Annotated in this window: 65 protein-coding genes, 1 pseudogene and 1 riboswitch (2 of these 67 running past the window's edge); of the genes and pseudogenes, 27 read left to right on the top strand and 39 right to left on the bottom strand. The window is 64.7% G+C overall.

Annotated features, from left to right (window positions below; genetic code table 11):
• Positions 1-2484 carry the 3' portion of a tetratricopeptide repeat protein gene (locus tag LB532_RS05880; RefSeq protein WP_224556444.1) on the top strand. It extends 1329 nt beyond the left edge of the window, so the window shows 2484 of its 3813 coding nt (coding positions 1330-3813); its start codon lies off the left edge, out of view; it ends in the stop codon at positions 2482-2484.
• 145 nt (positions 2485-2629) lie between these two features.
• On the opposite strand, the gene LB532_RS05875 is transcribed toward LB532_RS05880, so the two are convergent.
• From LB532_RS05875 to LB532_RS05860, 4 genes are all read right to left on the bottom strand, one after another.
• Positions 2630-3658 (bottom strand): ABC transporter substrate-binding protein, encoded by a 1029-nt coding sequence (locus LB532_RS05875; protein WP_140644366.1) that lies wholly within the window; start codon positions 3656-3658, stop codon positions 2630-2632.
• Positions 3651-4418, bottom strand: a complete 768-nt coding sequence (locus tag LB532_RS05870; RefSeq protein WP_140644368.1) for an ABC transporter ATP-binding protein — start codon at positions 4416-4418, stop codon at positions 3651-3653. The genes LB532_RS05875 and LB532_RS05870 overlap by 8 nt, the downstream gene beginning before the upstream one ends.
• A complete protein-coding gene (locus LB532_RS05865) occupies positions 4415-5170 on the bottom strand; it encodes an ABC transporter permease (RefSeq protein WP_140644391.1) in 756 nt (251 codons plus the stop codon). The genes LB532_RS05870 and LB532_RS05865 overlap by 4 nt, the downstream gene beginning before the upstream one ends.
• Positions 5171-5268: 98 nt before the next feature.
• Positions 5269-5877, bottom strand: a complete 609-nt coding sequence (locus LB532_RS05860; protein ID WP_140630751.1) for a YkoF family thiamine/hydroxymethylpyrimidine-binding protein — start codon at positions 5875-5877, stop codon at positions 5269-5271.
• A riboswitch (TPP riboswitch) is annotated at positions 5868-5981 on the bottom strand. Its footprint overlaps the gene before it by 10 nt.
• A 218-nt stretch (positions 5982-6199) precedes the next feature.
• Between LB532_RS05860 and LB532_RS05855 the strand changes: the two genes are divergently transcribed.
• Positions 6200-6517 carry a hypothetical protein gene (locus tag LB532_RS05855; protein WP_140644370.1) on the top strand — a complete coding sequence of 106 codons (318 nt, stop codon included), beginning with the start codon at positions 6200-6202 and terminating at the stop codon, positions 6515-6517.
• 154 nt (positions 6518-6671) lie between these two features.
• On the opposite strand, the gene msrA is transcribed toward LB532_RS05855, so the two are convergent.
• From msrA to LB532_RS05835, 4 genes and pseudogenes are all read right to left on the bottom strand, one after another.
• Positions 6672-7190 carry a peptide-methionine (S)-S-oxide reductase MsrA gene (gene msrA / locus LB532_RS05850; protein WP_140644372.1) on the bottom strand — a complete coding sequence of 173 codons (519 nt, stop codon included), beginning with the start codon at positions 7188-7190 and terminating at the stop codon, positions 6672-6674.
• 183 nt (positions 7191-7373) lie between these two features.
• Entirely contained in the window at positions 7374-7691 is a 318-nt protein-coding gene (locus tag LB532_RS05845; RefSeq protein WP_140644374.1) for a hypothetical protein, read from the bottom strand.
• On the bottom strand, positions 7684-8064 hold the full coding sequence (locus tag LB532_RS05840) for a hypothetical protein (protein ID WP_140644375.1): 381 nt from the start codon (positions 8062-8064) through the stop codon (positions 7684-7686). Before LB532_RS05840 ends, LB532_RS05845 begins: the two co-directional genes overlap by 8 nt.
• 513 nt (positions 8065-8577) lie before the next feature.
• A pseudogene (locus tag LB532_RS05835) lies at positions 8578-9225 on the bottom strand (glutathione S-transferase family protein).
• Between the two features lie 252 nt (positions 9226-9477).
• Here LB532_RS05835 and LB532_RS05830 point away from each other — a divergent pair.
• On the top strand, positions 9478-9783 hold the full coding sequence (locus LB532_RS05830; protein WP_140499979.1) for a hypothetical protein: 306 nt from the start codon (positions 9478-9480) through the stop codon (positions 9781-9783).
• Here the strand turns inward: LB532_RS05830 and LB532_RS05825 are convergent, their stop codons facing one another.
• A complete protein-coding gene (locus LB532_RS05825) occupies positions 9784-10212 on the bottom strand; it encodes a DoxX family protein (protein ID WP_140642899.1) in 429 nt (142 codons plus the stop codon).
• 401 nt (positions 10213-10613) lie between these two features.
• On the opposite strand from LB532_RS05825, the gene LB532_RS05820 reads away from it, so the two are divergent.
• From LB532_RS05820 to LB532_RS05810, 3 genes are all read left to right on the top strand, one after another.
• Positions 10614-10793, top strand: a complete 180-nt coding sequence (locus tag LB532_RS05820; RefSeq protein ID WP_115144153.1) for a DUF3606 domain-containing protein — start codon at positions 10614-10616, stop codon at positions 10791-10793.
• Positions 10794-10875: 82 nt separating this feature from the next.
• Positions 10876-11319 carry a GFA family protein gene (locus tag LB532_RS05815; protein ID WP_140642897.1) on the top strand — a complete coding sequence of 148 codons (444 nt, stop codon included), beginning with the start codon at positions 10876-10878 and terminating at the stop codon, positions 11317-11319.
• A gap of 87 nt (positions 11320-11406) precedes the next feature.
• Positions 11407-11658: a DUF982 domain-containing protein gene (locus LB532_RS05810; RefSeq protein WP_140582358.1), complete on the top strand. Its 252-nt coding sequence runs from the start codon at positions 11407-11409 to the stop codon at positions 11656-11658.
• 43 nt (positions 11659-11701) lie between these two features.
• On the opposite strand, the gene LB532_RS05805 is transcribed toward LB532_RS05810, so the two are convergent.
• The gene (locus LB532_RS05805) at positions 11702-11998 is read right to left on the bottom strand and encodes a hypothetical protein (protein WP_140642896.1); all 297 of its coding nucleotides are present in this window, start codon (positions 11996-11998) and stop codon (positions 11702-11704) included.
• A gap of 73 nt (positions 11999-12071) precedes the next feature.
• Positions 12072-13049, bottom strand: a complete 978-nt coding sequence (locus LB532_RS05800; protein ID WP_140642894.1) for an SDR family oxidoreductase — start codon at positions 13047-13049, stop codon at positions 12072-12074.
• 193 nt (positions 13050-13242) lie between these two features.
• On the opposite strand from LB532_RS05800, the gene LB532_RS05795 reads away from it, so the two are divergent.
• Entirely contained in the window at positions 13243-14151 is a 909-nt protein-coding gene (locus LB532_RS05795) for an alpha/beta fold hydrolase (protein WP_224556441.1), read from the top strand.
• 75 nt (positions 14152-14226) lie between these two features.
• Positions 14227-14541, top strand: coding sequence for a plasmid stabilization protein (locus LB532_RS05790; RefSeq protein WP_140515975.1), 315 nt, complete (start codon positions 14227-14229; stop codon positions 14539-14541).
• 28 nt (positions 14542-14569) lie between these two features.
• On the opposite strand, the gene LB532_RS05785 is transcribed toward LB532_RS05790, so the two are convergent.
• Positions 14570-14722, bottom strand: coding sequence for a hypothetical protein (locus tag LB532_RS05785; protein ID WP_181169477.1), 153 nt, complete (start codon positions 14720-14722; stop codon positions 14570-14572).
• 227 nt (positions 14723-14949) lie between these two features.
• Between LB532_RS05785 and LB532_RS05780 the strand changes: the two genes are divergently transcribed.
• Together LB532_RS05780 and LB532_RS05775 are read left to right on the top strand one after the other, a co-directional pair.
• Complete coding sequence (locus LB532_RS05780; protein WP_140521515.1) at positions 14950-15240, top strand: hypothetical protein; 291 nt, start codon at positions 14950-14952, stop codon at positions 15238-15240.
• Positions 15241-15350: 110 nt separating this feature from the next.
• Positions 15351-15557 carry a hypothetical protein gene (locus tag LB532_RS05775; RefSeq protein WP_140499995.1) on the top strand — a complete coding sequence of 69 codons (207 nt, stop codon included), beginning with the start codon at positions 15351-15353 and terminating at the stop codon, positions 15555-15557.
• A gap of 47 nt (positions 15558-15604) precedes the next feature.
• On the opposite strand, the gene LB532_RS05770 is transcribed toward LB532_RS05775, so the two are convergent.
• Together LB532_RS05770 and LB532_RS05765 are read right to left on the bottom strand one after the other, a co-directional pair.
• Positions 15605-16669, bottom strand: a complete 1065-nt coding sequence (locus LB532_RS05770; RefSeq protein WP_140642891.1) for a sensor histidine kinase — start codon at positions 16667-16669, stop codon at positions 15605-15607.
• Positions 16670-16948: 279 nt separating this feature from the next.
• Positions 16949-17194, bottom strand: a complete 246-nt coding sequence (locus LB532_RS05765) for a hypothetical protein (protein ID WP_140642890.1) — start codon at positions 17192-17194, stop codon at positions 16949-16951.
• Between the two features lie 268 nt (positions 17195-17462).
• On the opposite strand from LB532_RS05765, the gene LB532_RS05760 reads away from it, so the two are divergent.
• Positions 17463-17738 (top strand): hypothetical protein, encoded by a 276-nt coding sequence (locus tag LB532_RS05760; RefSeq protein ID WP_224556440.1) that lies wholly within the window; start codon positions 17463-17465, stop codon positions 17736-17738.
• A 125-nt stretch (positions 17739-17863) separates the two neighbouring features.
• Positions 17864-18871 (top strand): aldo/keto reductase, encoded by a 1008-nt coding sequence (locus LB532_RS05755; protein ID WP_140642888.1) that lies wholly within the window; start codon positions 17864-17866, stop codon positions 18869-18871.
• A gap of 72 nt (positions 18872-18943) precedes the next feature.
• Here LB532_RS05755 and LB532_RS05750 read toward each other — a convergent pair whose 3' ends face one another.
• From LB532_RS05750 to LB532_RS05715, 8 genes are all read right to left on the bottom strand, one after another.
• Entirely contained in the window at positions 18944-20095 is a 1152-nt protein-coding gene (locus LB532_RS05750; RefSeq protein WP_140642886.1) for a GNAT family N-acetyltransferase, read from the bottom strand.
• The gene (locus tag LB532_RS05745) at positions 20092-21084 is read right to left on the bottom strand and encodes a sterol desaturase family protein (protein ID WP_140642884.1); all 993 of its coding nucleotides are present in this window, start codon (positions 21082-21084) and stop codon (positions 20092-20094) included. Before LB532_RS05745 ends, LB532_RS05750 begins: the two co-directional genes overlap by 4 nt.
• 323 nt (positions 21085-21407) lie before the next feature.
• A complete protein-coding gene (locus LB532_RS05740; protein ID WP_140642882.1) occupies positions 21408-22172 on the bottom strand; it encodes a slipin family protein in 765 nt (254 codons plus the stop codon).
• Entirely contained in the window at positions 22169-23545 is a 1377-nt protein-coding gene (locus LB532_RS05735; RefSeq protein ID WP_140642881.1) for an NfeD family protein, read from the bottom strand. The genes LB532_RS05740 and LB532_RS05735 overlap by 4 nt, the downstream gene beginning before the upstream one ends.
• 176 nt (positions 23546-23721) lie before the next feature.
• Positions 23722-24081: an SPW repeat protein gene (locus LB532_RS05730; protein WP_140642879.1), complete on the bottom strand. Its 360-nt coding sequence runs from the start codon at positions 24079-24081 to the stop codon at positions 23722-23724.
• A gap of 219 nt (positions 24082-24300) precedes the next feature.
• Positions 24301-24723 (bottom strand): VOC family protein, encoded by a 423-nt coding sequence (locus tag LB532_RS05725; protein ID WP_140642878.1) that lies wholly within the window; start codon positions 24721-24723, stop codon positions 24301-24303.
• A gap of 73 nt (positions 24724-24796) precedes the next feature.
• On the bottom strand, positions 24797-25882 hold the full coding sequence (locus LB532_RS05720; RefSeq protein ID WP_140642876.1) for a D-alanine--D-alanine ligase family protein: 1086 nt from the start codon (positions 25880-25882) through the stop codon (positions 24797-24799).
• Between the two features lie 35 nt (positions 25883-25917).
• Positions 25918-26535 (bottom strand): C39 family peptidase, encoded by a 618-nt coding sequence (locus tag LB532_RS05715; RefSeq protein WP_140642874.1) that lies wholly within the window; start codon positions 26533-26535, stop codon positions 25918-25920.
• Between the two features lie 217 nt (positions 26536-26752).
• Here LB532_RS05715 and LB532_RS05710 point away from each other — a divergent pair, with 217 nt between their 5' ends.
• Positions 26753-27223, top strand: a complete 471-nt coding sequence (locus LB532_RS05710; RefSeq protein WP_140552207.1) for a nucleoside deaminase — start codon at positions 26753-26755, stop codon at positions 27221-27223.
• Between the two features lie 135 nt (positions 27224-27358).
• Here the strand turns inward: LB532_RS05710 and LB532_RS05705 are convergent, their stop codons facing one another.
• From LB532_RS05705 to LB532_RS05685, 5 genes are all read right to left on the bottom strand, one after another.
• Positions 27359-27907, bottom strand: coding sequence for a YbhB/YbcL family Raf kinase inhibitor-like protein (locus LB532_RS05705; protein ID WP_140642872.1), 549 nt, complete (start codon positions 27905-27907; stop codon positions 27359-27361).
• 161 nt (positions 27908-28068) lie between these two features.
• Positions 28069-28449 (bottom strand): ester cyclase, encoded by a 381-nt coding sequence (locus LB532_RS05700; RefSeq protein WP_140623006.1) that lies wholly within the window; start codon positions 28447-28449, stop codon positions 28069-28071.
• Positions 28450-28559: 110 nt separating this feature from the next.
• Positions 28560-29759 carry a PLP-dependent aminotransferase family protein gene (locus LB532_RS05695; protein ID WP_181169487.1) on the bottom strand — a complete coding sequence of 400 codons (1200 nt, stop codon included), beginning with the start codon at positions 29757-29759 and terminating at the stop codon, positions 28560-28562.
• Positions 29760-29908: 149 nt separating this feature from the next.
• On the bottom strand, positions 29909-30361 hold the full coding sequence (locus LB532_RS05690; protein ID WP_140642868.1) for a GNAT family N-acetyltransferase: 453 nt from the start codon (positions 30359-30361) through the stop codon (positions 29909-29911).
• A 218-nt stretch (positions 30362-30579) separates the two neighbouring features.
• On the bottom strand, positions 30580-30867 hold the full coding sequence (locus tag LB532_RS05685; RefSeq protein ID WP_140642867.1) for a GIY-YIG nuclease family protein: 288 nt from the start codon (positions 30865-30867) through the stop codon (positions 30580-30582).
• Between the two features lie 249 nt (positions 30868-31116).
• Between LB532_RS05685 and LB532_RS05680 the strand changes: the two genes are divergently transcribed.
• Positions 31117-31764, top strand: a complete 648-nt coding sequence (locus tag LB532_RS05680; protein ID WP_140642865.1) for a DUF922 domain-containing Zn-dependent protease — start codon at positions 31117-31119, stop codon at positions 31762-31764.
• A gap of 17 nt (positions 31765-31781) precedes the next feature.
• Here the strand turns inward: LB532_RS05680 and LB532_RS05675 are convergent, their stop codons facing one another.
• The 3 genes from LB532_RS05675 to LB532_RS05665 all read right to left on the bottom strand — a co-directional run bounded on the left by LB532_RS05675 (position 31782) and on the right by LB532_RS05665 (position 34228).
• On the bottom strand, positions 31782-32840 hold the full coding sequence (locus LB532_RS05675; RefSeq protein ID WP_140642863.1) for a Gfo/Idh/MocA family protein: 1059 nt from the start codon (positions 32838-32840) through the stop codon (positions 31782-31784).
• Between the two features lie 95 nt (positions 32841-32935).
• Positions 32936-33640 (bottom strand): SDR family oxidoreductase, encoded by a 705-nt coding sequence (locus LB532_RS05670; protein ID WP_140642861.1) that lies wholly within the window; start codon positions 33638-33640, stop codon positions 32936-32938.
• A gap of 120 nt (positions 33641-33760) precedes the next feature.
• Positions 33761-34228, bottom strand: a complete 468-nt coding sequence (locus LB532_RS05665) for an Lrp/AsnC ligand binding domain-containing protein (protein WP_140516010.1) — start codon at positions 34226-34228, stop codon at positions 33761-33763.
• 132 nt (positions 34229-34360) lie between these two features.
• Here LB532_RS05665 and LB532_RS05660 point away from each other — a divergent pair, with 132 nt between their 5' ends.
• The gene (locus LB532_RS05660) at positions 34361-35356 is read left to right on the top strand and encodes an ornithine cyclodeaminase family protein (RefSeq protein WP_140642859.1); all 996 of its coding nucleotides are present in this window, start codon (positions 34361-34363) and stop codon (positions 35354-35356) included.
• Between the two features lie 55 nt (positions 35357-35411).
• Here the strand turns inward: LB532_RS05660 and LB532_RS05655 are convergent, their stop codons facing one another.
• Positions 35412-36029 carry a helix-turn-helix domain-containing protein gene (locus LB532_RS05655; protein ID WP_140642857.1) on the bottom strand — a complete coding sequence of 206 codons (618 nt, stop codon included), beginning with the start codon at positions 36027-36029 and terminating at the stop codon, positions 35412-35414.
• A gap of 132 nt (positions 36030-36161) precedes the next feature.
• On the opposite strand from LB532_RS05655, the gene LB532_RS05650 reads away from it, so the two are divergent.
• The 3 genes from LB532_RS05650 (at position 36162) to LB532_RS05640 (ending at position 40312) form a co-directional block, all read left to right on the top strand.
• A complete protein-coding gene (locus LB532_RS05650) occupies positions 36162-37295 on the top strand; it encodes an NAD(P)/FAD-dependent oxidoreductase (RefSeq protein WP_140642856.1) in 1134 nt (377 codons plus the stop codon).
• Positions 37296-37345: 50 nt separating this feature from the next.
• Complete coding sequence (locus LB532_RS05645; RefSeq protein WP_140642854.1) at positions 37346-38950, top strand: ABC transporter substrate-binding protein; 1605 nt, start codon at positions 37346-37348, stop codon at positions 38948-38950.
• 240 nt (positions 38951-39190) lie between these two features.
• On the top strand, positions 39191-40312 hold the full coding sequence (locus LB532_RS05640) for a serine hydrolase domain-containing protein (protein WP_140642852.1): 1122 nt from the start codon (positions 39191-39193) through the stop codon (positions 40310-40312).
• Here LB532_RS05640 and LB532_RS05635 read toward each other — a convergent pair.
• Together LB532_RS05635 and LB532_RS05630 are read right to left on the bottom strand one after the other, a co-directional pair.
• Complete coding sequence (locus LB532_RS05635; protein ID WP_140642851.1) at positions 40275-40829, bottom strand: cytochrome b; 555 nt, start codon at positions 40827-40829, stop codon at positions 40275-40277. The two genes, LB532_RS05640 and LB532_RS05635, sit on opposite strands and share 38 nt — an antisense overlap.
• A 143-nt stretch (positions 40830-40972) precedes the next feature.
• Complete coding sequence (locus tag LB532_RS05630; RefSeq protein WP_140642849.1) at positions 40973-41692, bottom strand: 3-keto-5-aminohexanoate cleavage protein; 720 nt, start codon at positions 41690-41692, stop codon at positions 40973-40975.
• A gap of 205 nt (positions 41693-41897) precedes the next feature.
• Here LB532_RS05630 and LB532_RS05625 point away from each other — a divergent pair, with 205 nt between their 5' ends.
• Entirely contained in the window at positions 41898-42095 is a 198-nt protein-coding gene (locus tag LB532_RS05625; RefSeq protein ID WP_181165267.1) for a hypothetical protein, read from the top strand.
• Between the two features lie 121 nt (positions 42096-42216).
• Here the strand turns inward: LB532_RS05625 and LB532_RS05620 are convergent, their stop codons facing one another.
• Positions 42217-44313: an EAL domain-containing protein gene (locus LB532_RS05620; protein WP_140642848.1), complete on the bottom strand. Its 2097-nt coding sequence runs from the start codon at positions 44311-44313 to the stop codon at positions 42217-42219.
• A 217-nt stretch (positions 44314-44530) separates the two neighbouring features.
• On the opposite strand from LB532_RS05620, the gene LB532_RS05615 reads away from it, so the two are divergent.
• The gene (locus LB532_RS05615) at positions 44531-44980 is read left to right on the top strand and encodes an ester cyclase (RefSeq protein ID WP_140642846.1); all 450 of its coding nucleotides are present in this window, start codon (positions 44531-44533) and stop codon (positions 44978-44980) included.
• Positions 44981-45136: 156 nt separating this feature from the next.
• Here the strand turns inward: LB532_RS05615 and LB532_RS05610 are convergent, their stop codons facing one another.
• Positions 45137-45463 carry a DUF1330 domain-containing protein gene (locus LB532_RS05610; RefSeq protein ID WP_140642845.1) on the bottom strand — a complete coding sequence of 109 codons (327 nt, stop codon included), beginning with the start codon at positions 45461-45463 and terminating at the stop codon, positions 45137-45139.
• 177 nt (positions 45464-45640) lie between these two features.
• Here LB532_RS05610 and LB532_RS05605 point away from each other — a divergent pair, with 177 nt between their 5' ends.
• Positions 45641-46333 carry a winged helix-turn-helix transcriptional regulator gene (locus LB532_RS05605; RefSeq protein ID WP_140642843.1) on the top strand — a complete coding sequence of 231 codons (693 nt, stop codon included), beginning with the start codon at positions 45641-45643 and terminating at the stop codon, positions 46331-46333.
• A gap of 14 nt (positions 46334-46347) precedes the next feature.
• On the opposite strand, the gene LB532_RS05600 is transcribed toward LB532_RS05605, so the two are convergent.
• Positions 46348-46746 (bottom strand): type II toxin-antitoxin system HigA family antitoxin, encoded by a 399-nt coding sequence (locus LB532_RS05600; protein ID WP_140642841.1) that lies wholly within the window; start codon positions 46744-46746, stop codon positions 46348-46350.
• The gene (locus tag LB532_RS05595) at positions 46746-47042 is read right to left on the bottom strand and encodes a type II toxin-antitoxin system HigB family toxin (RefSeq protein ID WP_140642908.1); all 297 of its coding nucleotides are present in this window, start codon (positions 47040-47042) and stop codon (positions 46746-46748) included. Before LB532_RS05595 ends, LB532_RS05600 begins: the two co-directional genes overlap by 1 nt.
• A 122-nt stretch (positions 47043-47164) precedes the next feature.
• Between LB532_RS05595 and ada the strand changes: the two genes are divergently transcribed.
• The 5 genes from ada (at position 47165) to LB532_RS05570 (ending at position 50184) form a co-directional block, all read left to right on the top strand.
• Positions 47165-48244, top strand: coding sequence for a bifunctional DNA-binding transcriptional regulator/O6-methylguanine-DNA methyltransferase Ada (ada, locus tag LB532_RS05590; protein ID WP_140642906.1), 1080 nt, complete (start codon positions 47165-47167; stop codon positions 48242-48244).
• Between the two features lie 12 nt (positions 48245-48256).
• The gene (locus tag LB532_RS05585) at positions 48257-48487 is read left to right on the top strand and encodes a hypothetical protein (protein WP_140642840.1); all 231 of its coding nucleotides are present in this window, start codon (positions 48257-48259) and stop codon (positions 48485-48487) included.
• A gap of 135 nt (positions 48488-48622) precedes the next feature.
• Positions 48623-49177, top strand: a complete 555-nt coding sequence (locus LB532_RS05580) for a methylated-DNA--[protein]-cysteine S-methyltransferase (protein WP_140642838.1) — start codon at positions 48623-48625, stop codon at positions 49175-49177.
• Entirely contained in the window at positions 49174-49917 is a 744-nt protein-coding gene (locus LB532_RS05575) for a 2OG-Fe(II) oxygenase (RefSeq protein WP_140642837.1), read from the top strand. Before LB532_RS05580 ends, LB532_RS05575 begins: the two co-directional genes overlap by 4 nt.
• Before the next feature lie 57 nt (positions 49918-49974).
• Positions 49975-50184 (top strand): hypothetical protein, encoded by a 210-nt coding sequence (locus LB532_RS05570; protein WP_181169476.1) that lies wholly within the window; start codon positions 49975-49977, stop codon positions 50182-50184.
• A gap of 105 nt (positions 50185-50289) precedes the next feature.
• Here LB532_RS05570 and LB532_RS05565 read toward each other — a convergent pair whose 3' ends face one another.
• Positions 50290-51171, bottom strand: a complete 882-nt coding sequence (locus LB532_RS05565) for an SDR family oxidoreductase (RefSeq protein WP_140642835.1) — start codon at positions 51169-51171, stop codon at positions 50290-50292.
• A 129-nt stretch (positions 51172-51300) separates the two neighbouring features.
• Positions 51301-51888, bottom strand: coding sequence for a dihydrofolate reductase family protein (locus LB532_RS05560; RefSeq protein ID WP_140642833.1), 588 nt, complete (start codon positions 51886-51888; stop codon positions 51301-51303).
• A gap of 141 nt (positions 51889-52029) precedes the next feature.
• On the opposite strand from LB532_RS05560, the gene LB532_RS05555 reads away from it, so the two are divergent.
• A protein-coding gene (locus tag LB532_RS05555) for a winged helix-turn-helix transcriptional regulator (RefSeq protein WP_140642831.1) crosses the window boundary here: on the top strand, positions 52030-52419 show its 5' portion. The gene runs 27 nt beyond the window's last position; 390 of the gene's 417 nt are visible here — the first part of the coding sequence; it begins with the start codon at positions 52030-52032; its stop codon lies off the right edge, out of view.

Below are 52419 nucleotides of genomic sequence, written 5' to 3'. Positions count from 1 at the left end.
GAGCTTGACCCGACGCGGGCAGGAAGCTGCGGCGCTCAGCTTGCCGCCGACCAAAGCAAGCCGGCGCTGTTGCCGGACACCCAACAGCAAAAGCAGCGAGCCGTCGTTCCGGATATCACTGCCACCCAAGACACGCTGACCGCAAGGGCTCTGGAAGCGACCGACCCGCGCGCCCTCGAAGCGATCCTTGGCGGCGATGCTTTCCTGGACATGGGCAAGTACGATCAGGCGATCGGCGCCTACAACAAAGCGATTGCGCTCGATCCGAACAACCGGTTCGCCTATTACGGCCGCGGCAAGGCCCAGGCCGCCAAACGCGTTTACGAGCAAGCGATCGCCGATTACGACACGGTCATCCAGCTTGCCCCCAATTTTGCTGCGGCTCATTCTCGCCGGGGCCTCGCCAAGATCACGTCAGGCGATGCCGAAGGCGCTCTTGCCGATTGCAGCCGGGCTTCAACACTCGATCCAAAAGCGCGCGACGCCTACTTCTGCATGGGCATGGCCTGGCACGCCAAGGGCGACGCGGGGCGCGCGATTGCCGCCTATTCGGTAGCCATCGAGATCGATCCGAAAGACGACGCCAGCCATTACGGGCGCGGCATGGCGCGTGCTGACAGGAAGGACTATGACAAGGCAATCGTCGACTTCGGCCAGGCGATCAAGCTCGATCCCGACAATCGCGATTACGCGGTCGCCCGTAAGGCGGCTGTGGCTGCGAAGGGACAGGGCGATATGGCGGCCGCTACGCTCGGTGCCATCGGCTCGGATCCGAAGAACCTCAAGGCGCTCCTGGATCGCGGCGAGGCATTCCACAGCAAGCGCAAATACGATCGCGCCATTGCCGAGTACAGCCGCGCGATCGCGCTCGACCCAAGGAAGGCGTCCGCCTATGTCGGGCGGGGCGTGTCGCGCACCGAGAGGGGTGATTATGATGGAGCCATCGAGGACTACAGCAAGGTGATCGAGCTCTATCCGGCTTATTTCGACGCTTACCTCGGCCGCGCCATTGCCTTGGGCAAGAAAGACCAATTGGATCGCGCCATCGCCGACTACGATCGCGCTGCCGAAATAGAGCCCGCCTACGCGCCTGTCTATTTCGGGCGCGGCAGCGCCTGGTTCGCCAAGGGCGACTATAACAGAGCCATTGCCGACTACGACCAAGCGCTCAAGCTCGATCCAAAGCTGGCCATCGCCCGCAAAGGCCGCAAGCAGGCGGTTGCGGCAAGGGCGAAAACGCCCGTCTCCGCGCCGACCGGTCGGGTTCGAAACAAGGTGGCTGAAGATGCCATCGACCTGGGCACGATCTGGCGCTCTCAAAATCAGTTCGACCGCGCCATCGAGCAATACGACATCGCCGTTGCCGCCGACCCATCCAATGCCCGCGCCTATAGTTTGCGCGGCTTCACCTTCGCGCTGAAGGGCGATCCGAACCGGGCGATGGCGGATCATACTAAAGCAATAGAACTCGACCCGAATTTCATCGACAGCTATTTCTATCGTGCCTTGCTTTGGCAGCAGAAGGGCAACATCGACCGCGCCATCGCGGATCTGAGCGCGATCATTTCATTACAACCCGACAATGCGGACGCCTATATATTACGCAGCCGCGGCTGGGCCGCCAAACATGATTGCGATCGCATCATTGCCGATTCCACAAAGGCGATTGGTCTGCGTCCGACCGACGCAGAGGCATGGTACAATCGTGGTTTCTGCTGGAACAAGAAGGGGAAATACGACCGCGCCATCGCCGATCTCGACGAAGCCCTACGCCTCGATTCAAACTATGCCGATGCCCGCAAAGAGCGTGATGCGGCGACCGCGGCTAGTTCAACCGCCGGTTCGGCCGCACCGGGCGATACCCGTCCGGCCGCCAAGGCGTTTTTCACCGAAGCTCACACGTTGCATGAAAAGGGCGACTACGACGGCGCCATCGCTCAGTTGGATAAGGCGATTGCGATTGCCCCGGCATCCCGCGACGCCTATTTCGCCCGCGCCTTGGCCTGGAATGCCAAGCACGAATACGATCGCTCCATCGCGGATTACGGCAAGGCGATAGCGCTCGATCCGAACTATGCCCCGACCTACTACGGCCGCGCACAGAATTATACCTTGAAACAAGATTACGGCCGCGCACTCGCGGACTACGACAAGGCCATCAGCTTCGCCCCCACCGAAGCAAAGGTCTACGCCGATCGAGGGATGGTGCGGATGGCAAATCACGATAGCGCCGGCGCCTATAGTGATTTCGAAAAGGCGCTAAGCCTCGATCGCAACAACGTCCGCGGATACTATGGCCGAGGCGTGATCCGGACGACCAAGGCGAACTACGACGGGGCCATCGCCGATCTCAACAGGGCCATCAAGCTCGACCCCAACTTTGCCGGCCTCTACGAGGCGCGGAGCCGGGCGTGGGAAGCCAAGGGCAACCACAAGCGTGCTCGGGCCGACCGCAAGAAGGCGCTGAGCCTCGGGGCAAACTAATGTCAGCCGGGAATTCGAGGGCCTCTGTCCGGCCGTGGCGAAACTCTACGCGGCCGCTTTGTCGCTGCAAGGCGAGCCGGGGCGGCATATCAAAACCGCCCTGCTCTATCAGATCGCGAAAGCTGTCCCCGTCAAAACGAAGAGATTAGCTTCCTCCCAGATGCGCGTTGCTGAAATATTCAGCGAAATTCGGGCTTTGCGTCAGAATCTTACCATCGCCATCGCGCAGAATGCCGGCCGCCACGAGATAGGAACCGATCGCTTCCATCTTGGCCGGGTCCATGCTGCCGATGGCGCCGTTTTGCCCGCGCAGATAGTGCCCGTCGATCAGCGCTTTCAGCGAGGCGTGGATTAATGCCGGACTGGTCAGGGCATCCTTGTTGGCGGCGATGAGCAGCATGGCGGCTTCTTCGGGACGATCGACGGCGAATTGATAGCCGCGCCGCGTCGCCTGGATGAAGGCCGACGCCAGTTCCGGGTTTGCCGACAGATAGGCTTCGCTCGACGAGATCAGCGTCGTATGCTCGTCGGGCACGCCGTAATCGGCATAGACGAAGCTGCGCTGCTTTATGCCTTTCAGTTCTGCCTCGACGCCTTCCCAGGTCGAGACCTCCAACGTGAAGTCGACCGAACCGTTGGCCAGCGCCTCATAGGCGGACGTGCCGAGCGTCACCGTTTCGAAAGCCCCCTTGCCGCCGTCGTGACGGATGATGGTCGAGATCAGCGCGTTTTCCCAGGCACTGCCGAAACCGCCATAGGTCAGGCCGTCAAGATCCCTGGGGCTTTTGATCTCGTCGCGCGCTGCATTGAACACCAGCCGCCCGGTCTCGGACTGCACCACGGCATAGACCGCCTTGAGATCGGCGCCGGCGGTTTTCTGGGTGAAGAGGCCAATGGAGCCGTTGATGCCGAAATCGGCAACGCGGTTGGCAACCAGCGTGCCTGCACCGGTATCGCTGTAGGGCAGGATGTCGACCTCTAGGCCGGCCTCGCTGTAAAACCCTTTGTCGCGGGCGACGAACAGGCCGATATGGTTGGTGTTGACCGTCCAGTCCAGCGCCACCGTTACTTTCCGGGCGGCCGCCTGGGCAAGAGATCGGCCTGGCCGGGCTACAAGGGGAAGGCCAGCAGCGGCAGTGAGCAGCAAGGCTTGCCGGCGCGTCAGGTCAGTCATGGTCCATGTCCTTGTGGTGGCTCGGGTTGAGGAGGATGTCGAGGATCTCGGCTTCGAGGGTGCCGGCCTGCCGTGCAGCGCCGCCGGCCAGTTCGCGTGGACGCGGCAGCGGCACGTTGATCTCAGCGACGACGCGCGCCGGCCGCGCCGACAGCACATAGATGCGGTCGGACAGGAACACAGCTTCGCGCACGTCGTGGGTGATCAGCAGCGCCGTCCAGCAGTGGCGCCGCCACATCTGTTCCAACCAGCGCTGCATGGCGGCGCGGGTCAGCGCATCGAGCGCGCCGAACGGCTCGTCGAGCAGCAGCATATCGCGTTCCTGCACCACGGTGCGCAGCAAGGCCGCGCGCTGGCGCATGCCGCCGGAAAGCTGCGCCGGAAAATGCCGTTCGAAACCGGCAAGCCCGAATTTGTCGAACAGCGGCGCAACGCGAGCGCGGGCAGCCTTGCGCCGGACGCCTTGCACCTCAAGCCCGAGCGTGGCGTTGTCGAGAATGCGCCGCCAAGGCATCAACGCGTCTCGCTGCGGCATGAAAGCGAAATGCCGGCCGTGGTCGTCGAGCGGCTTGCCGTCGAAGAATATCTCGCCCTCGCCGTGAAGCGCGCCGATCAGAAGCTGGAACAGCGTCGACTTGCCGGCTCCGGAGGGGCCCAGAATGGAGACGAATTCGCCGGCGCCGACGCTGAGCGAAATGTCGGCAAGCACGTCGAGCCCCTGGAAGGCCTTGCGCACATGCCGCAGTTCGAGCCGGTTCATCGCCAAGGCTCCCTTCCTGCGGCCCGCCCGCCGGCGGCCCGTTCCCATGGCATGGCAAGGCGCTGGACCAGCACCGTCAGCCCGAACAGGATGAGCGTCAGCACGGCGCTGACGGCGACGGCGGCCAGCACCAGGTCCGGGCGGAAGTTGTTCTTAGCGTTGAGCATGTAGATGCCGAGGCCCTTCGCCGCGCCCGCATATTCGGCGAAGATGGCGCCAACGACGGCATAGGTGATCGAGATCCTGACACCGGCGAAGAAGTAGGGCAGCGCCGAGGGCAGCCGCGCCAGGACGAAGACACGCCAGCGCCCTGCCCCAAGGGCGCGCAGCATTTGGCCGATCTCAGCCTCCGTCGCCTCATAGCCTTCGGCCAAAGCCACCAACATCGGAAAGAAGGTGACCAGCGCCACCAGCAAGATCTTGGGCATCAGCCCAAAGCCGAACCACAGCACCACCAGCGGTGCAATCGCCACCAGCGGCAAGGTCTGACTGACCACGAAGACCGGAAAAAGGGCGCGCCGCAATGGCTGGAAGAAGTCGATCAATATCGACAGCACAAAGGCAGCGCCGAGCGAACAGGCAAAGCCGGCGAGCGTGGCACGGAGGGTTGGCACGGCGTTATCGGCCAGCGCGTGCCGGTTGAGCATTGCCTGAGCGAAGACGCGCGATGGCGCCGGGAGGATTGTCGGCTTGATGCCACCAAAGCGCGCATAGAGTTCCCACGCGGCCAGCAGCAGCCCCACCGAAAGCATCGCCGGAGCGGTTCTGGCGATGAGGTCCACGATCGGACGCGAAGGGGCGGACGGGGAGGACACGCAGGTACCTGGAGCGGATGGCGCGGGGCGCGCCGTCAGACGGCGGTGGGGCTGTTGGCCGAGACGGTGACGTCGAGCGTTACGTGGCCGGCACCCGGCCCGAAGCGGCAAAAGGCCTCGTTGAGTGCGGTAAAAATGGCGCCTGCGTCGCCGCGCAACTTTGTGCAGAAATGCTTGGAGCGCTCATATACGCCCGACTGCTTCAGGAAGTCGATGCAGCCATAGATCTCGTCCATGTGGTCGTCGGTGCCCATGACATAAAGCGAGAACTGCGCCGCCGCCGGCTGGCCGGTGGCGGCTACGCCGCGCACGGCGGCGATAGCGGCTTCCTTGCGCGGGCCGAGCGGCCCGGCAGGTCCGCCAAACGCGTCGGAGCGGCAGATCGGATCGTCCGGCTCGCCCGGGCAGCCGCGCGAGATGGCGGCCGAAAGCACGCAATGCTTGCCGCTGCGCGCTGCCGCCACGAACAGGTCGCGCATGGCAGGAAACAGCACCTCGGGCGGCCCGACCAGCAAGGTCGAGATATCGTCGGTCTCGATCCGCAGTCGATCACGATAGGGGTCCAGTGCCCCGAGCGCGCCAAGGATGACGCCGACAAAATCGCCGGACATCGGATATAGGGAAATCTGTGCGCCTGAAAACATCGCCCGCCTCGCTCCGCTGGTATTACCCAGATCAGCTTCTAGGGTCTGTGGGCTTGCCGCCCCCGTCTCAGCCCCGACCGTACGGAGCACCCCTGTGGATGGGCGCGTTAAAGCACCAATCGGGTAGCTATGAAAGCTGTTTTTTCAGGGCCATCGCCGGAAATGCATTGCGCCAGGGCTGATTGTGGCGGTTCCGTCGGGCCCGGCCATAAGGGCAAAATTTGTCCGGAACCTTCGCCACTACGAGGGGTTGTCCCTATAGTCGCAGACGCGACGAACTTCGTAGAAACGAGCGAAGACTTCACAGAAATGGAGACAAACCATGTTCATGAAAATCCTCGCAGCTTCGGCTCTTACAATTGGTCTCGCGACTTCGGCGATGGCGCAAAGTGCTGGCGGAAACGGCGCCAATAATGGGCCCGGCAGCGGCCAGTCGGTCACAGTCGACCCGAACACGCCGGCATCGCCGAACACGGTGGATCCTGGCACGACCGGCAGCACGACCGTCATGCCCGACGGCATGAATTCGAACGCGGACCGGAACTGTCCGGCCAGCCCACAAGGTGCTCAGCCGGATGCCAGCCACACCGCTCCGGGCACGGCTTCGCCGACCGTCAATGACAAGCATTGCGGCAAGTAGCCATTGGCCGGAACTGCTGGAGAACGCCACGGGGCGCCTGTTCCGTGGCGTTTCCGTCTCTGGATGTATCACCCTCGCCGAACAGGCTGGCGCCTGAAATGCAACCCGTCATCGGCCGAGCCTGGCAGGAACCGGGCTTTGTTCGATCCGGCGCCTACGAAACAGCCTTTTCGCGAACCGGCAGCTTCCAGCCCGGCCTGACGAAATGACAGGTATAGCCGTTCGGGTATTTCTCCAGATAGTCCTGATGCTCGGGTTCGGCTTCCCAGAACGCGCCGGCCGGAGCCACCTCGGTGACCACCTTGCCGGGCCACAGGCCTGAGGCGTCGACGTCGGCGATGGTGTCTTCGGCGACGCGCTTCTGCTCATCGCTGGTGTAGTAGATCGCCGAACGGTAGCTCATCCCCACATCGTTGCCCTGGCGGTTGCGTGTCGTCGGATCATGAATCTGGAAGAAGAACTCCAGCAGCGTACGGTAGCTCACCCTGGCGGGATCGAAATTGATCTCGATGGCTTCGGCATGGGTGCCGTGGTTTCGGTAGGTGGCATCAGGCACGTCGCCGCCGCTGTAGCCGACGCGCGTGGACAGGACGCCCGGGATGCGTCGGATCAGATCCTGCATGCCCCAGAAACAGCCGCCGGCAAGCACCGCGCGTTCGCTTGAAGTCGCCATATCAAATCTCCCCAAAGCAGCTCCGGGAAAGGTTGTAGCCGTTTCCGTCCGGAATTGCGCACGATAAAACTGGAGGCCCGGCGCTATGACAGCCGCTCCAGGATTTCCCATAGATGGGCATTGTCGTCGGCTTCGTCCAGTCGACGGGCGCGTCCTGCTGCCGATCACCACGGGCGCGCGGCGTCACTCCCCAGGCCTGAACCTGCGCACCACGACCTCGAATACGATATCCGAGAGGGCATCCAGATGGTTGACGGCGGCATCGAAATCCTTGGGCAGCACCGAAAGCACGATCTTCAGATACTGGTCCGGCTTGTCGGCCCGCACCTCGGCGATGACGCCGGCGCCATGGGCGCGGAAATCGGCGCGCACGGCGGCGAGAAAATCGTCGCCCAATGTTTTCTTCGGGCGTTTGCGGCGGGTCTCCGGCGCGGCGCTCCGGCCGGCGGCCGGCTTGCGCCCCTTTCCGCGCGCCGGCACTGCGGCGGTTTCGTCAGCCATGGCCCGTCACCGCGTCGGCGTCGCCGGCCTTGGTCTTCGACGGCACGGACTTGACCGACCGGACCCGTTTCTTCTTCGAGCGGGCGGATTTCTTCCTGGCATTCGTGCCGCCCTTCGGCCGCCCGGCAAGCTTTGCGGCGCCCGGCAGGCCCTTCAGGCCCGCCATCGCGAGGCCGATGGCGCCGCTATGAATCGCTGGCTGCGGGAAAGCGAAGCCGCCGGCCGCGTCCCGCACCATGCCGATCAGCACGCCGGTTGCGACCGGCTCGATCCGGCCGAGCCGCGTCTGCGGTGCCGCACCCTCGAATTCGCCAATGGCGCTGACGACCTCAAGGCCGTCATCCCCGGTGATGATGGTGGCATAGCGTGGCATGGGATTTCTCGCGGATAGTCGTCAGGCTCGAAACGCCGTAGGGCGCCATCGTTCGAGGAGAAGGGCAAAACCAAAAACACAAAACCCGCCTCGGGGGCGGGTCATCGGCGCAACTCAGCACCATAGATAGAAACATAGCATAGTTGCCTTCACCCCGTCAACAGCTTTTAGGAAAAAATTCCTTATAGACTTTTCGGCATTCCCGGCGCAGCGAACGCCGCCGTCACGGCAAATGGGCAGGCAGGGTCGGTCGAACTTACGAACCGGAGCCTTGCTGTGGAGATCGCGAAGGGCCGAGAATTGATCAGGAGAAGAAATGTGCGCATGGCCTGAACAGGCCTGGAGCACAGCACCCGCCAGAATCAAAAACCCGCCTCGGGGGCGGGTCATCGGCGCAACTCAGCACCATAGATAAAAACATAGCATAGTTGCCTTCACCCCGTCAACAGCTTTTAAGAAAAAAATCCTATCTCGTCGGTCCCAGCGTGATCCTCCCCGGCCCGCCCGGCTTTATCAGTTGGTTGTTGGAGCATTGACCGCGAATTGCGCGGCGAACGCCCTGGCATAGGCGGGCCGGGCTTCGCCGCGGGCCACATAGGCAGCCAGGTTTTGATATTCGTCCAGAAGGCCCGACATTCTGAGCCGCAGCAGCACTGATACCATCAACAGATCGCCCGCGCTGAACGCGCCGTCGAGCCAGTCGGCGCCGCCCAGATGGGCCGAGAGCCTGTCCAGCCGGGCGCGAACGCGGTCCTACACCAATGGCAGGCGCTCCTCGCTCCAGGGCTTGTCGGCCTCGAATAGTCTTGCCGTCGTCAGTTCGAGGATCGGCAGCTCGACGGTGTTGAGCGCGGCAAACATCCAGGTGATGGCGCGGGCGCGGGCGTCGCGATCCTCCGGCAACAGGCCCGGATACCGCTCGGCAAGATGAAAGACGATCGAGCCGGTCTCGAACAGGCAGAGCGAACCGTCCTCGTAGGTGGGGATCTGGCCAAAGGGCTGGATGGCCAGATGGTCGGGCGCCTTCATGTCAGCATGAGAAACAAGACGAACCTCGTAGGGCTGGCCCACTTCTTCGAGCGCCCAGCGAACGCGCGTGTCGCGCGCCAGTCCCTTGCCGCCGTCGGGCGACCGTTTGAATGCCGTGATGGTAATTGTCATCGCATCCGCTTCCTTGCCTGTTTCCCGGCTTCCTGGCGATGACGAACAAGCCTCTGCGGCAGCCCGACATCGGTCTTGAACTATTTTCCTTGCCGGGCGCGGATCGCGAATGGATGCCCGCGCGTTCTGAACGCCTATGCACGCTGCCTCAAAGCGACCTCGGTTTTGGGCGACATGCGTAGGCCGATACCTGCAAGTGCGTCGCACGGGCCCTGTTCAGCGTGACGCGCCTCACCGATGGGAGCAACCGCCATGAACGTCGCCAACCTGCAACTCGAGGGCCTGCTGATGGCCGTCGCATCGATCAACCACGTCCTGGTCAGGAAGGGCGTGCTGACATCAGAGGAGATCGACATCGCCCTGCGCAAGGCCGAAGCCGGCGAAACCAGCGAGGAGCGGTCCGAGGGCATGTCGGCGTCGAGCCGCGACGCCGTCAATTTCCCGATCCGGTTGCTCGAGCTCGCCAACCAGTGCCAGCCGGAAGCTGACATGCCGTCCTTTTCGAAGCTGGCGCGCATGGTCGGCCAGATGAAGGAACCCTATAACGACCAGATGTAGCTACGCCCTGCCCGGCCATCCCGGATTGAGCGAAAGCACGCGGCCCGGCCCGTGCACGGCGGCGAACAGCAGTCCGGCCAGGAAGGAAAAATGGTCGACGAAGAAGCCGAATTCCGCCTGGTTGCCGGCCCAGTGGCTCGGTCCGTGGAAGGCGAAGCCGAGGAACAGCACGTAAACCGCCGCGACCAGTGCGGCCGGCGTGAAGAAGGCGCCGGTGAGGAAAGCGATCACCAGCAGCACCTCCAGTATCGCCGCGCACCAGGCCAGGAACAGCGGAAACGGAAAGCCGGCGGCGGCGATATAGCCGGCGGTGGCGCCCATGCCCATGAACTTGAACGTCACCGCCATCAGGAAGACGGCTGCGAAGATCAGGCGGCCTATGAGCAAGGCGGCGGTCTGCCACGGCGATTGGACGGTTGGCGACGGCATGGTTGTTCTCCCGTTTCGTTTGCTTGTTTACCCGATTCCGGCTGGAAACCGCTACGGAGCTTTCCTGGAATTGCTCCTAGGACGCGCCACGCACCGCGCATCCGACATATCCGCCGAAGTTTTTTCCGGATGTCGCGATCGGCGCCGCTCGATCGGGCCCGCTGCCGCAAAACCCGGATCCCGGTTTGCCGGCTCCTTGATAGAGTGGGCCGCATCGGTCCTGATGTATCTCGCCGCCATGCGCCTGGAGCCGGCCTGAGGCAGCGGAGCCGATATTCCGGTCCGTGTTCGCCAAAGCCTGCGAAAGCCGCTATGGAACCAGCGGCGTCAAATGCTGTTATGTATGACCGCAGGGTCGCGCCGCGACGGTGGCGCGCCGGGGGTGGAAAGTGAGGCTCGGCATGGCGGACGACAAATCGAAGATCAAGCAGGATCGCAAACTGGTTTCGAGCGAGGAAACCTATGAGGTTGCCGCTTTCGCCCGCAAATACGGCATCCCGCAGAGCGAGGCCCAGACCATCATCAAGCGCTACGGGCCCTCGAGGAAGAAGCTCGACAACCACATGGCCGCGCGCGGATAGCTCGGCGCGACCGGCGTTGGAAGCGTTGCCCGGGGCAAGACCCCGGGCGCATTGCGGAACCGAATGGTTGGAGGCAACGACCATGCCCGACACCGCGCGCAGAACCGGCAGCTGCCTTTGCGGCGGCGTGCATTTCACCGTCAGCGGCCCGCCCCTGCGGGTGGGCCTTTGCCATTGCAAGGATTGCCGCAAGACCAGCGGCTCCGCCTTTGCCGCCTACGCCATCTGGCCGCGCCAGGCCTTCGAAGCATCGGGCATTCTCGAAGCCTATGCCGGCCGCAGCTTCTGCCCGACCTGCGGCAGCCGTGTCGCCTCGCTCACCGACGAGGAAGCCGAGGTGATGATCGGCAGCCTGGACGTGGTGCCGACCGAGCTGGTGCCGGAGTACGAATTGTGGATCGGCCGGCGCGAATCCTGGCTGCATGCCTTGCCGGATACTGAGCAGTTCGAGCACGACCGCCCCGCCGCGCAGGCTCCCGGCCCCCCGCCGCCGAAGCTGCTGTCGGACGCCGCTCCCCGCGATTGAAAATTAGTCGAAAAGTTGAGCGGCCGCGACGGAACCCCGGGACATCGGCCGGCGTTATCGGGCGCCTCAGTTTCAATGGAGATCCCCGTGAACGACAAGTTCTTTCCCCGTCCGGTCAGGCTGAAGGTCGGACCGGCCCGCGAGCGGGTGGTGCGCAGCGCCTGGGAAGGCCTGGAATGCCTGCGCGACTGGCCCGGCAAGCATGGCCGGCGCTACCGCGCCGCATGGCGCAGCTGCCGCGATGCCCTCGATGGCTGGACCCCGGCCGAGAAGGCGATGCGAGCCATGATCGATGCCGGGCGCGAGGCGGAATTCCTGCCCGGCAACGGCAAGCCCTGACAGCCTGCCTCCCCACGGGGCGTCCGGAACGGCAAGGCGCCGGCTACTGTTTCGGCGGCTGCGGCGGCACTTCATCCGGTTTGATCACCGGCGTCTTGCCTTCGTTGGGCGCCGGCGCGGCCATGCCTTGGTCGCCTGTCGGCGGCGGCTTCAGCACGCCGCCGCAATCGTTCAGCGTCTCGGTCAGCGTGTTGTCGGTCGGCTGCTGGTTGCCGTCGGGCTTGGCCCGGCATTTTTCGCTGGGCGCCTGCTTGTCGGGGTTCTGCTGCTCGGCCTGTGCCAGCGCCGCGGCGGGCGCGGCGAGCATCAGGCTGACAGACATGATGGCGAGAAGTCTCATCTCGGCCTCCTTTCCGGGTTGGGCCGCCCTCACCGGCCGCCGATAGTCGATGGCTTGCCTTGATAGGCTTGCCTCAATAGCCGCCGACGATCGGCAGGATTTCGCCGGTGATGTAGCTGGAGCATTGCGGCGAGGCCAGGAACACATAGGCCGGCGCGATTTCCTCCGGCTGGGCGGGCCGCTTCATCGGCGTCTTGGCGCCGAACTGCGACACGTCCTGCGCCTCCTTCTCCGACGGATTGAGCGGCGTCCACACAGGCCCCGGCGCCACGGCGTTGACGCGGATGCCCTTGCCGACGAGGTTGCCCGACAGCGCCCGGGTGAAGGCATGGATGCCGCCCTTGGTCATGGAGTAGTCGACCAGGTCCTTCGATCCCTCGATGCCGGTGACCGAACCGGTGTTGATGATGGCCGAACCCGGCTTCATGTGCGCCACCGCCTCTTGCGCCATATGGAAGTAGCCGTAGAGGTTGGTCTTCAGCGTGGTGTCGAAATGCTCCTCGGTCAGATCGGCGAAATCGGTGGAATGGATCTGGAAGGCGGCGTTGTTGACCAGTATGTCCAGCCGCCCCAGTTCCTTCACGACCCTTGCCACGGCCTTGGCGCAGAAGGCGCGATTGCCGACATCGCCGCGTAAGACGAGGCAGCGGCGGCCCTCCGCCTCGACCGCTTGCTTGGTCGCCTCCGCGTCGCGGTCCTCGCTGAGATAGACGATGGCGATATCGGCACCTTCGCGCGCGAACAGCACCGCCACGGCCCGGCCGATGCCGGAATCACCGCCGGTAATCAACGCCGCCTTGCCCTCCAGCTTTCCCGAACCGCGCCAGAACGGCGCATCATAGAACGGCGCCGGCTCGATCGCCCATTCCTCGCCGGGTTTGGCATGATGCTGGGCGGGAAAAGGCGGCACGGGATATTTTCGCGCGCCGGCCTGCATGGCGCCGTCGCCCTTGGGTTTGGTCTTGGCGCGGTCCTTGGCGTCGACCTTGCGCTGGATGCTGCGCTGCTTGCTGGTTGCTTTCGAACTGTCGCTCTGGGTGCTGGTCGGCATGGTCATCTCCTCTGTGTTTGGACCGGAGACATCACGAACCTTCTCGCGCAACGCGCACAACTGTTCGCGATGTCTCCGGTCCAAACGCGTTGCTCGCAGGGACAACGCATGTCGGCGGAAAAAGTTGGCGGCTTTCGCAGGCGCGCGTTGCAACCCTCGCATCCTCCCGCCGTTTCGCCTGCCGGAGGCAATCATGTTCGAAGGTTTTCAGACCCTCGAGGTCGACTGCGGGGATGCCCGCATCTTCGCCCGGCGCGCCGGCGACGAACCCGCCGTCCTTTTGCTGCACGGCTTTCCGCAGACACATCTGATGTGGCGCGACGTGGCGCCGCGCCTGGCGGACCGGTTCACCGTCATATGCGCCGACCTGCGCGGCTACGGCGCCAGCTCATGCCCGGCCTCGAGCGCCGATCACGCCCCTTACGCCAAGCGCGCCATGGCCCGCGACATGGTGGCGCTGATGGCCGAGCTCGGCTTTTCCAGCTTCATGGTCGCCGGCCATGATCGCGGCGGGCGTGTCGCCTACCGCCTCGCGCTCGACCATCCCGACCGCGTCGAAAGGCTTGCCGTGCTCGACATCGTGCCCACCGCCGACGCCTGGGACCGGGCCGACGCCAGGCTGGCGCTCGGCTATTGGCCGTGGTCGTTGCTGGCGCAGCCGGAGCCGCTGCCGGAAAAGCTCCTGGCCGGCGCGGCCGACGCGATCGTCGATGACGCCCTGGGCGGCTGGGGCTCGTCGCCAAAGGCGTTTTCCGCCGGCGTGCGCCAGGCCTATGTCGAGGCGCTGCGCGATCCCGCCCATGCCCATGCGATCTGCGAGGAGTACCGGGCGGCCGCGATGCTCGACCGCGAGCACGACCATGCCGACCGCGCCGCCGGCCGGCGCATCGCTTGCCCGGTGCTGGCGCTGTGGAGCGGGCAAGGCGCGCTCGCCGAATGGTACGCCGGCGAAGGCGGACCGCTGGCCTTGTGGCGCGGCTGGGCCGACGATCTGCGCGGCCATGCGGTCCAGGGCGGGCATTTCTTCCCCGAGGAAGCACCCGCGCAAATCGCGGCCGAATTGACCGCTTTCTTCGCCGGGCCTGAAGCCACCGACAGTTAACCACGGCCAAGGGATTGGAACCACATCCTGGCTGCGCAGTTGCGTGGGCATCGAGTGAAAACCGGGAGCAGAACCATGCCACGCGGAGAAAAATCCAAATACACCGACAAGCAGGAGCGCAAGGCAGACCACATCGCAGAGGGCTACGAGCATCGCGGCGTGTCCGAGAAGGAAGCCGAGCGCCGCGCCTGGGCCACCGTCAACAAGGATGATGGCGGCGGCAAGAAGGAGGGCGGCTCCGGCCGCGGCAAGCACACCGGCCATCCCGCCGCGCACAAGGGCGGCGAAAAGGGCGGCAAGGCGTCTGCCTCGCGTTCGGCCGCAAGCCGGTCGGCATCGGCCAGGAAGGCAGCCGCGACCCGCAAGCGCAACGAAGCGCACGCCCATTGATGCGCGGGGCGACCGGATCGCGAAATTCCTATGCGCCTTGCCTGCCCTCGCCCGGGCCGCTCTTGATCAGATCGTCGCCCCGCGGATCGTCGAAGTTGGGCTCGGCCGGATTGTCGGACGGCGGCCTTTGCGGACAGTCCTCGTAGCCGTGGTCGCGGCCGCCGCAGAACGAACAGCACATGGCTTCGCGATCCCTGTTCCCGGGCGGCCATCGCGGGGTCTGGTAAGGCTTCCTGCCGAGCATGCCCAGCAATGCGCGAGGCGCGATTTGGTTGCGCGCCCGCGCCGTCCCTCGCAAGCGAACACGCCGGCTGTTGCGCAACCGCCAGACAAAATGCGAATCTCCCCGGCATCCCGCAACCAGGCGTAATCGCCCGGCGTTGCGGATCACGCCTTGGAGAGACCGCCATGTCCGTTCGAATCCTGTTGCCGACCGTGGCCGCCATGCTTGCCGCCACCGGCCTGGCCGAAGCCCGGCCCGACAGCCGCGCCATGAGCTGCGCGCAGATCCGCGCCATGATCCAGAGCCACCGCGCCGTCGTGCTGACCACCGGCCCTAATACCTATGACCGCTATGTCAGGCAGTTCGGCAATGAATGCGATTGGCCCGAAGTGCCGATGTCGGCCTATATCCCGGCCCGCGACGGGCACTGTCCGGTCTACCGCTGCGAGGAGCCGGTCAACAATTTCCCGAATTGACGGGTCGGTTGGCGCGGGCAATCGTTGTTTCGGGGATTGCCGCACCCCTGCCTGAAACCAATCCGAGGGGGCCGCGTTGACGCGTGGGGTGGCCGCCACAGGAGATGCCCATGACCGTCAACTGCCGCGTATCCATCGACAACCGGCCTCAATCCATCGAGGCCGTGTTCCAGGCCGTGCCCCGGATCGGCGAGAGCGTTTCGCTGTCCGTCGACGGAAACGCCCAGGACCTGCGCGTTTCGCGTGTCGTGCATGTGCCCGACGGCTCGCTAGAAGGGGCTGCGATCATCGTCGAGGTGACGGCCAACATCCTGTAGTCGCCTTAATCCGCGAATGCGGCGCGCCTTGGCCACGGCGGTAGCTTTCAGATGCCTAAGCCGGTCGTCTGGCCGGCGTCTTCCATAGGGTGCTGCGGCACGATGATCGATGCCAGCGGCGCGTGCAGCGTCCATCTGAAATAGCCGGGCGAGCGCTCGATCACGGCGGACCCGCCGAGCGACTGCGGCGCCACCCTTTGCAGGACAACGGTGCCGAACCCCTTGCGCGTGGTGTCGTCGCGCTCGTCGCCGCCGCTATAGGGGGGCGACCGCTCCTCCCAGACAAGTTGGAATTCGCGTTCGGCCAGAGCGTCGTCGCCCATGCTCCAGGTCACCTCGACCCGGCCGGAATCGCTGGCGAGCGCTCCATACTTGGACGAATTGGTGCCAAGCTCATGGAAAGCCATGCCGAGATTCTGCACCGCATTCGACTGCAAGGTCAGCAGCGGTCCCGAAAGCAGTATCTGCTCCTCGCGGCCGAACGGTTTGAGATGTTCCTGGACCAGGTCGAACAGGCTGGCTCCCACCCAGTTCGAGGTGACCAGCAGATCGTGCGACCGTGACAGCGCCATGATGCGGGCGCGGATCATCTCCTCGAACTCGCGCGGGTCCTCCGAGCGCTTGCTGGTTTCCCTGACCATCGACAGGATCACCGCGAACTGGTTCTTGACGCGGTGGTTGACTTCCCGCATCAGCATCTTGATCCGGCGCTCGTTCTCCCTGCTGGCGCTGATGTCGCGGGCGATCTTCGAGGCGCCGACGATGTCGCCGCTGGCGTTCCTGATCGGCGACACCGTCAGCGAAACGGCAATGAAGGTGCCGTCCTTGCGCTTTCGCGTCGTCTCATAGCTCGCCAGGCGTTCGCCGCGGCGGACCTTCGCGATGATCTCGGTTTCCTCGTTCTTGAGGTGGTCGGGGATGAGCATCAGGATCGACTGCCCCAACGCTTCCTCCGCGCTGTAACCGAACATGCGTTCGGCCGCCTGATTCCAGCTCTTGATGATGCTGTTCAGGTCCTTGCTGATGATGGCGTCGAAGGAGGAATCGACAATCGCCGCCAGCTGCGCATCCGCTGTTGCATCCTGTTTTTCATTCCTTGCTATGTCAGCCATTGCCCCGCCAGGTGTCAGCCTATCGCCACTAGATAACGCGTGCGCCGGACAAGGCAATCACCTTGAAGCGGCCTGCCTGCTTCAACTTCATCGAAATCGCCTCGCCGGCTAATATAATCGAGGCGAAGGCGGTTCCACAGATCAGGCCGAGCCCGGCATCGAAAACGCCAACGACCAGACAAAATGGTTTTCGAGAACCAGAACGGAGCGGACATTCGATGGGCGCCGGAAGCGCGGAACCCGTCCTTGCAAGCCGGCATATCTGAATGTCACCACACCTCAGTCAGAGTGGCCGTCGCCCACATTGCCATTGCCGCCTGGGGTGGACAGCAGTCCGAAGTCCTGGGACTTGACGCCCTGCTCCGCCGCCAGGAACCCGTCCGAGGCGAGGCCACGCCGCAAAAGCTCCCTGACCGCGGCCGAGCGGCTCGGCATACGCTTGTCGAAGCGCCAGTTTTCCAGTGCCGCCAGTTCGTCGGCGGTCAGCATGACCTGCAAGCGTTCAGGACGTTCCAGCTCAGCCATCGCACCTCCTCGCACAGACCCCAATGCCTGAATTAGTATTTGCCTTGTTCAACTAACAACTAGTGTTGCTCTCATGCAGCGTCAAGGCCGCCAGACAAGCCGTCTGCTCATTCCGCTCATAGTATGCCTCAACCGCCGGCCGCTGCTTCGTGTAATTCCGCTAACCCACTGGTATATATATCTATTTCCCATATTTCGCTTGCCAGGAACCAACATTCGGCGCATGCTGCGCAATGAAGGGCAAAGCGGTTTCGCCGAGGAGGTTTCCATGCGGTACGACTACTCGATGCGCTTGCGTGATGACGTTCAATCCGCCGTCCATACAGCTTTCAGGACGGCGGGTATCGTCAGGATCACCACCGTTGCCGAACAGGTCAGGCTCAGGAACCTCGACGAGAACGTCGCCCTCGAGGACGTCGAGCACCTGGTCATGCAGGCGGCCCAAATGCTTGGCGCTGCAATCGAATTCGAGGGCCTGGCCGTGATCGAGGAACGGCCGGGTGGTCCCGTCAACGGCCGGTCCCAAGGCGAGCTCCTGTCCTAGGGTCGGAGCCACGACGCCGTACACAGACGCCGGCGTCATGTCCCATGCCCCCGGTCCGCCAGTGGCTGTGGGAATTGAGCGAGCGCCCTATATGCTTTCGTGAGATCCCCTCCGGAGAACACGCCATGACGCTCGACATTCGCAAGCTCGGCAGCCAGGGGCTGCGGGTCTCTGCCATCGGCCTCGGCTGCATGGGCATGAGCCAGTCCTACGGCCCGGCCGACGAAGCCGAATCCACCGCCACGCTGCACCGCGCGATCGAACTCGGCTGCACCTTCCTCGACACCGCCGAGGTGTATGGCCCTTACGCCAACGAGGCGCTGCTCGGCCGCGCCTTGAGGGGCAAGCGCGACCAGGTGACCATCGCCACCAAATTCGGCTTTCGCATCGAAAATGGCCGGCAGGTCGGCACCGAACGCGACAGCAGGCCGCAAACCATCAGGGCGGCGGTTGAAGGGTCGTTGAAGCGGCTCGCCACCGACCATATCGACCTTCTCTACCAGCACCGTGTCGATCCGGCCGTGCCGGCCGAGGATGTCGCCGGCACGGTCGGCGAGCTGGTCAAACAGGGCAAGGTCCGCTTCTTCGGCCTGTCGGAGGCGGGAGCCGCCACCATCCAGCGGGCGCACGCCGTGTTTCCGGTCTCGGCGCTGCAGAGCGAGTACTCGCTGTGGGAGCGCAATCTCGAGCCGGAAATCATTCCCCTGCTGCGGCAAACCGGCATCGGCCTGGTGCCGTTCTCACCGCTCGGCCGAGGCTTCCTGACCGGCGGCGCCAAGCGCGCCGAGGACTATCCGGAAGGCGATTACCGCCGCGGCGACCCGCGTTACCAGGGCGCGAACTACGACGCCAATGTCGAGGCCGCCGCGAAGGTCCGCGACATCGCCGTCGCCAAAGGCGTCAAGCCAGGGCAGATCGCGCTGGCCTGGCTCCTGGAGAAGGGCAACGTCTTCGGTGTCGACATCGTGCCGATCCCCGGCACCAAGCGGATCAAATATCTGGAAGAAAATGTCGCCGCGGCGTCGCTGAAACTGGAGGCCGCCGAGATCGCGGCGCTCGACGACGCGCTGGCCCCGGGGAAGGTCTCCGGCCCGCGCTACGGCGACCGCACCATGGTAATGATCGACCGATAGGCTGCCGGTTTCGGGCAGGTCCGTCCTGCCAGCAGCGTCAAATCTCGATTGGCACGCCGCTGGTGAATCGGCCTATTCCACCGGCGCCGGCTTTTGGCGAGGATCGGGCCGCAACCGCTGGTGCAGCTCCCTGCCGGCGTGCAGGGTCCGGTCCGCCAGCGCGGCAAGTGTTCCGCGCAAGGTCCTTGTTCCCAGCACCGAATCCAGCGTCACCGACTGGGTCGCGAAGCGCCGCTTGAAGTCCTCGCCGCCGCACAGGAAGTCGACCATCGTCAGCCCCCTGTCGATCGACCACTGGATGTAGTCCATCATCAGCACCATGCCGGGAGACGCCCGCTCGACATCCGGATCGTAGGTCGTGACGAAGGCCATCATCGTGTTGCGCTGGACGAAATTGATCGAGACCGCCACCACCATCCCGGCGCATTCCAGCACGAAGACATGCAGGAGCCCTTCCCTGGCCAGCACGGCGACCAGCGCGGCCAGGGCCGGCGACCCCTCATCGAACAGGTTGGATTCGTGTCCGCGCGCGGCGAGCCATTTGCGCTTGAACTCGGCGAGCCTGTCGAGAACGGGCTGCATCGGCTCGTCCGGCGACATGAGGCGGAACCGCACTTCGCCGCCCTCCTCGAGGAATTTGCGGCCACGGCGATAATTCTGGCGCATCTTCTTCGTTTGTTCCCCGAACCAGTCCGCGCCCGTGCGCCATGGCCCCGCGACCCGGAAGCTGGTTTCGCTGCGGCGGTTCGGGCGGAGCGCCATCTTGGGCGCCGAAGCGGGAGCAAGCAACGTGCGCATCGCGGCGTCTGGCAGCAGGCGGTTCAGATAGACGAGATCGAAGCCGCCTGCCGCCGAAATTTCCTGCCATAGCGCCGCGACCGCCGCCGGATCGCAGTCCGGCGCGACCAGCACGTCGCCATAGTCGCTGTGGTCCTTGGCAGCCCATTCCAGGACGTTGACGCCCTTGCGTCGCACCGTCGCCAGCGGGATGACGGCGTCGATCCGATCACCGTTCCAGATGAGGCCGATCCTGAGACCGCGCAGCTCCCGGTCCGGGGCCGTCTGCCACCACGCCGTGACCCAGGCGTGGCTTTGAAAGATCAGCCCCTCCGCCCGGCGCCACAGCTCCGTCCAGGCCGGCCCGACCGACGCGAGGCGCTCCTCGGAGGTGACGATCTCCAAAGCGCCCGACTTCAAGCCCGCGATCGCGGCATGAGCGTTCATGGCTGCGGGCTCCGTGTCGGCTCGGACGAAGCGCGGCGGCGGAACCGCCGGGCGATGTGCCCCCACATCTTCTTGAGCGGCAGCACGTAAAGCCCGGACAGCGATTGATAGTCGCGCGCGCCGCGTTCCATCAATCCGAACCTGAAATCCTCATCGGGCTTCGGCACGCACAATGTTCCGAACAGCCGGTCCCAGAACGAGAACAGCAAGCCGAAATTCTTGTCGTAGTGCCTTGGATCGACGCTGTGGTGCAGCTGGTGCCAATGCGGGCACAAGACGATGTTGTTGAGCGGCCCGAACGATATCTTGAAATGGGTGTGCCTGACGAAATCCATCATCAGGATATTGCGCATTACGTAGACGTTGACGCCGAAGATCGTCACTTCGACGAGGTTAAGCGACAAAAGGGTCCAGATGCCGAAGCAGATCCCGGGTATAACGCCGTCCCAGGCGCGGTTCATGAGCTCGTCGAGCGGATGAACCCTGTCCTTGGTGATCCCGACCATCACCTCCGCCGAGTGATGCACCTTGTGCAGTTCCCACAGGAACGGGAAGCGGTGCTGGGCCACGTGGTAGAGGTAATAGGATATGTCGTAGGCGATCAGCATCGTCACCGTGAAGATGACGATCGTCACCGCTCCCGGCGGTCCCGGCAGCAGCGGCGGCTCGATTTGGAGGAGTGCCGCCAGCGTCCGATTCGTCGCGTAACCGACGCCCACGACGAAGGTCACGCCCGCGGGCAGCATCAGGAAGGGCATAATCGCCTTGCGGGTGATCCAGAAAAGCAAGTCCGCCCGCGCCGAGGGATGCGTGACGATCTCGTTGGGGAAGACGAAATCGAAGAATTCCCTGAAGCTCTTGCGCTCCGCCGTCCGCCAATAGGCGATCAGGGCGCTTCCCAGCGCGGTCAGCAGCAGAAGGCCGGCCGCAAGCAGGCTGGAGCCGGACAACTTGTCCAGGATCCTTTCGATGATGCCGGCAATCGACATGGGTCCACTCATTTATGCAACCGAAGCTTGACTTGTAGGAAGCGATTACCTGACAGGCCGGGCAAGCCGGCACGCCGTCAGGCTCTCGATTGTTTCGCCTTCACCCTAGTCGAGAATTCATAGCGAAAGCTTAAGCTGATTAAAAACAATGAATCCGCTAAAAAGCCTGCTATATATTGCCGAATTCTGAATAAAACTCCTAAAATTGACAGCAAAGGACCGGCAGCGCGCCTGGCGTGGAGATCGCAACTTCGGGGAATCGCGGGGTGATCGTGCCAGTTCCGGCTCGAAACCGTGCCGGACTGACACGCCCCCAACCAGGCTTATTTCGCGGCGCCCGGCTGCTTGTTGAAGATCGTGAGCAGGTCCATCGGCAGCGGAAACACCACCGTCGACGAGCGCTCGCCGGCGATGTCGTGCAGCGCCTCGAAATAGCGCAGTTGCATGGCCTGCGGCTCCTGCGCCAGCATCTTGCCGGCCTCGACCAGCTTTGCCGCCGCCTGCTGCTCGCCATCGGCATTGATCACCTTCGCGCGCCGCAGCCTTTCAGCCTCGGCCTGCTTGGCGATGGCGCGGACCATGTTCTCGTTGAGGTCGACATGCTTGATCTCGACATTGGACACCTTGATGCCCCATGCGTCGGTCCGCTGGTCCAGAATCTCCTGGATGTCGCTGTTCAACTTGTCGCGCTCGGCCAGCATCTCGTCGAGTTCGTGCTTGCCGAGAACCGAGCGCAACGTGGTCTGCGCCAGCTGGTTTGTCGCGGCCATGAAGTCCTCGACCTGGATGACGGCCCGCTCGGCGTCGACGATGCGGAAATACAGCACCGCGTTCACCTTCACCGAGACATTGTCGCGCGAGATCACGTCCTGCGGCGGCACGTCCTGGACCACCACGCGCAGGTCGACCCGCACCATCTGCTGGACGAAGGGGACGAGAAGGATGAGGCCGGGGCCCTTCACCCCGGTGAAGCGGCCGAGCGTGAAGACCACGCCGCGCTCATATTCCCGCAGGATGCGAATGGCGGAGGACAGGAAGACCAGCACGATGAGGGCGAGCACCAGATAGGCGACGTAACCGATGATCATTGCCTTGCTCCATTGTTCCTGCGCCGGACCGTCAGCACGAGATCCCTGACATCGGCCACCTCGACGCTGTCGCCGGGGGCGAGCGGTTCGTCGGCTTTCGCCCGCCAGCGCTCGCCCTGCGCGAGCACATGGCCCTCGCTGCCCGACCAGTCGAGGATCCTGGCCGGCAGCCCGTGCATGGCCTGCGCGCCGACTCGCGGCAGGCTCTTGCGCGCCGTCCACAGATAGCTGCCGGCCAGCAGCGCCAGGCCAAGCGTCAGCGCCGCGGCGGTGCCGATGAGCGCCCACGACATCTCGAAGCCGGGGCCCTCGACCTTGAGCAGCATGGCGGCGCCGAGCAGGAAGGCGGCGACGCCTCCGAGCCCGAGCACCACGGTCGGGTTGAAGGCCTCGATGACGAGGAAGGCGATGCCAAGCAGCATCAGGGCGAGGCCGGCATAGCTGATCGGCAGCAAATTGAGGGCATAGAGCCCGAGCAGCAGGCAGATGGTGCCGATCACGCCGGGCGCCACGGCGCCTGGGCTGGTGAATTCGAAGACGAGGCCGTAGACGCCGGCCAGCATCAGGACGACGGCGATGTTGGGATCGGTGATGACAGAGAGAAGCCGGATCAGCCAGCCGGGATCGAGCGTCTCGACCGCCACGCCCTTGGTCGCCAGCACCTGTTGCTTGCCGGCCACCTCGACCGTGCGGCCGTCGGCAAGCTGGAGCAGTTCGGCCGTGTCGCGGGCGACGAGGTCCACTACATGCGCCTGAAGTGCTGCGTTGGCGGAAAGGCTGGCCGCCTCGCGCACGGCCTTTTCACCCCAGTCGGCATTGCGCCCGCGCAGTTCGGCGAGCGACCGGATCAAGGCGACCGCGTCGTTCGTGACCTTGGTCATCATCGCGTCGCCCGCCGGAGGCGCGGCGGCATTCTTCTGGTCGCCCTTGTCCTTCTGGTCGCCGCCACCGGGAACGGACGGCAGCCCGCCAAGCTCGACCGGCGTTGCGGCGCCCAGATTGGTGCCGGGGGCCATCGCCGCGACATGGGTGGCATAAAGGATATAGGTTCCGGCACTTGCCGCATGCGCGCCGGCGGGCGCGACATAGCCGATGACGGGAACCGGCGAGGCAAGGATATCGGCGATCATCTCACGCATCGAGGTGACCAGCCCGCCCGGTGTATCGATCTCGAGGACAACGGCTTCGGCGTGCCGTTCGGCGGCTTTCGCCAGCGCTTCATTGAGCTGCCTGGCGCTCGCCGGGCCGATGGCGCCCTCGATCACGATGCGCAACGCGACCTTCTCCATAGCCTCCGCGGCCACGGAAGAGTGACTGGCGGCCGCGGCGGCCATCAAGGCCACTGCCAGAACCGCCATCCGCGCGAGGGTCACGTTCAAAACTCCCTGGATAACGCAGGATATGGCGTTCGATCCGCCGAAATCCATGGCCCGGTCTCAGATTGCAAGCCCGCGACCCGGCTCTTCGCAGCCAGCGGCAAACGCAATGGGGCAGACTTTCGAAGCCGGAGGGGCCCCGCTCGCGCGCCGGCCCCATCCTTGGTCAGCGGTCACGCATGTGCGTGCGGGTGACGGACGTCCCAGACGGCCCAACCCGATACGGCAACCACCAGCACGCCGAGAATGACGTGGGTGGCCATCGCATGCGTGTTCGCCATGAAGCCGAGCAGCCAGGGCGACACGACGAGCCAGAGGCCGAGAACGACACCTACCCATTCCTCCCACTCGGCGAAGGCGGCAAGCGCCGCCACGGCCACCGCGCCCAGCACGACGCCGACAATCCAGGCGTTCCATGCGGGAGCGGTTTCAGCAGCGAAGCCGATTATCCAGGGTGAGATGAACAGGCAGACGGCAAGGACCAGATTGAGCCAGTCCTGGCCTTTCTTTCCTTCCATGAGTGTATTTGCCATGACAACCTCCATAGATGAAGCTTGGCCAAAGCGTTGTATTCGCGTGCAAACGCACGCTTAATGGTTGATGTAACTATGCCTCACATGGCCTTCAAGACCCGCCCCGCGGCGGGGTCGCCTTGGCATCGATCGAGCTCCCTCCACCGGATCGGGATCAAGCCGGGACCGCCGCATCAAGGCAAACCACCCGCCTCTTCGGCGCATTCTAGTCGGCGCATTCTAGAACGTGATCTTCACCGAGGCGGCACTGCGGTTGGCCGGCCCGTGATACACCGCTTCGATGTTGTTGCCGTCCGGGTCGAGAAGGAAAGCGGCGTAGTAGCCGGGGTGGTACCGGCGTTCGCCCGGCCCGCCATTGTCCCTGCCGCCGCCGTCCAGCCCGGCCTTGTAGAACGCATCGACCATGGCGCGGTCTTTCGCCTGGAATGCCAGGTGATGGCGACCGGTCAACTCTCCCCGAGCCGCGCGGCTGTCGGCGGTGGAAATGAATAGCTCGTCGGCCCAGAAATAATCGGCAGCGCTGCCGCCGATCGGAATGTCGAGCACTCGAAATACCGCTTCGTAAAAGCGGCGGCTGGCGGCGATGTCTCTGACCACCAGCTGGATATGATCGATAAGCCGGCCGCGATGCAGTTCTTCCATGCAAGCTCTCCTCTCGCCAAGGGATCGACTCTAACTAGCTTCGCGTGATCCGCCGTCAATGCCGCGCCGAACCTCAGGACTTTCGCGCGGCATGCCGCGCCAGTGCGTGCTCGATCAGCACGTCGATGACCTGGCTGTAGCCGATGCCGATCGCCGCCAGCGCCTTGGCATACATCGAGATGTCGGTGAAGCCGGGCAGCGTGTTGACCTCGTTGACCAACAGCGAACCGTCGGCGCGCAGGAAGAAGTCGACCCGGGCCATCGCCTCGCAGCCCAGCGCCTGGAAAGCCCGCGAGGCCATCTCCCTTGCCTTGTCGGCGACGGCGGACGGGACATTGGCGGGCACGTTCACCACGGCGCCGTCGGCGTCGAGATATTTGGCTTCATAGGTGTAGAAGCCGTGCTTGCCGGCCGGGATGATCTCGCCGGGCAGCGACACGGTCAGCGTTCCGTCGGCCCGCTCCAGCACCGAGCATTCGATCTCGCGGCCGTCGACGAACTCTTCGATCAGGACCTTGCCGTCGTAGCGGAAGGCCGTCTCGACGGCCCGTTCGAAGCCGTCCCGGTCGTTCACCTTGCTGACGCCGAAGGACGAGCCCTGGCGCGCCGGCTTGGCGAAGAAAGGCAGGCCGAGCGCGCCGGCAATCTCCTGGAACGGCCCGACATCGTTTCGATGCACGGTGACGGAACGGGCAACCGGCAGCCCGGCCTCGCGCAGCAGCCGCTTGGCGACATCCTTGTCCATGGCGGCGGCCGAGGCGAGAATGCCGCAGCCGACATAGGCGACGTCGGCGACCTCGGCATAGCCCTGCACCGAGCCGTCCTCCCCGAAAGGACCGTGCAGCACGGGAAAGACGACGTCGACCGGTGGCAGGTCGCGCTCTGCTCCGCCGCCCGGTGCGGCCACCAGCCTGCCTCTGCCACCGGGCAACAATGCGACCTCCACGCCGTCCTCAGACACCGGCGCCCCGGCTCTGTCGTCGCCGGCTTCGGATGAAGATTGCAGCAGCCATCGACCGTCCCTGGAAATGGCGATCGGCACCACCTCATAGCGCGTCCGGTCGATGGCCTTCAGCACGTTGGCGGCTGAAAGGCGCGACACGTCATGCTCGGCCGATCGTCCGCCATAGAGGACGGCGACCTTAATCTTGTTCTTCATTGAAAAGCCTTGTCCTTCATCGAAATCCCTCGAGATCAAATGCTGACGGCAATGCCGCGATTGGCAAAGAAGCGGTCGAAATCGGCCGGCGCCAACACTGCATTTGCCTGTGTGGCGCCGGTATGGCCGGACGGATTGTGAAAGCGAAAACCCTCGTCCGATGCCGACATGACCAGCACCAGATGGCCGCCCTTGGACGGGGGCTCGCGCTCGGGCCAGCGGATCAAGCTGCTGACCGAGGCGGTGAAGAAGCGCGACCGCCTGAGGATCGTCGGAATATCCGATGTCGCGACACTGGTCATCACCTCTGCCTCGAGGCCGAATTCCGCTTTCACGAAGCTGACGAACGGGGCGTAGATCAGGCCCTTGATCGATTCCTCGGTGACGACATAGCCGCCATATCCGGTGCAGCGCCTGGCCAGTTCGATGGTCGGCACGATCTGGCCGCGCGCCGCCAGGATCATCTTGAGGCATGCCATGCCGCAGATATTGGTGGCCCACAGCGCGTATTCGTCGAGTGTGCGCGCGCCCGAATTCTCCCACAGCGCATCGCGCCGCAGCGCCACCTCGGCACCATCGGCAAGCACGGCCAAGGTCATGTCGGGCGTCTCCCACTGGCTGAAAAACGGCACGGTCTCTGGCGGTGGACTCATCGATTCCTCAAACAGACCATTTCAATTTCGTATACAGGGATACGAGAGCGGAGAACAGTGCTTCAAACCTCATTCGCCTGATCAGGTGATGGTCCGCGCTCGGGTTTTGCCCGCCGGGCGAAGCTTGCCAATGCCCGCCGATCGGCGCACTCTCAGCCCTACGAAGCCGGTCGTCGGGTGCGATTCGTCTCCTCGCCCATCGTGTTAGGATTGCGCAATGACCCGCGACCAGATGCTCGCCCACCTCCGCGCCGCCGACGCCGTCGCTCGCGAGGCGGCTGCGCACGGCCATCATCCGTTCGGCTGTGTGCTGGTCGGGCCGGACGATCGCGTCCTTATGCGCCAGGGAAACCTCGACACGGTGCGCCATGCCGAGACGGAACTCGCCCGGCGCGCGGCGGCTGCCTACGAGCCGGATTTCCTCTGGTCCTGCACGCTGGTCTCGACCGGCGAACCCTGTGCGATGTGCGCCGGAACGCTCTACTGGGCCAATATTGGCCGCCTGGTCTACGGGTTCGAGGAGACGAAGCTCCTGGCACTCACCGGCGATCACGCCGAGAATCCGACGATGAGCCTGCCCTCGCGCACAGTCCTCGCCTCGGGCCAGAAGAAGATCGAGGTCTTTGGCCCCTTCCCCGAGATCGAGGACGAGCTGATCGCGCCGCACCGCGATTTCTGGACGCGCTGACGCGCCGGCCGAGACTACGCGCGCAAGCCGCCAGATGGCCACCGGAACGGAATTCAAACGATCTCTTGGAATGTGTTTGCCAACAGCGCTGTCAATACACTGGTGGGTCACGGCGATTGCCTGAACCGGTCTTGCCTACCTCCCGTAGGTGTACGTCACGCTGGCCTCGCCGAGCGCCTGGCTCTTCGCGGCCACTGCCACCATTTCCGGAGAGGGATTTTCCGGCGCGCGCAACTTCGGCGCGCCGAGCGCATAGAGCGTGAAGACATAGTGATGCGTGCCGCTGCCGGGCGGCGGGCATGGCCCGAAATAGCCTGCGCGGCCGATGCCGCCCTTGCCGAGCACCGTACCCTTGGGCAAGCCTTTGCCGCGCTTCGAGCCCGCCCCTTCGGCCAAGCCCTTCGCGCTTGCCGGGATGTTCCAGGCCAGCCAGTGCCAGAAACCCTTGCCGCCGCCGGCGTCGGGGTCGAACATGGTGAGCGCGTAGCTCTTGGTGCCGACCGGCGGGTCCTTCCATCTCAAGGCGATCGATACGCTTTGCCCGCTGCAGCCGCCGGCCTTGTCGCCGAGATATTTTTCGGCCCATTTGCCGTTGGAAACCGACGGGCTTGAAATCTCGAAAGCAGCCGCCTGATTGGCGAGGCCGAACAGCACCAGCACGGCGAAACCGAGGCGCAAGCTCATGGCTTCCTCCACTTCCAGCCAAGATGCCGACGAGTTTAGCCGAAAAGCGGCCCGAAATTGGGCAATGGTGCGAACTGTTGGTGGGAATCGCTGGAATGCGCTGCCGGGCACGAAGGGGACGGACGCTTCCTTTACCGAGCGCGCCAGGAGAGATTCGTGTTTCAAAGCTGGGCTTCGATGGCGGCCTTGTCGATGATGGACCACACGAGCCGGATCTTCGGGCCGCGAAACTCATAGAAGACGTTCTCGGCGAAGGACACTTTCCTGCCGTCTACGGCAAGCCCGAGGAAATTTCCCCTGGGCGTGCAGTCGAACATCAACCTGCTCGCGACATGAGGCGGATCGCAGACCAGCAGCCGGATGTCGAAACGAAGATCCGGAATGTCGTCGAAATCCTTCTCCAGCATCGCGCGGTAGCCGGAGAGACCGATCCGCCTGCCATTGTGGGACACGTCGTCGTCGACGAACTGCCCGAGGTTCGGCCAGTCCTGCCGGTTGAGGCAGGCAATGTAGTCGCGGTAGATACCGGAAAGGTCGGTCATGGCGCATGAACCCGCGTTCGTGGACACAAGGCCATTTTGCACCCGCGACACGTCAGGACAACCCGGGTTTGATCGCCGCTAGGGCGATGCACCGTCGTCTGGCCGGCGCCTTAAGTCTTGAGCAGCGCCGCCAGCCGCGGGATCCCCTCGCTCACCGCGCGCCGGTCGGCGAGCGTGAAGGACAGCCGCAGCGTGTTGCGCCCGGTGCCATCGGCGAAGAAGGCGCTGCCGGGCACGAAGGCGACACGCGCCTCCTTCACCGAGCGCGCCAGGAGCGCGGTGGCGTCAGCGCCTTCGGGCAACGTCACCCAGACGAACATGCCGCCTTCCGGGCGGCTCCACGCCACGCCCTCGGGCATATGGGCTTCGAGGGCGCCGAGCAAACCGTCGCGGCGTTCGCGATAGGCGCCGATCAGTTTTTCGACCTGGGCCTCGAACACCGCTTCGGCCGCCCGGTGCATCACCATCTGGTTGATCGACGGGCTGTGCAGGTCGGAAGCCTGCTTCATCAGCACCAGCTTCTCCACGACATGACGCGGCGCGCAGACCCAGCCGACGCGCATGCCCGGCGACAGGATCTTCGAGAACGAGCCGCAATAGAGCGTGCGCGCCTTGTCGATGCCGCCGGAGCGCGCGCAGTCGAGCGCCAGGATCGGTGGCACGCTTTCGCCATCATAGCGCAGCGCCCGGTAGGCGGCGTCCTCGACGATTGCGATGTCGAGCTCGCCGGCAAGATCGAGCACCGCCTCGCGCTGCTGCCTGTCCAGCGTGTTGCCGGTCGGGTTGGCGAAATCCGGCACCAGATAGGTGAACTTGACCCGGCCGCCATTCGCCGCCGCCGCCGCGCGATAGGCATCCGGCGTCATGTTGCCGCCTTCCGGCCGCAGCCGGTCGTAGCGCGGTTCATAGGCGTTGAAGGCCTGCAGCGCACCGAGATAGGTCGGCCATGTCACAAGCGCCGTGTCGCCGGGCGACAGCAGCAGCTTGCCGACATAGTCGAGCGCCTGCTGCGAGCCCGAAGTGATGAAGATGTTGGCTTCCTCGCAGGCGACGCCGAGCTTGCCCATCTGCCCGGCAATCCACCGCCGCAGCGGCAGATAGCCCTCGCTCACCTGGTACTGAAGCGCGGCCCCCGCCTCGCCGCCGCCGAGCACGTCGGCATAGGCGTCGCGGATCGCCTCGGCCGGAAACAGCGCCGGATCGGGAATGCCGCCGGCGAAGGAGATGATGTCCGGCTGGTCGAGCAGCTTCAGGAGCTCGCGGATTTCCGAGGCCTTCATACGTGACGAACGCGACGCCAACAGGTTCATAAGGGTCAAGCACGCCTCCCCGGACGCATCGAAATATAGGTCAACTTAGCTGACCTATATCTGGTCTCGCCGCAAATTGAATAGGGCCTGCAGGCCTTCCCGCATGCGCCAGCCGCCCGCCTTGGCGGAAAGCGACGGCCCCGCCTGCGCTACAAGATCTTCTTGTAGCCGAGATGGGTGCCGGTGAAGCCGAGGCTTTCATAGAAGCGGTGCGCGTCCGCTCTGGTCCTGTCGGTGGTGAGTTGGACGAGGCCGCAACCGCGCGCCCGGCATTGATCAACAGCCCATTCGATCATCAGCCTGCCTATGCCTTCGGAACGGCGGTGCCCGGCCACCCGCACCGCCTCGATCTGACCGCGCCAGGCGCCCTTGCGCGACAGCCCGGCAAGGAAGCTGATCTGCAAGGTGCCGACCACGTCGGCGCCATCGACCGCCACCGCCAGCAACTGGTTGGGGTCGGCGTCGATGGCATCGAAGGCATCGACATAGCCCTGCGCCAGCGGCAGCGAGGCATCCTCTCTGGCCGCGCCAAGCGGATCGTCCGCCAGCATGGCGACGAGGGCAGGCAGGTCGGAGGCCAGGGCCTTGCGGAAGGTGATCATGAGCACGACTTACGGCGACACGCCGGCGCCGGCAAGGCCGTTGGTTTGGAAGCCTCACCCTCTCTTCGTCATCCTAGGGCGAAGCAGGAGCGAAGCTCCGTCGCGGAGACCCTAGGATCCATGCCGTGACATGGGAGCGCCGCTACGGTGCGGAATTCCGATCACCGCGCACCGCGACATGCCTCGAGTCAAACCCGAGGACGACGAAGTGGCCGTGGCTACCATCCTGTTCCACGAAACAGCTCGAACCATTCCGGGTTGGCTTTTTCAATCAATTCGATTTTCCACTGGCGTCGCCAGCGCTTGAGCGATTTCTCGCGCTGGATGGCGTCCGTAATATCGAAATACTCCTCGTACCAGACCAGTCGCCGCACACCATATTGGCTGGTGAAGCGCGAACCCTGGCCCGACTTGTGTTCTGGCATACGACGACCGAGATCGTTTGTGACGCCGATGTAAATGGTGCCGCCCTTCTGGCTGGCGGTCATGTAGACATAGCCGGTCATATGTCAGGGCTATCGGGCCATGCGTCGGGAGAACATCCTGATTCGCTGCATTCTTCGGCAGGTGTCACGGCATGGATCCTAGGGTCTGCGCCGCGTCGCTTCGCTCCTTGCTCCGCCCTAGAATGACGAACCGAGGGAACTTCTTCAACCCCATCCCCATCCTGGCCTTGCGGCACTGCGCCAGCACCCAGCGATGGCCCTCCAAAGGTATTTGCAGCACCCGTCGGCAGCATATAGGAAAGCCACAAGATGGCATTGGCGTCGGCGCCGGTCCTGGTTTCGCGGAGAGCGGTGTTGAGAGCGTGTGTTCGTCTGTGCCTGTCGCTGGTCGCGGTGCTCGTCTTGCCGCTTGCCGCCCATGCCCAATGGAAGCCGGTCGAGACGATCGAGCCCTACGCTATCTCGGGCCGGACCGGACAGGAGCTCTACCGGTCGATCGGCGAGAACGGACCGCTGATCCGCGGCGCCAAAACGCGCACCATCGCCTATACCAATTTCAAGCTGACCTGGACCAGGGACTACCAGAACAAAGACGGCGATTGCGTGCTGGCATCGGCCAGGCCGAAGCTGATCATCACCTATGCCTTGCCGAAGCCGTCAGGCTCTCTGCCGCCGGCCGTGCAGAAGAGCTGGGACAGCTTCATCGCCGGCGTCACCGCCCATGAGAAGGTGCATGGCGCCGATATCATTGCCATGGTGCGCAAGATCGAGGCGGCGACCGTCGGCCTCAGCGTTGCCGACGATCCCAAATGCGCCAAGATCCGGACCGAGATGACCAGGCGTCTCTCCGGACTGTCGCAGGCGCAGCGACAGGCAAGCCGCGATTTCGACCGCGTCGAATTCGGCAATGGCGGCAATTTGCAAAAACTGGTTTTTGACCTCGTGACCGGTCCCTGAGAGGGAAGGCGCGACCCTCACCGCGTCTGCGCGCTCGCCGCGAGCTCCGCCCGCTTCTCGTCCGACACCACGGCCAGATCCAGCACCTTCTGCAGTTCGGCGGCGTGGCGGAAGGATGGTTCGGCCTGCACGCCGGTCCGCACCGCGTCGGCGAAACGCTGATAGTTGGTGGCCACCGTGCCGGCGTCGAGCTCTTCCCATATCCCGTCATCGACATTTTCGCCGAGGCAGGCCTTGAGCGACGAGCCGTCGAGATTGTGCACCACTTCGAGACCGCCTCTGTCGCCATAGATGCGCAGGCGCAATTCGTTGAGATGGCCGGTCGCCCAGCGGCTGGCATGCACCACGCCGAAGGCGCCGTTGGAGAAATCCACCGTCATGGCGAAGCTGTCATTGGCGTCGAGCCCATAGTCGCCGATGCGGTTGCCGGGCGCCTTGTCGAAGGAACGCAGCCGGCAGAACACATGGTCGATGCCGAGGGCCGCGCCATAGCTGGCAAAATCGAGGATGTGGATCCCGACATCGCCAAGCACGCCGTTGGAGCCGTGGCCGCGCGACAGGCGCCACAGCCATTTCGGGTCGCTGCGCCAGTCGCCCCAGAATTTCGACACCAGCCAACTCTGCAGATAAGACGCCTCGACATGCCGGACCGTGCCGATCTCGCCGGCCTGCACCATCCGGCGTGCCTTCTGCAGCGCCGCGACATTGCGGTAGGTGAGGTTCACCATGTTGACGATGCCGGCCTTCTCGGCGGCCTCGGCCATCTCGATCGCCTTGCCGAAATTCTCGGCCAGCGGCTTCTCGCACAGCACCGGCTTGCCGGCGGCAATCAGCTTCATGGTGGTCGGGTGGTGGATGCGGTCCGGCGTGACATTGGCCACGGCGTCGAAAGCGCCCCATTGCAGCGCCTCCTCCAGCGCGGTGAAGCGGTTGGGGATGTTGAAGCCGTCGGCGAATTCGCCGACGCGCGCCGGATCGAGGTCGACGGCCCCGACAATGTCGACGCCACCGACGGCGCTGAATTGCCGTGCATGTTCCTGCGCCATCCAGCCGGTGCCAAGTATCAGAAGCCGCATTTTTCCTCCTTGGTGCGAGATGTCATCGCGCCAGGCGGGATGCCGGATCCCCTCCGCGGCGCGCGTCGGACAGGCCTCCCCTCCCGGCCCGCGCCTCAAATAGCGCGAATGATCCCGCCGTCGACGCGGATGTTCTGGCCGGTGATGTAGCCGGCGCCTTCCGAGGCCAGGAAGGCGATGGTCGCGGCGATCTCCTCCGACGTGCCGTAGCGCTGCATCGGCACCGAGTCGCGGCGTTCTTCCGTCGCCGGCAGGCTGTCGATCCAGCCGGGCAGCACATTGTTCATGCGCACATTGTCCGCTGCATAGGTGTTGGCGAAGATCTTGGTGTAGGCGGCGAGGCCGGCGCGGAACACCGCCGAGGTCGGGAACATCGGGCTCGGCTCCACCACCCAGGCGGTCGAGATGTTGATGATGGCGCCGCCCTTCTGCTTGACCATCTGCGGCGCCACGATGCGCACCGGCCGGATGACGTTGAGCAGGTAGACGTCCATGCCGGTGTGCCACTGTTCGTCCGTGATCTCCAGGATCGGCGCACGCGGCCCGTGGCCGCCGCTGTTGACCAGAACGTCGATGCGGCCATAGCGCTCCAGCGTCAGGTCGGCGAGGCGCCGCAGATCCTCGTTCGACTGGTTGGAGCCGGTGACGCCGATGCCGCCCAGCTCCTTGGCCAGCGCCTCGCCCTTGCCGGATGAAGACAGGATGGCGACCTTGAACCCGTCCGCCGCCAGCCGCTTCGCCGCCGCCGCCCCCATGCCGCTGCCGCCGGCCACGATGACAGCCACTTTTTCTGAACTCATTGGGTTTTCCTCTCAAGGGTTGGCGGGAGTTGCGGTTCAGCGGTCATATAGCCGGTTTCGTCGGCCGCTTCGAACCAGAAAGGCTGAACCGACCTGCAGAAAATGCGAACACACTCGGCTTCAAGGAGCGACGGGCAACAAAGCATCCGGCTTCACATTGGCGATCGAGGCGTAGGTGTGCGTTTCCCGAACGCCGGGCAGCGGCAGGATGACCCGCTGCAGGAAATCCTGGAACATCGCCATGTCGGCGATCCGCGCCTTGACCAGATAGTCGAAACCACCAACCACCATGTGGCACTCGATGATCTCGGGCGCACGCAACACGGCTTCGGCGAAGCGGTCGAAGACATGCGGCGCCGTGTGGTCGAGCCGCACCTCGATGAAGACGAGCTGTGCCTGCCCGATCCTGGCCGGATCGAGAACGGCTCGCACCGCGCGGATGAACCCTTCGGCGAACAGCCGCTTGACGCGCTGCGCCGCTCCCGTCGGCGACAGGCCGACGCGGCGGGCCAGATCGAGCGTCGTGCGGCGGCCATCCTCCTGCAACAAGCGCAGCAGCGAGCGGTCGATGCGGTCGAGATCGTCCATTTCAGGATTCACACTTTTGAACGGGGGCAAACGTGATAATCACGCCGAAATAGCCAAAACAGCATATTTCATCACGCCCATGGATCGCAATACCGTTGCGGTGCACTCCCGCCACCAACGAAAGCGTATCCCATGACGACAGTCCTATCGATCTCCCGCAGCGCCCAGGCCAAGGGCGACACGCCGGTGCTCATCCTGAGCGAGGCCGAGGTGAAGACATGCCTCGACCTTCGCCAGCTTCTCGACGCGCTGGCCAGCGGCTTCAAAGCGCTGTCCGGCGGCAAGGTCGTCAATCCGGCCCGGCCGCAGCTCGACATTCCGCAGGCCGGCTATTCGCTGGCGATGCCCGCCTGGATGGCGGGCATGCATCTGACGGTGAAGATCGTCAACGTGTTCGAGGGCAATATCGCCGGCGGCATCCCAAGTCACCTCGCCACCATCCATCTGTTCGACCCTGCGACGGGCATGCCGGTCTGTGTGATGGACGGCACCTACATCACCGCCGTTCGCACTTCCGGCTCAGCCGTGCTTTCGGTGCGCGAACTCGCCCGCCCCGACGCAAGGATCGCGACCGTGGTCGGCGCCGGTGTGCAGGCCGGCCAACACCTCAATCTCCTGCCGCTGGTGCGCGACTTCGCCGAGATCCGCGTGGTCTCGAAGGAATTCGCCGATGCGCAGGCGCTTGCCGCCCGGCATGTCGGCGTCGTCGCTGTCGACGATCTCGAGGCCGCGATACGCTCATCGGATGTCGTCTGCCTGGCAACGCACTCCTACGAGCCGGTGATCGCGGCCGACTGGGTGCGGCCGGGCACCCATGTCTCGTCGGTCGGCGTCGCCCCGCCCGGCGGCGAACTGCCTGTTTCGCTCATCGGCAGGGGCAGTCTGTTCGTCGAGACGGCCGATGCCTTCGCCCCTACTCCGGTCGGCTCTTGCGAACTTGACGGCCTCGATCCGCAAACCGGAACCGAACTCGGCGAGATGCTGCTGGGGCTCAGGCCAGGGCGGGTCAGCGCCGAACAGATCACCATCTACAAGGCCATGGGTGTGGCCATGGAGGACATGGTGGCAGCCGACCTCGCCTATCGCGAGGCGGTGCGGCAGGGATTGGGGCAAACCGTTTCGCTATAGCGGTCTGCGGCGAAGGAGGGAGAAGGTCGTGCAGCTTCGCCGGAGCCTGTCGCCGCTATCCTTCCACCGTCTCCAGCACGCTCAGCAGCGTGCCTTCCATGTCGGGTTCGTCGCCGGAGCAGACGCACAGCATCTCGGCGTCGCCCTCGCCCACCGAGAGGTAGGCGTGGCCCATGGTGGAATCGATGTAGACGCTGTCGCCCTGTTTCAGCCGCACCGGCGCGTACTGGTCGGTGTGCAGCTCGATCTCGCCCTTGAGCACGATCAAAAATTCCTCGCCGGCATGTTTCGTCAGCGGGCCGAACTCCTGCGGCGTGCGGGCGCGCGCATAGGCGTGGATCGGCACCATGCGCTTGCGCACCAGGTCGGTGGCCAGATAACGGTAGTCGTAATTGCGGGTCAGCTGGCGCAGTGTGTTGGACGGTGACGTCACGGAGCGGCGCGTGCGCGACGCCGCCTGCTTGCGGTCGCCGCTGAGCAGTTCCGTTACATGGATGCCGAGCCCTTCGCAGATCTGCAGCAGCTTGTCGTAACTTAGCGACATCTGGTCGTTCTCGACCTTGGACAGCGTCGACACTGCGACACCGGTGAGCCTGCTCACCTCCTGGAGGGTCCAGCCATGCGTCTTCCTCAAGCCGCGCAGGCAATCACCCAGGTTCGGTTGCTCCGACATATCAGCTCCATGCCGCGGGATCGCGCCGCTCCATCCCTAGGTAATTGAACTCCCCGCCGCCATCAACAATGCCAACAATTTTCTTATACGCTAAATATTGACTGGATAAGAAATTATTTTTACGACTGATCGATGCAGTCGAATTCCCTCCCGAAAATCGTCGTCATCGGCGGCGGCATTGCCGGCCTCTCGCTTGCCGCCGAGGTGGCGGACTGGGCTGATGTCACCCTGATCGAGCGCGAGAGCCAGCCCGGCTATCATGCCAGCGGCCGCTCGGCTGCCCTGTTCACCGAGACTTATGGCAACCGCGTGGTGCGAGCGCTGACGCTGGCGAGCCGCCGGGCGCTCTTCGACGGCGGCTTCGTCGCGCATCAACGTGGCGCGCTGCATCTCGGCCGCGCCGATGACGGCGCGGCCGTCGACCGGCTGGGAGACGAATTGCAGGCCATGGTGCCGAGCGTACGCCGCCTTTCCGCCGCTGAGCTGCAGGCGCTGGTTCCCGTCATCGATCCGCAAACCACATGCGGCGGCGTCTATGAACCGGGTGCGGTGGACGTCGATACCGGCAAGATGCTTGCGGCCTGCGCTTCGGCACTGAAGGCCAAGGGCGGCATCATGCGCACGGGCGAAGAGGTGCGCGAGATCGTGCACACCGGCAACGGCCTGCGCGTCGCCACCAGTGCCGGCGCCTATCCCGCCGACATCGTCGTCAACGCCGCCGGCGCCTGGGTCGACGTCGTGGCCGGCCTGGCGGGGCTCACCGGCCTCGGCTTCCAGCCCAAGCGGCGCACCGCCTTCCTGTTCGATCCGCCCGCGGGCGTCGACATTGCCGGCTGGCCGCTGGTGGTCGATCTGCACGAACAATTCTACTTCAAGCCAGACGCCGGCAGGCTGATCGGCTCGCTGGCCGACGAAACCGATTCCGAGCCTTGCGACGCCTGGCCGGAAGACATCGACGTCGCCATAGCCGTCGACCGCATCGAGCAGGCAACGTCCATGCGCATCGGCCGCCCGTCGACGCCCTGGGCCGGCCTGCGCACCTTCGCGCCCGACCGGACGCCGGTCGCCGGCTTCGACCCGCGCCTGCCCGGCTTCTTCTGGCTCGGCGGCCAGGGCGGCTACGGTTTCCAGGTGTCGCTGACATTGGCGCGGCTTGGCTCGGCGCTGATGCGCGGCCAACCCTTGCCCGACGATGTCGCAGCACTTGGCGTCACCGCCGCGGCGTTGGCGCCCGACCGCTTCCTGGCCCCGGCGGCGACGCCATGAAGTTCATGCCCTTCCCTCAACCAGAAAAAGTGTCATCAGGAGCGTTTGCGATGAAATCCACCGTTCTGCGCACAGTGCTTGGCTCGACCCTTCTGGCCTCGTCCGTCCTTCTCGGCGGGCAGGCTCATGCCAAGACGCTCGTCTATTGCTCGGAGGCCAATCCCGAGACCTTCAACCCGGCGATCGGCATCGCCGACTCCACCATGGATGCCGCCGCCAAGACGATCTTCAACCGGCTGGTCGAGTTCAAGCCGGGCACGACCGAAGTCGGACCGGCGCTGGCCGAGAGCTGGGATGTTTCGCCGGACGGCAAGACCTATACATTCCACCTGCGCCAAGGCGTGAAATTCCAGTCGAGCGAGCATTTCACGCCGACGCGCGAGTTCAACGCGGACGACGTCCTTTACACGTTCAATCGCCAGCGCGACGCCAACAATCCCTATCACAAGCTCGGCGGCGGCGCTTACGAGTACTTCAACGCGCTGGGCATGGGCACCTTGATCGACAAGATTGACAAGGTCGACGACCACACCGTGCGCTTCACGCTGACGGCGGCCAACGTCACCTTCCTGGCCGGGCTGGGGCTCGACTACCTCTCGATCTTGTCGCTGGAGCAGACCGAAAAGATGGTGGCCGCCGGCACGCCGGAGCTGATCGACAGCCAGCCGGTCGGCACCGGCCCGTTCGTGCTCGAGGCCTATGTGCCCGACAGCCAGGTCCGCTACGCCGCCAACAAGGACTACTGGCGCGGCGCGCCGAAGACCGACACGCTGGTCTTCGCCGTCACGCCCGAGCCGACCACACGCGTCGAGCGCCTCAAGGCCAATGAATGCCAGGTGGCGGCCCCGCCCCCGCCCAGTGCCGTCGCCGAACTGCGCGCCGATCCAGACATTACGGTCCTCGACCTCAAGGGCCAGAACATCGGAATCCTCGGCTTCAACGTCGAGCATCAGCCGCTCGGCGATGCCCGCGTGCGCACCGCGCTCGCCAAGGCCGTCGACCGCAAGGCGATTGTCGATGCCGTCTATGCCGGCGCCGGCACCGTTGCCGGCAGCGTCGTGCCGCCGGCGCAGCTCGGCGCCGTCACCGATGCCGGCATCGACTATGATCCCGACGGCGCGAGGAAACTGCTGAAGGAAGCAGGCCACGAAAGCGGCCTCAAGATCAGCCTCTGGGCGATGCCGGTGTCGCGCCCCTACAACCCCAACGCCAAGCGCATGGCCGAGATGATCCAGGCCGACTGGGCGAAGGTCGGCGTGCAGTCCGAGATCGTCAGCTTCGAATGGGGCGAATATCTCAAGCGCACCGCCGCGGGCGAGCAGGACGCTTTCCTGCTCGGCGGCAGCAGCGACAATGGCGATCCCGACAACATGCTGAGCTATCTCTTGTCCTGCGACGGCGTGAAGGGCGGCTCCAACCGCTCGCGCTGGTGCGACAAGGACTTCGAGAAGCTGCTGGATGAAGGCCGCGTCGCCGCCGACCCGAAAGAGCGCGCCGCGATCTATGGGAAGGCGCAGGCGATCCTGAAGGCCGAGGTGCCGGTGGCGCCGATCGCCCATTCGATGGTGGCGATCCCGATCCGCAAGAGCGTGCTCAACTACGTGCTCGACCCCTTTGGCCGGCAGAATTTCGCCGCGGTCGATGTGGCTGAGTGAGGGCAGGCGCCGCCCCCTCATCCGGCCGCTACGCGGCCACCTTCTCCCCGGTGGGGAGAAGAGATTTTCAGCGTCGGCCCCTCTTTCAACAGCGGAGTCGGAAGAAGCTGACAAAGCATGGCCCCCTCTTCCCCCCACGGGGAGAAGAGGGCCCGAAGGGCCGGATAAGGGGCCTCTCCTAAGCCACAACGCCAGGCGATTTTGCGAAGATCCTTTGCCCCAAAAAAAGCGAGACCATCGATGCCGAAAGACCTGACCTCCCTCCTCAACAGCTACCTCGCCGACGGCGCGGTGGGTGCCTCGCTGGCCTATTCGACAGGCGCCTCGCCGATCGCCCTCACCGCGGGCCTCGCCGATCGTGCGCATGGCACATCAGTTAGATCAGACCAGCTGTTCAAGATCGGCAGCTGCACCAAGACCTTCGTCGCCGCCGCCCTGGTCAAGCTCGCCGAGACCGGCAAGCTCGAGCTCGGCGCGCCGATCTCCTCCTGGTTCCCGGATCTGCCGGGTGCGGGGAATATTTCGGTGCGACAGCTGATCAACCATCGCAGCGGCCTGCCGGAATTCGAATATTACATTCCGATGGATCCGGGCCGGCAATGGACGCCGCAGCAGCTGGTCGACATCGCCTTCGCCTCCGACAAGCAGAAGGCATCGGGCGGACCCGCTGTCTACAACAACACCGGCTACGTGCTGGCCGGCATGGTGATCGAGGCCGTCACCGGCCAGTCGCTCGGCGCCTATGTCAGAAGCGCGGTCCTGCAGCCGCTCGCCCTGGAAAACACCTGGTCGCCGGCCACCGAAGCATTTCCGGAAAAGTCGATGGTGCGTGGCTATTACCACCGGCCGCCGCCCGCGCCGGGCGCGCCGACAGACATCGCTTCCGGCGGCGAGATGTGGCGCATGGACGGCGTGCTGCCCTACTCTGGCGAATTGCAGGATTCTTCCGATTCCTTCCCGTTCGGCGCCGCCTATGGCTGCGGCGACATGGTGTCGACGCCGTCCGACATGGTGAGCTTCATGCGCGGTCTGTTCTCCGGCAAGCTCTTGTCGCCGCCTTTCTTCGCCGAGATGTTCGAACGCCGCGTGCCGGCGAGCTTCCCGGGCACCCGCATGCGCGAGACGGGCGCCGGCATGTTCCAGAGCGCCTATGCCGACCGCGCCTTCTACGGCCATCAGGGCAGCATTCCGGGCTATGTCGCGGTCATGCTGCATGATCCGGCGACCGGTCTTACCATCGCCATGACCAGCAATGTCGGCTCCGGCAACCGCCTGTCCTTCCAGGCCAGCGGCCTGCATCCCGTGGTGGATCAGGCGATCCGGATCATTCTGGAGCAGCCAAGCCGGGCAGCATCTGGCTGAGCACGCGATCTCGCAGAAGAACGTGGTGGAAGACGGCCGCCGCGGCGTGCAGGCCGGCCAGCCACATGAGGATGTCCCCAAGCGTGCCGTGGATTTCCGCCAGCGAAGCGCCGACGTCCCATGGGGCGAAAAGCGGACCGATCGGACCGAAGCCGTACACCATGACCGGATGGCCGCCAAACCATGCTCCGAGCATGGCGGTCACCGGCACAGCGAACATCAACGCGTAGAGCGCCCAATGTACCGCCTTCGACCCGACATACATCCAGGCGGGCATGGACGGAGCGTCGGGAATGCGATCGAACAGCCGCCAGGCCAGGCGGATCACCAGCAGCCAGAAAACCGCGAAGCCGAGCGATTCATGAAGCAGCAGCATCGAAGCCCTGGGCGCTGAATAAACGCGCGTAGGAGGGCCGCCTGCCGAGACCAGGAAGGCGATGAGCACGAGCAGTGCCGTCAACCAGTGGAATGCCTGGGCAAGGCTTCCGTAGCGAGTTGTGGTACCGGACAGTGACATGCAGGAACTCCGCGGCAGTTGCACAAGGCTCCCCGCGCCCGGCCGAATTTGCCTTTATTTAGCTGCGCCTCGAGTGAGAACGATTTATGGCGGAGCAGGTCGGGTCGGCTTGTCGGCTGCACAGCCAAGGCGCTTGAGACCCTTCAGGTTTTCGACCAAAACACCGCCGCCGCCGCCGAAACGATCTCCGCATTGTCCTGCGCCACCTTTCCATCGGGAAGCGTCCTGCCGTCTTCCAGTCCGACCCGCGTCGACCAGCGCCTTCGACGCGCCAGCTCCACGAACGGCCAGACCGTGGCGTCGGCGCCGTGCAGCAGCATCGGCCGCCGCACCCCGGCGCGGTCCAGCGCGGCGACGATGCCGTGCGCCTCGGCGAGCGCGGCGGGCAATTCCTGTATGTCGATCTCGATCAGGATGCGCAGCACCCGGCCGTGATCGGCATGACTGACGAACCGCTCGGCATCTTCCGTTGTGGCGAGGCCGGCCTCGATGCGGACGCCGCGCTGGCGCAAAAGCTCCATCACGGCAGGCGCATCGGCCTCCGAAAGATTGACCGAGGCATAATCGGGCAGTTCGCGCCAGCCGGCGATCGCCGCGCGGGTGCGCTCGACGTCATTCTCGATCCAGGCGCCTGTCGACACGCCGATCAGCGTGCCGGGACAGGCCCGACGCACCGCCAGCACGGTCGCGTCCACGGCGGCCAGGCTCTCGCGCCCGTCCGCGCTGCGCGGATGGATGTGCAGCTCGGCCGCGCCCGCGGCGACGCAAGCGGCCGCATCGCTCGCCATCGCCTGTGCCGTCAGCGGCAATTTCGGATGAAAATCGCGCGGTCGTGCGCCATTGATGCAGGCCTGGACGATCATGGCTGCCATCCTCGGACAAGGGAGGTAGCATTCTAGCTGCGTGGCAAGGCATGGCAAAGAGTTGGGCGTTGTCTCTCCTGACAGCGCCGGCCTCGCCCTTCTTGCCGGAATCCCCCGGCATTTGAATAAAATCCGCCTGTGGATATTTACCCTGCGTTCCGCCAGACCGGCCAAGATATATTAGGGCGAGGTAATGGAGGGATCATTGACCAGCGATTTTTCAGCCGCCCGGGTGCATCTCGAGCGCGCCTACCACTATTTGCGCGGCGATGACGAGACAAGCCGCTCGGCATGCGAAGCCCTCGACCTGCTGATCGAAGCGGTCGCGGAGGCCCAGCACAGGCGATCGGAGGCAGAGGTGTTGGAGTTTCCGCGATCGGCACGGTTCGCCGACCGCCAGTGATCGTTCCGCCGCGCCCGGCCGACCGCCCGGAGCCGTTCCAGGGGCCGTGCTCAACAGCTCTTCGGGATTGCCTAATGGAGTGTTGGCGTGGCTCGGCGATTCTGGCGGGCAGCGTGCTGCTTCAGGCGCGCCGCCTGTCGGGCGTTCCGGCCGTCGCGCGCGAAACGATCGCCTCCAGCGGCTCGGGACGATGCAGAAAGAAGCCTTGGCCGTAGGCAACGCCCATGTCCTGGAGCATGGCCAGCGTATCGTGCCGTTCGATCTTCTCGCCCACGACGGCGAAGTCGAGGCTCCTGGCAATGCCGGTCATCGCCAGCACGATCTCGCGGTCGAAGCGGCTATCGGTGATATGTTCGATGAATGAGCCGTCGATCTTGATCGCATCGACGGGAAAGCGCCTGAGATACTCGAACGAGCTCATGCCGGCGCCGAAATCGTCGAGGCTGACCCGACACCGCCGCTCGCGCGCCTTGCGCACGAAGTCCTCGGCGGCGTCGAAATTGGTGACGGCCGCGGTTTCGGTGATCTCGAATCCGATGCCGGAATGCGGCGCTCCGGTTTCCTCGATGGTGTTGTCGACGAAATTCCACAGCCCCGGATCGCTCAATGTCTGAGCCGACAGGTTGAAGCCGAGCGTCAGCGCCCCGGCACGCAGCGCCGGCCCGTGCCGCACCAGCGCCGTGCGGATGATCCAGCGGTCGAGTTTCGAGGCGATGCCGAAACGCTCGGCCACCGGGATGAATTCGCCCGGCGGCACCAGCCGCCCGTTGCGCGCGGCGAGCCTTGCCAGCACTTCGACGTGCCGGCACTCTTGCCATGGCTTTCCCAGGAGATGGATTTCCTGGCCGAACAGTTTCAGCCGCCCGTCGTCCATGGCATCGACGGTGTCGGCTGCGATGCGCGCCGCATTGAGGCCGGCGGCCCCCGATCGCGCCGCGGCCGAAAACACCGCGAAGCGGTTGCGCCCCGCCGCCTTGGCCGCGTAGCAGGCGTCGTCGGCGCAAGCCAGCGCATCGGCCACGGAGGTCGTGGCGTCATCGATGAAGGCGATGCCGATCGAGGCCGCCAGTCGGCGCGATGACGCGGCCGGGCCGAGGTCGGCCTCGCGCACCGCTCCAAGTACGGCGCCGGCGATCCGCTCGGCCTGCACCGCGTCGCAATGCGGCACCAGCAGCGCGAACTCGTCACCGCCCAGGCGCGCCGCATGCGCCGACGACGGCAGGCAGCCGCGTATGCCCCCGGCGACGCTCTTCAGCGCCAGATCGCCGGCGGCATGCCCGGCGAAGTCATTGAGCGCCTTGAAGTAATCGAGATCGACATAGAACACCGCCAGCGGCGCCCCCACCGCAATATGCTCGCCAAGCAGCCTGTCGAAGGCGGCGCGGTTCCACAGGCCGGTCAGCGCGTCGTGGCGGGCGGCATAGGCCAGTTCCTGTTCGCGCAGCTTGTCCTCGGTGATGTCGCGCACCGTGCCGAGGATCTGGCCGGCGGCACCGGCGGCAGCGACGAAACGCACCAGCGATTCGACATGACGGATATCGCCGTCGCGCCTGATGATGCGATATTGCGCGGCAATGACGCCGTCGGTTTCCAGCGGCGCCCTGTGGGCGCTTTCGGCCGCCTGCTTGTCGTCGGGATGCAGGTAACTGTGCCATAGGTCGGCGGTCACCTCGTCGGTAACGGCCACAAGGCCGAAAATTTCCCTGGTGCGGAAATCCCAATAGCTTTTGTTGCTGGCGATGTCGTAGTGCCAGATGCCGGTGCCGCTGGCCGCGAGCGCCAGGCGGAAGCGGATGTTGACTTGTTCCAGCGCGGCCTCTGCCGCCTTCTGTTTCGAAATATCGGTCTGCACGCCCATCAGCCGGATCGGTTGGCCGTCGCCGTCGCGTTCGACGATGCCGCCGCGGTCGAGCACCCAGACCCAATGGCCTTGCTTGTGCCGGAGCCTGAGCTCGGTCTCGATGGTGTCGGTCAGGCCGGCGATGTGACGGTCGCCGCTGGCCAGCGCCTGCTCGCGATCGTCGGGATGGGTAAGCCGCAGCCAGAGGTCGCTGCTGTTGGCGAGCTCGTCCTCGTCATAGCCCAGCATCCGCGCCCAGGTGGCGGAATAGAAACACTCGCCTGTCCGAAGGTCCCAATCCCAGACGCCAAGTTGGGCGCGCTCCAGGGCCTTCTCCCAGAACGTTCCATCACGGCCTTTCTTGTCCTGACCCGCCATCTTCCGTTTCGTCCAACCCCGCCCGGGGCAATCTGCGGCAAAACCAGAGAAGAAAGCGTTACCACGCCGGTGGCTCCGCCGCGTTCCTTGCTTGCGGCCCCGACTTTCGATTGGCGGGCAAGAAGCGGAGTTTGCCCGCCCGCCGATCCTCCTAGTGGTTGCGCGGGGTCGCCACCCGCCCTGGTGATCTCGTGCAAACAGGAAGAGGACTTTCCCCATGACCAAACAGGAAGACAACAAGGCCGTCGTCGTCAGATGGTTCACCGATTTCTGGGGTGAAACCTGCGATCTTTCCGTCGTCGACGCCATCGCCGCGCCCGACATGCTGCTCAAATATTCGCTGCATGAACCGCGCCGCGGCCGCGAGGACATCAAGGCCTTCATGACCGATTTCCGCGCCGCCTTCCCGGATCTCAACTTCTGGGCCACCGCCGACCTCATCGCCGAGGGCGACTATGTCGTCGGCCAGTGGGAAGGCGGCGGCACGCATACCGGCCCGGCCTTCAGCGATTTCCTCGTCGGTTCGCTGCCCGCCGCCACCGGCCGCACCATGCGCTTCACCGGCACCACGGTGCTGAAGGTGATCGACGGCAGGATCGTCGAGGAGATCGGCCTCGACGACGGCGTCGCGGCGTTGACCCAGCTCGGCCTGATCAAGGCCGCATAGGGCAGCCACGCGGAACGATCGTTCGGCCAGGCGGCCCTCGCCGCCTGGCCTCGTTGACTATTGGCTGGGCGCCACCGCGTGTTCGCACGAGACTTTCGGGTTCATGTCGGCGAAGATGCCGGTCGGATTGCCCTTCCAGGCCCATGGAGGGAAGGTTCATCCCTTCGGCAGATACGGGATCGTCCCCGCCAGGTCGGTGTTGTCGATCATCTGGAAGCGGCTATCGCTGCCATCCTGACGGGCCGAGACGAAGGGCGCGTAGGCCGGATCGTTGGCGAAGGCGCGCGCCGCCGCTTCCGACGGGAACGCCATCAGCGCGATCAGCGTGGTGTCGAGCGGCTTGCCTTCAAGCGTCTTCACATTGCCGCTGCGCGACAGATACCTGCCGCCATGCTTGTGGACGAGGTCGTGCACCGATGCGGCGTAGGCCGGCATCCACTGCGGGTTCTTCACCTTGATGTCTGCGATGACATATGTGGTCATGGTCGTCTCCCTGTTACGGCGCACAGGGGAGATCCCCGCGGCCGGTCAAAGGGCTCGCATGGCAGGGCCGGCGCCAGCCAGTCCGCGATCTGTACCGGGCCGGTACAGTTTCCGTACTGGCCGCTTCCTTCATGAAAGTCTAATGTTCAGGCCAGTTTCGAGGGAGGACGTCGGATCATGGCCCAGCACGGATACAAGCAGTTCTGCCCACTATCGATGGCCGCCGAGGTGCTGTGCACCCGCTGGACGATGGTGCTGATGCGCGAATTGGTGGCGGGTTCGACCCGCTTCAACGACCTGCGCCGCGGCGTCCCCAAAATGTCGCCCACCCTTCTGTCGCAACGGCTGAAGGAGCTCGAGCTCGCGGGGATCGTCGAGCGCAAGGGGATTCCGGGCGAGAAGGGCATCTTCGAATACCGGCTGACGGAGGCCGGCCGGGATTTGCGCCCCGTCGTCGAGGCGATGGGCTTTTGGGGACAGAAATGGGTCGAGTCCCGGCTGTCTCTCAAGAACCTCGATCCGTCGCTGCTGATGTGGGACATGCGGCGCAACCTGAACCCTTCGCCGCTGCCCGAGGGGCGCACCGTGATACAATTCCTGTACCAGGACCTGCCGGCGTCCAAACGGTCGTGGTGGCTGATCGTCGAAAAGCATGGGGAGGTCGATCTGTGCTGGTACGATCCAGGCTTCGACGTCGATCTCTATGTCTCGACCGACCTGCACACGATGACGGCGATCTGGATGGGATTGATCACGGTCGAGAAGGCAGGTGCAAAGGTCGCCTTGACCGGAGATCAGCACATCGCAAGGAAGATGCAAACATGGCTAGGGCTGAGCCCGTTCGCGGTCGAGCCCAAGCGGGCGGCGTAGGAGTCTGGAGCCCGTTAGGCGCGCTTTCGACCCCCATCATTTGCAAGATGATAGGGTTTCACGAGGATTTCGGCGGGAATGTTCCATTCCTTGTTCAGTTTGAAGACCATGTCCAGGGTCAAGGCCCGCTTCCTGTTCAGCACCTCCGTTGCCCGCGGTGATGATCCGATCACCTCGGCCAGAGCCTTTCGCGACAAGTTGAACAACTCCATGTGGGACTGAATTGCTTCAACGGGATCGGGTGCTTCAATGGGATAGTGCTTGTCTTCATAGGCCTCGATCAGGGTCGCGAGAACATCAAATCGGTCGCCATCGGGAGAGCCGATTTCCGGCTCGTTCTCGAAATATTGGGTGATTTCGGCAATCGCCCAATCGTAATCGGCTTCGGTCTTAAGGGGTCGAATGTTTTCCATCACACCTTCTCCGGATCAATCTTGTCATATTCTTTGTGTGTCCCGACGAATTTGATCAGAACCCGGTGAAACTTGTAGGCGACATGGACAACCAGGCGGTACTTGTTGCCTCCGATGTCGAAAATAACGCGATTGTCGCCGACGAAATCGACCGTCGCTCCAAACATATCCTTGATGTCGGCCGGGGCCTTCCAATCAGCATTGCTCACCGCCACATACCAAGCCGTCAAAGGAGTTTCGGCTTGATTGTGTTTGGCCCAAAAGTCCTTCAGCGCCTTCCTGGCGATGATCTGCATGGCCAAATATAGCAATTTCCCAAAATGGGAACAAGGGGAATTTCCCAAATTGGGAAATCAAGGTCCCTGTCAGTGGCAGGAAACGGGTGGCGACGCGGGTCGTCTGCGGCTTCAATGCCGGCATGTTCATCACCCTTGCCAAGAATCTCAAACCCGCGCCGCTGCCGGTGGCCGACGATCCGCGCTGGACGCAAGTCGTGGCGCGCGACAAATCGGCTGATGGCAGCTTCTGGTATTCGGTGGCCACGACCGGCGTCTATTGCCGGCCCTCCTGCCCGTCGCGGCGCGCCAACCCGAAGAACGTGCAGCTCCACGACACTCTGGACGAGGCCAGGGCGACCGGCTTTCGCGCCTGCCGGCGCTGCAATCCCGACGGACCTTCGCTCGAGGCTGGCAACGCCGCGATGGTGGCCGAGGCCTGCCGCAGGATCGAACAGAGCGAGGAAGAACCGTCGCTCGGTGAACTGGCCGCCGCCGCCGGCCGCAGCGCCGGCTATTTCCACCGCACCTTCAAGGCCGTTACCGGCCTGACGCCGAAGGACTACGCGGCCGCCCGGCGCGCCGAAAGGGTGCGCCGGGGCCTGGAAGACGGCGCCAGCGTGACAATGGCGATCTACGATGCCGGCTTCAATTCGAGCGGCCGCTTCTATGAGAAGTCGACCGGCATGCTCGGGATGACGCCGACGCGTTACCGTGCCGGCGGCGCCAGCGAGGAGATCCGCTTCGCCGTCGGCGAATGCTCGCTCGGCGCCATCCTTGTCGCGTCGAGCAGGAAGGGCGTCGCCGCGATCCTGCTCGGCGACGAACCGGACGCGCTGGTGCGCGACCTGCAGGACCGTTTCCCCAAGGCGCGCCTGATCGGCGCCGACCGCGACTATGAGGCGCTCGTCGCCCGCGTCGTCGGCTTCGTCGAGGCTCCAAGGCTCGGTCTCGACCTGCCGCTGGACCTGCGCGGCACCGCGTTCCGGCAGCGGGTCTGGCAGGCCCTGCGCGATATCCCGGCCGGCCGCACCGTCTCCTATGCCGAGATAGCAGGGCGCATCGGTGCGCCGAAAGCGATCCGCGCCGTTGCCGGCGCCTGCGCCGCCAACGCGCTCGCGGTCGCCATTCCCTGCCACCGCGTGATCCGCAAGGACGGCGCCCTGTCCGGCTACGCCTGGGGCGCCGAGCGCAAGCGCGCGCTGCTCGGCCGCGAGGCCTGAGGAGGACCGGCAATGCGCGCGACGGCAAGGTCTTCCACTACCGGTGCGAACATCCAGCTCCCCAACGGCGCCGCCGTCAGACGCGCCGAAGATGCCAAGTCGCTGGTGATGGCAGCCATCGGCAGACTTGTCGATGGGAGCAAGGCCGAGTGGAGCCGCACGGCGACCGGTGAGATCGAACTGAGGCTGGAATCAGGCGAGGTGTTCCTGCTGGGCGAGGTCGCGGTCACCCGTGTCGCCTGAGTACACTCAGCGCTCTACGCCGCGCCCCGCCGACTTTCGCCGTTCAGATCCTGGATTTGAATTTGAAAGCAAGCACCGGAGTGAGCGCGGCGAACCATCGCTGTAGGTTCAGGCACAGATCAAGGAGTGAAAACAATGAACCTCATGCAAGCCAATATCCCGGCAACAGCCTCCAACGCTGCCGCCCTCGGCACCATCGCCTATGCCATCGGCCAATCCGCGATCGGCAACATCCTGGCGGCGCGCAGCCATATCGGCGTCTGCGCCATTCTGATCGGCTCCGACGCCGAGGCGCTGGAGCAGGACCTCGCCAGCCGCTTCCCCGGTAGGATGCTGGTCGAGGACGAGACCGCCTTGCAACACGATCTCGCGGCGATAGCACGCTTCATCGAAACGCCCGCCGCCGGTCTCGAGCTGCCGCTCGACATCAGCCACGGCACACCGTTCCAGCAGCGGGTCTGGGAGATGCTGCGCGCGATTCCGTGCGGTGCCACGATCACTTATACCGCCCTAGCTCAACGCCTCGGCCAATCGAACGGCGCCCGCGCCGTGGCGACCGCCTGCGCCGCCAACGCGATCGCGCTCGGCATTCCCTGCCACCGCGTCGTCCGCGCCGATGGCACGCCCTCCGGCTACCGCTGGGGCACTGAGCGCAAGCGCGCCCTGCTCGACAGGGAGGCCGCGATATGAATGCCCAAGCCAAGGTTGCGGCATCGGTGGTGAAAGCCGCCGAGGGACGCGTTGCTACTTACGACTGGCCAGCCCTAGCCGCCGAACTCGACGGCTTCGGCTGTGCGGTGATGGAAAAGCTGCTCACGCCGCAGGAGTGCCGGCAGATCGCCGGGCTCTATTCGGACGAACAGCATTTCCGCAGTCATGTCCACATGGCCAGGCACGGCTTCGGCAAGGGCGAATACCGCTATTTCCGCTACCCCTTGCCGGACCTGATCGGCGGGCTGCGCACGGCGCTCTATCCCAGGCTCGCCGAGGTCGCCAACCGGTGGAACGAGCGCATGGGCATCGCCATGCGCTATCCCGAAACGCATGCCGCCTTTCTCGAACAGTGCCACGCCGCCGGCCAGGTCAGGCCGACGCCGCTTCTGCTGCAATACGTGCCCGGCGACTTCAACTGCCTGCACCAGGACCTCTATGGCGACCTCGCCTTTCCGCTGCAGGTGGCGATTCTGCTTTCAGAACCCGGCGAGGATTTCACCGGCGGCGAGTTCGCCCTGACCGAACAGCGACCGCGCATGCAGAGCCGGGTGGAAGTGGTGCCCTTGCGCCAGGGCGATGCCGTCGCCTTCGCCGTCCACAACCGGCCGGTGCAGGGCACCAAGGGCAATTACCGGGTCAATTTGCGCCACGGCGTCAGCCGCCTACGCTCGGGCATGCGGCACACGGCGGGCATTATTTTTCATGATGCGAAGTGAGCCCGGTCGGGGAGCCGTATCGGCGGATATCATCTCCATTATCCACGGACAGGCATAATGCTTGCCGATGCCGTCGATCACTCCGCCATCGGCATGGATCCGCACCAGATGTGCGGGCCGCCAGACGTCGCCATGCGGCCTTTCCAGCACCAGCACCAACTCCGCGCCGATCGCACCCGGCCGCACCTGCGGACTGGTCCGCTTGCCGGCATTGGCGGCAAGCGCCGCGCAGTGGTTCTTGTTTGCCTCGCTCGGCGCTCGCCATGATGGTCTTCTTGCCGGTTGCAGGTCGCGCGGTGCGCGGCCATCGGAAGCAGAGACGGACGAGCGGCCAAAAAGGATACCTGACGGCGATGTTTTTTGCCGGGCGGCTCAAGCCGCGCCGCTGAACATCGCCACGTGGCGCCGGGCGAATTCGAGGAAGGGCGTCGGGCGCACGCCGAACATCTCATGCGTGGCCAGATGCACCCGCGATTTCGGCCGCCGCCGCCGCTCGGCCAACTGCTCATCCAGCGCATCGGCGAACTCGGCTGGAATGCCGGCCGCCAAAAGATTGCACCGCCGCTGCTCCGGGCTGATGTCGACATAGCGGATCGGCTTGCCGGTCGCCTGCGATATCCGCGCCGCGATGTCGCTCATGGTCAGCGCCTCCGGCCCCGTCATGTCGAGCCGCTCGTCGGCGTGTCCGCCATCGCGCAACAGCCGGAACGCCACCTTGGCTATGTCCTCGACATCGACCGGCGACAGTTCGGTCTCGCCGAGCGCGAGGTAAAAAGCGCCCTCGGCGGCGATGGTCGGCGCATCGCGCAGATAGACCTGCATGAATTGGCTGGGGCGCAAATGCGTCCAGACCATGCCGGCGCCTTCCAGATAGCGCTCGATTTCCTCATGCATGCGAGTGAAGCGGAATTTCGTCGCGTCATAGCCGATGTTGGATTCCGCGCCGGAAAACTTCACCACATGCGCGACGCCGGCCTTTCTGCAGGCGTCGATGAAACGACACTGCGTCTCCGTCATATCCTCGGCTGCGGTCGAAATCATCAGCACGCGCTCGACGCCGTCGAGCGCGGCGCCAAGCGTTTCGGCCCGGCGCATGTCGCCTTCGACCAGTTCGACGCCGGCGAGTCGGTCCAGCCCTGACGCCGAGGCCCGCGCGGGATCACGCAGCAGCGCCCTCGCCGCATGTTTGTGCCTCGCGAATTCGCGCATGATGGCTTTTCCGTTCAGGCCCGTGGCACCTGTCACCAGGATCATGGTCTTGTCTCTCCGTTCAGCGTTGATGCGAGCCGCCCTGCCGGCGGACCGCACGCTGAAGACGAAGAGAGCCGGGCAAAGGATTCCATCCGCACGTCTTTTTGGCGGCGCAGGGCTTACGCCACCCTGTCACCCCGCTGGCGCATATCGGCTCACCACCATGCCGCAGGCATAGGATTTCGAGCCGAGCAGCCGCAATGTCCGGAACCCGCCTTGGTCGAAGATGCGGCGTCCGGCGCCAAGCACCGCGGGGTTGATGAACAGCTGGAACTCGTCGACCAGCCCGGTCGCGATCAGCGCCGAGGCGAAGCCGGCGCCGCCGAACACCGCGATGTCGCCGCCCTCGCCGGCCTTAAGCGCGCCGACCTCCCGCGGCAGGTCGCCGCTGACCACTGTCGTGCGCTCCCATCGCGAGGCCTTGAGCCTGTCGCTCGGCACCACCTTCTTCGCCTCGACGATGCGCTGGGCGAAAGCGTAAAACGGGTCGCGCGGATATCTCTTCGCCGCATTGCCCCAATGGGTGAGGTAGCCTTCCTCGGCCATCTTGCGGCTCAAGAGGATGGTATCGACGCCGGCGAAGACGGCGTTGAAATCCCGTTTCAGCTCCTCGTCCCAGGCGCTGTCGTCGCCCCATTCCCAGAGCTGCCAGCGATGATCCGCGTCGGCGCCGACAAAACCGTCGACCGACATCTGCATCTGGAGGATCAGCTTTTTCATCATGGTTCTCCCGGTCAAAGGGCCGAGCGGCTCATTTTACCCGCCCGGCTGGCACGGCTGTCGATGATTTACATTTGGAACTATTGACCTGAGATGAAAATGATGTCAATAGTAAAGCGATTTAAAAATGGAACCATATACATGTCGACACGGGACCGGTCCGGCTGCCCCATCAACCTGTCGCTCGAACTGCTCGGCGACCGCTGGACGCTGCTCATCATCCGCGATCTGGTCTTCGCCGGAAAAAAGCACTTTCGCGAATTCCTGCAATCCGATGAGGGCATCTCCTCGCGCACGCTGGCCGAGCGCCTCCAGACATTGCAGGACGAAGGCATCCTCACCCGCAGCGGTGATCCCACGCACGGGCTGAAGGCGATCTATCGCCTGACCGAGGCCGGCATCGACCTTGTGCCCGTGCTGGCCGCGCTCGGCGCCTGGGGCAGCAAGCACCGCAAGGCCGACGATCATCTGGCAAGGATCGCCGATACGCTCGCTGCCGGCGGCGAGCCGGCGCTGGAGCGCCTGAAGCAG

The sequence above is a fragment of the Mesorhizobium sp. ESP-6-2 genome (assembly GCF_020164675.1).
In the GTDB taxonomy this organism is placed as follows: Bacteria; Pseudomonadota; Alphaproteobacteria; order Rhizobiales; family Rhizobiaceae; genus Mesorhizobium.
This window is presented reverse-complemented; position numbering and strand designations above follow the sequence as displayed.

Bases quoted from the DNA above. Each gene is read 5' to 3' on its own strand.
- LB532_RS05875 (WP_140644366.1), bottom strand. From the start codon at position 3,658: ATGACTGACCTGACGCGCCGGCAAGCCTTGCTGCTCACTGCCGCTGCT.
- LB532_RS05870 (WP_140644368.1), bottom strand. From the start codon at position 4,418: ATGAACCGGCTCGAACTGCGGCATGTGCGCAAGGCCTTCCAGGGGCTC.
- LB532_RS05865 (WP_140644391.1), bottom strand. From the start codon at position 5,170: ATGCTTTCGGTGGGGCTGCTGCTGGCCGCGTGGGAACTCTATGCGCGC.
- LB532_RS05860 (WP_140630751.1), bottom strand. From the start codon at position 5,877: ATGTTTTCAGGCGCACAGATTTCCCTATATCCGATGTCCGGCGATTTT.
- LB532_RS05855 (WP_140644370.1), top strand. From the start codon at position 6,200: ATGTTCATGAAAATCCTCGCAGCTTCGGCTCTTACAATTGGTCTCGCG.
- msrA (WP_140644372.1), bottom strand. From the start codon at position 7,190: ATGGCGACTTCAAGCGAACGCGCGGTGCTTGCCGGCGGCTGTTTCTGG.
- LB532_RS05845 (WP_140644374.1), bottom strand. From the start codon at position 7,691: ATGGCTGACGAAACCGCCGCAGTGCCGGCGCGCGGAAAGGGGCGCAAG.
- LB532_RS05840 (WP_140644375.1), bottom strand. From the start codon at position 8,064: ATGCCACGCTATGCCACCATCATCACCGGGGATGACGGCCTTGAGGTC.
- LB532_RS05830 (WP_140499979.1), top strand. From the start codon at position 9,478: ATGAACGTCGCCAACCTGCAACTCGAGGGCCTGCTGATGGCCGTCGCA.
- LB532_RS05825 (WP_140642899.1), bottom strand. From the start codon at position 10,212: ATGCCGTCGCCAACCGTCCAATCGCCGTGGCAGACCGCCGCCTTGCTC.
- LB532_RS05820 (WP_115144153.1), top strand. From the start codon at position 10,614: ATGGCGGACGACAAATCGAAGATCAAGCAGGATCGCAAACTGGTTTCG.
- LB532_RS05815 (WP_140642897.1), top strand. From the start codon at position 10,876: ATGCCCGACACCGCGCGCAGAACCGGCAGCTGCCTTTGCGGCGGCGTG.
- LB532_RS05805 (WP_140642896.1), bottom strand. From the start codon at position 11,998: ATGAGACTTCTCGCCATCATGTCTGTCAGCCTGATGCTCGCCGCGCCC.
- LB532_RS05800 (WP_140642894.1), bottom strand. From the start codon at position 13,049: ATGCCGACCAGCACCCAGAGCGACAGTTCGAAAGCAACCAGCAAGCAG.
- LB532_RS05795 (WP_224556441.1), top strand. From the start codon at position 13,243: ATGTTCGAAGGTTTTCAGACCCTCGAGGTCGACTGCGGGGATGCCCGC.
- LB532_RS05790 (WP_140515975.1), top strand. From the start codon at position 14,227: ATGCCACGCGGAGAAAAATCCAAATACACCGACAAGCAGGAGCGCAAG.
- LB532_RS05785 (WP_181169477.1), bottom strand. From the start codon at position 14,722: ATGTGCTGTTCGTTCTGCGGCGGCCGCGACCACGGCTACGAGGACTGT.
- LB532_RS05780 (WP_140521515.1), top strand. From the start codon at position 14,950: ATGTCCGTTCGAATCCTGTTGCCGACCGTGGCCGCCATGCTTGCCGCC.
- LB532_RS05775 (WP_140499995.1), top strand. From the start codon at position 15,351: ATGACCGTCAACTGCCGCGTATCCATCGACAACCGGCCTCAATCCATC.
- LB532_RS05770 (WP_140642891.1), bottom strand. From the start codon at position 16,669: ATGGCTGACATAGCAAGGAATGAAAAACAGGATGCAACAGCGGATGCG.
- LB532_RS05765 (WP_140642890.1), bottom strand. From the start codon at position 17,194: ATGGCTGAGCTGGAACGTCCTGAACGCTTGCAGGTCATGCTGACCGCC.
- LB532_RS05760 (WP_224556440.1), top strand. From the start codon at position 17,463: ATGCGGTACGACTACTCGATGCGCTTGCGTGATGACGTTCAATCCGCC.
- LB532_RS05755 (WP_140642888.1), top strand. From the start codon at position 17,864: ATGACGCTCGACATTCGCAAGCTCGGCAGCCAGGGGCTGCGGGTCTCT.
- LB532_RS05750 (WP_140642886.1), bottom strand. From the start codon at position 20,095: ATGAACGCTCATGCCGCGATCGCGGGCTTGAAGTCGGGCGCTTTGGAG.
- LB532_RS05745 (WP_140642884.1), bottom strand. From the start codon at position 21,084: ATGTCGATTGCCGGCATCATCGAAAGGATCCTGGACAAGTTGTCCGGC.
- LB532_RS05740 (WP_140642882.1), bottom strand. From the start codon at position 22,172: ATGATCATCGGTTACGTCGCCTATCTGGTGCTCGCCCTCATCGTGCTG.
- LB532_RS05730 (WP_140642879.1), bottom strand. From the start codon at position 24,081: ATGGCAAATACACTCATGGAAGGAAAGAAAGGCCAGGACTGGCTCAAT.
- LB532_RS05725 (WP_140642878.1), bottom strand. From the start codon at position 24,723: ATGGAAGAACTGCATCGCGGCCGGCTTATCGATCATATCCAGCTGGTG.
- LB532_RS05720 (WP_140642876.1), bottom strand. From the start codon at position 25,882: ATGAAGAACAAGATTAAGGTCGCCGTCCTCTATGGCGGACGATCGGCC.
- LB532_RS05715 (WP_140642874.1), bottom strand. From the start codon at position 26,535: ATGAGTCCACCGCCAGAGACCGTGCCGTTTTTCAGCCAGTGGGAGACG.
- LB532_RS05710 (WP_140552207.1), top strand. From the start codon at position 26,753: ATGACCCGCGACCAGATGCTCGCCCACCTCCGCGCCGCCGACGCCGTC.
- LB532_RS05705 (WP_140642872.1), bottom strand. From the start codon at position 27,907: ATGAGCTTGCGCCTCGGTTTCGCCGTGCTGGTGCTGTTCGGCCTCGCC.
- LB532_RS05700 (WP_140623006.1), bottom strand. From the start codon at position 28,449: ATGACCGACCTTTCCGGTATCTACCGCGACTACATTGCCTGCCTCAAC.
- LB532_RS05695 (WP_181169487.1), bottom strand. From the start codon at position 29,759: ATGAACCTGTTGGCGTCGCGTTCGTCACGTATGAAGGCCTCGGAAATC.
- LB532_RS05690 (WP_140642868.1), bottom strand. From the start codon at position 30,361: ATGATCACCTTCCGCAAGGCCCTGGCCTCCGACCTGCCTGCCCTCGTC.
- LB532_RS05685 (WP_140642867.1), bottom strand. From the start codon at position 30,867: ATGACCGGCTATGTCTACATGACCGCCAGCCAGAAGGGCGGCACCATT.
- LB532_RS05680 (WP_140642865.1), top strand. From the start codon at position 31,117: ATGGCATTGGCGTCGGCGCCGGTCCTGGTTTCGCGGAGAGCGGTGTTG.
- LB532_RS05675 (WP_140642863.1), bottom strand. From the start codon at position 32,840: ATGCGGCTTCTGATACTTGGCACCGGCTGGATGGCGCAGGAACATGCA.
- LB532_RS05670 (WP_140642861.1), bottom strand. From the start codon at position 33,640: ATGAGTTCAGAAAAAGTGGCTGTCATCGTGGCCGGCGGCAGCGGCATG.
- LB532_RS05665 (WP_140516010.1), bottom strand. From the start codon at position 34,228: ATGGACGATCTCGACCGCATCGACCGCTCGCTGCTGCGCTTGTTGCAG.
- LB532_RS05660 (WP_140642859.1), top strand. From the start codon at position 34,361: ATGACGACAGTCCTATCGATCTCCCGCAGCGCCCAGGCCAAGGGCGAC.
- LB532_RS05655 (WP_140642857.1), bottom strand. From the start codon at position 36,029: ATGTCGGAGCAACCGAACCTGGGTGATTGCCTGCGCGGCTTGAGGAAG.
- LB532_RS05650 (WP_140642856.1), top strand. From the start codon at position 36,162: ATGCAGTCGAATTCCCTCCCGAAAATCGTCGTCATCGGCGGCGGCATT.
- LB532_RS05645 (WP_140642854.1), top strand. From the start codon at position 37,346: ATGAAATCCACCGTTCTGCGCACAGTGCTTGGCTCGACCCTTCTGGCC.
- LB532_RS05640 (WP_140642852.1), top strand. From the start codon at position 39,191: ATGCCGAAAGACCTGACCTCCCTCCTCAACAGCTACCTCGCCGACGGC.
- LB532_RS05635 (WP_140642851.1), bottom strand. From the start codon at position 40,829: ATGTCACTGTCCGGTACCACAACTCGCTACGGAAGCCTTGCCCAGGCA.
- LB532_RS05630 (WP_140642849.1), bottom strand. From the start codon at position 41,692: ATGATCGTCCAGGCCTGCATCAATGGCGCACGACCGCGCGATTTTCAT.
- LB532_RS05620 (WP_140642848.1), bottom strand. From the start codon at position 44,313: ATGGCGGGTCAGGACAAGAAAGGCCGTGATGGAACGTTCTGGGAGAAG.
- LB532_RS05615 (WP_140642846.1), top strand. From the start codon at position 44,531: ATGACCAAACAGGAAGACAACAAGGCCGTCGTCGTCAGATGGTTCACC.
- LB532_RS05610 (WP_140642845.1), bottom strand. From the start codon at position 45,463: ATGACCACATATGTCATCGCAGACATCAAGGTGAAGAACCCGCAGTGG.
- LB532_RS05605 (WP_140642843.1), top strand. From the start codon at position 45,641: ATGGCCCAGCACGGATACAAGCAGTTCTGCCCACTATCGATGGCCGCC.
- LB532_RS05600 (WP_140642841.1), bottom strand. From the start codon at position 46,746: ATGGAAAACATTCGACCCCTTAAGACCGAAGCCGATTACGATTGGGCG.
- LB532_RS05595 (WP_140642908.1), bottom strand. From the start codon at position 47,042: ATGCAGATCATCGCCAGGAAGGCGCTGAAGGACTTTTGGGCCAAACAC.
- ada (WP_140642906.1), top strand. From the start codon at position 47,165: ATGTTCATCACCCTTGCCAAGAATCTCAAACCCGCGCCGCTGCCGGTG.
- LB532_RS05585 (WP_140642840.1), top strand. From the start codon at position 48,257: ATGCGCGCGACGGCAAGGTCTTCCACTACCGGTGCGAACATCCAGCTC.
- LB532_RS05580 (WP_140642838.1), top strand. From the start codon at position 48,623: ATGAACCTCATGCAAGCCAATATCCCGGCAACAGCCTCCAACGCTGCC.
- LB532_RS05575 (WP_140642837.1), top strand. From the start codon at position 49,174: ATGAATGCCCAAGCCAAGGTTGCGGCATCGGTGGTGAAAGCCGCCGAG.
- LB532_RS05570 (WP_181169476.1), top strand. From the start codon at position 49,975: ATGCTTGCCGATGCCGTCGATCACTCCGCCATCGGCATGGATCCGCAC.
- LB532_RS05565 (WP_140642835.1), bottom strand. From the start codon at position 51,171: ATGATCCTGGTGACAGGTGCCACGGGCCTGAACGGAAAAGCCATCATG.
- LB532_RS05560 (WP_140642833.1), bottom strand. From the start codon at position 51,888: ATGAAAAAGCTGATCCTCCAGATGCAGATGTCGGTCGACGGTTTTGTC.